Raw genomic sequence first — 57,671 nt, 5'->3', positions numbered from 1 at the left:
CCCGTGAACGCGGTGCTTCGCCGAGAGGTCGCCGGGGAGTACGCAGGGCTGGTAGGCTATGTTGTTGGCTTTGCAGTAAACGAGGTCCGGCTGGTTATAATTCGTATAGTAAAAATCAGATTGCTGGTTATTGCCTATCGCGCCGACCATCCAGGGCGAGATCATATCCAATGCCTTGAAAACCGGTTCAAAATTCTTATCACCCGGTTTAATGTAATCGCGCCATTCATGCGGCACGCCGCCGATGACATAGCAACCTTTGCTCCGGAACCAATTCACCACGTCCAGTTCAGCCGCGGGGGTCTGATCTCTGTCCGCAAAGCCAAGGCCCCATATACAAACCACAGGCTTCCCGTTCTGTACCGCATAAGCCGGAGATGACGTAAAGCGGGCGATTTTATCTGTCCAGTCAGTTTTGATATCATTCTGAAAAGTCGTCCAGCCGCTGATGTCATACATGATATAAAATTTAACGTTATGGGCTTCGGCGGCAGTTCTCACTTTTGCCGTGATCGCCGTGCGCATATCGAGGTAATCATGAAACCGTTGCAGTGCCGCTACTTCAATCCCGTTTTCCTGCATCCAGCGGAAATGGGTATCCACCGTCTGGTCCGTATAGGATGAAAAAAGCCTGGTCGGCTGCCCGTTGCCCATAGCAGGCAGTCCTGTCGTAAATAACGTCGTGTATTCCCTCACATCGGGCCAGGATTTAACCATATTGCCGATACTCGGCGCGGCGTTATTGCCGGTCCAATGCCACCAGATCTGTTCGTTGGCCCCGTCACCGGGACAGCTAAACCATCCCTGGTAACCTACCACCGCATGACCGATAACGTCGCCCCCGGTACTGCCGGTATTCAGCCGCCTGCTTGTGACCAAATCGCTGCTACTCATCTTTTGGAGATCTTTTTTGGCACAACCGGCCATAATAATAAACAACAGTAAAAAATACTTCTTCATAGATAATTTTTACTTAACCTATACGAAACCCATACCAATACAAAATAGATTATGTATTAAGGAGTTAGCGGCCATCGAAAACCCGCCGGCTGTTTTATTTCATAAATAAACATGATTCCTGCGAAATGAAACACATCGATAGTTCTGAATGCAAAAACAGGAGGCTTCTTTGGGTCTATGATAATTCCTTCCGTAAAAAGCAGCTTACTTTATTTCATTGACGGGCGGTGTTTTTTCGAAATATAGTAAGACAATCATTACAAAATAAATACAAGCAACTGATAATAAATCAATTAAAGAACGGCATAAATATGGCATCATAGAAGAAATTTCAAAGCGTGAGTTATGGATAAGAAGATATTAGTCACAGGTGCCACCGGCAAAACAGGTAAAGAAACGGTTTATCAGTTGCTGAAAAATAACATACCTGTCCGGGCATTGGTGCGCAAAGCCGACGAGAGGTCTGCTGAACTGAAGGAGATCGGCGCCGAAATCGTCCTCGGCGATCTGCTGGATTTCGACAGCGTGACGGCTGCATTAAAAGGCATTACCGGCGCTTATTTTGTATACCCGGTGATCGTACCAGGCATATTGGATGCGACGGCCAAATTCGCGCAGGCGGCCCTGGAGAACGGGCTGGAGATGGTCGTGAATATGTCCCAGATATCTGCACGCCGTGAAGCGAAGAGCAACGCGGCACAAAGTCACTGGCTGGGAGAGCGACTTTTTGACCGTTCGGGTGTTCCGGTCGTTCACCTGCGGCCGACATTCTTTGCCGAATGGCTGATGTACCGCGCCGGTGAGATCAAGGTTAAAAACTCCCTGACGCTTCCTTTCGGTAATGGTGTTTATGCACCTATAGCAGCAGCAGACCAGGGCCGTTTTATCGCTGCTATCCTTGCCGGACCTGAGGGGCATGCGGGCAAAACGTACCCGCTTTTCGGCCCCAAAGAGCTAAGCCAGTTTGAAATCGCCGATATTCTTACCGAAGTATTAAAACGGAAAATCACCTATTACCCGGTCGAGATCGCCGATTACGGAAAATTTATGGAAAAGGAGTTTGGCTATGATCCGTGGTTCGTACAGCATGTCATCGCCGTAGCCCAGGACTGCCGGGACGGGATCTTTTCGGGAACCAACGAACTGATCAGGCAAATAACCGGGACGGCCCCGATGTCCATGCATGAGTATATTGAAGAAAACAGGGGCTTGTTCGAATAGGAAAATTCACTATTAACTAAACTGATCATAACCGAAGAGGCCGCGGCAGAAATGTCCGGCCTTTTTAGAGCAACCAAACTAAATGGAAGATCACCTTTTGAAATTTGCTATCGAAGCCCATGGTGGGCTTGAGCGGTGGAATCGTATTAAATCTCTGAACATTGATCTTTCCATATCCGGCGCTATCTGGTATGTCAAAGGCAGACCGGAGATACTGAAGGATATCAGCGTCTTTGTGGAAACACAACAAGAGAAGTTGATCATGACTTTTAATGGAGAGGACAAGAAGATTTATTTTGTGCCCTCGGCTATCGCAATTGGCGATTCCCACGGAAATATCCGGCAACAAATTGCCCATCCCGTTGAGAAATTCAGCGGGCATACGCTGGAAACACCCTGGGAGGATGTACATGTTGCCTATTTCAGTGGTGAGGCGCTCTGGACCTACTTAACTACGCCGTTCCTGTATACCTATCCGGGATTTGAATCTTTCGAGATAGAACCCTGGAAAGTAAACGGTGAAACCTGGAGAAGGCTGAAGGTGATATTTCCGGATCATATCAGTAGCCACACCCGGGAGCAGATATCTTATTTTGGGCCGGACGGCCTGCTCCGGCGCCATGATTACACTGTTGATATTCTCGGCGGGGCAACGGGTGCAAATTTCGCTTCGGGATACCGCAACGTCGACGGCCTGATATTCCCGACAATTCGGCGGGTCTTTGCTTATGAATCCGTAACCTACCGTGCTATAGAAGATCCCTTACTGGTTTCCATTGATATGCGGAATATACAACTTAATTATTTTGATGAATAGCTATTTTATTATGGTGAGGGCAACTGGTTAATTTAAACGGTTGCCCATGAACTCTTTCTCTTTTGCTTTTTAAAACCTGTCAATCCACGGCTGTTGAATATGTGCTGAAAAACCTTTACAATCGTTGCTTTGTTCTGCTGCGCCGGAATCCGCATTAACTCCAACCTTGTTATCCGGTTACCAGTCAGCCTGTAAATGTTACTTTATTGAGTAATAACGTTTGATATTTGTTAATAAAACAAATACGGCAACCTAAAACACAAAAACCAATTAGGATATTGTGAACACCATTTTTCAGGCATGCAAAGTTATTTACACATTCAAAAACTGCTTCGAATAACTATCAAAACCTTGAAGATAAAACCATTAAATCAATTACCAATAGAAATAGCCATCGATTGGAATAAGCTTAAACTAATCCCTCTCCAGTCCTAAACCAAATAAAATTGCTTACCTCCGCAGCATCAATATATCATTAAATTCAATAACCATAAATTACCAAAAACTCACTTTTATTTTATGAATATTTAATTTAAATGATACAACAAATCTAAGTATTGACGGCATTTTTTACGATAAAAAAATGTGGTGTCCAGATTGCTTTTTTAAGAACAACGATCTGCTACTTTTAATTAAGGCGCACAAAAAAAACCTTAACTAATGCAGATTTGTAATATTTTCAAATAGCAATCAAGATCCGTCCTGTATTCAAATCTGTGGTTACGTATAATATCTTAAGACCGAATTTATTCTAAGCTGGCTCCGCTTATCGCTTTCTTGGTGTCGGGAAGAAGAAAAAGCATTAGGGCAACTAATGATAGACAAGCAATAAAGGAAACAACACTGGCAATGAAGGCTAGCTCCCACCCGCTTGGTTTATAATAAAAGAAAACACCTCCAATTATACTAATTCCCAATGCGGAAGCAGTTTGTTGAACAGTTGAGTAAACTCCCGCTGCTGCTCCAGAGTATTCGACTGGCACGTTCATCAAGGTAAGGTTTAAAAGAGATGGCAGAACGAGCCCATTTCCAAATCCATAAGTCCCTAAAAGAATCGGTATGATTATACGAATACCTTGTGGCTTCAAATAGATCCATTGTAATATCAAGGCTGCAAAAATAATACTCAATCCGACGAGCAGAACCTTTTTGCCATAGCGACTTGTAAGCCGCGGTGCGAAAGAAGATGAAATTGTGAAAAAAGTTCCTGCAGGTATAAAATAAATACCACAGTCTGTAGCTGAAATTGACAGGCCATTTTGAATGTATATAGCGCTAATCATTAAAAATGAAGTATGCATCATGAAATGGAAGAATACAGCAACAAGTCCGATATCAAAATCCTTGAGTTTAAATAAACGCATATCCACAAGCGGTTCATTTGCAGACTTTAATTTCTTTTCTTGATTTTTGTAAAAATAAACAAAGAGTAGAAAAGACGATAAGATTAATAAAATACTCCATAAAGGCCATCCCGCTTGGCGACCTTCAATCAGTGGATATATGAGGGCAAAAAGTGCTAGCGTGAGAATCAAAATCCCGGAGTAGTCAAATTTACCCGCTTTAATTGTTTTAGTCTCCTCCAAACAATAATAGGCCGCCACTAATGTTATAAAACCGATCGGTAGGTTAATAAAAAATATAAGTCGCCATCCCTGTATAATCCAATGTACGTCTGATAAGTAGCCCCCTAATATTTGTCCTGCAACAGAAGCAACTCCTAGCGTTATGCCAAATAATCCGTATGCTTTAGCCCGTTCTCCTGGTTCTGTAAATAAGATTTGTATATATGCAATTGCCTGTGGAACCATAAAAGATGCGCTCGTGCCCTGCAAGAATCGCATAACGTTTAGTTGAAGTGGAGTTATGGCCATTGCACATAGGCAAGATGATATGGTAAAGCCTAACATACCCCAGAAAAACACATGCTTTTTTCCATAATGGTCACCTGCTCGGGCGCCCGTTATCAAAAATCCGGCATAGCCTAAGAGGTATCCGGCTATCACCAATTGCAGCTCAGCATCATTTGCATGCACTCCTATCTTAATCGCCGGGATAGCTACATTTATAATAAAGACATCTATGATAGATAGAAGAGGTGCTGCTAAAACGATGATCAATCCGAGCCATTTGTTCCTGGGTAATTTCATGAACTTAGAAATAACCATTTTAATGCCATATCATATAACATTGCAAATCAATTGAATCCGAAACGATCATTTAAAATTTGTTTCTTTATATCATAAATCAACAATTTCAGTATATAGAAAAAGAAAGTTGTTAAGCGACCACAAATTTGACAGTTTCGCAGTGCCAGGATTAAAATCATTAAGATATATTATAAAAAGAACTTTCAGTAATTCACGACTTTATCGAAACCGCCCTGAGATTGCTTTAGTATGGGTTCCATCTTGTAATAGAGTATTGTCAAAATTGCGTATCAATAAGATAATGCTGATGTTAACACATAAGGGCGCCTATCGAAAAGCGCGGCCTCCCAACTGCTTATACCCTACTCAATAACTGAATCTTTATTTCAGGAAATACCTAAAGAAAGCACTCATACTCTTCAAAGCATTTTTCTTATTTTGTAGTGATCGCTTTGATTATTTCTAAACCACCCTCGGCACTAATGGAACTTACGCTGCGCACGAATGCCGAGGATGTCTTGGAAATATGTCGCCCGTTTAAATCGCAGACATCTGGAATAAACAAATGCAAGCCAAATTTTTATTTTGCAACTTAAATTCCCGCCATTGCATTTTAAATAAATGCGATCAGCCCATCAACTTGAAAATGAGATCTCACCCATGTCCACAGCAACCAAAAGAGGTTCAGGAACTGCGATATGGTCTCCTTCAAATGCATATATTCTTCTTGAAGTTGGTATTATGATACCATCTACATCCCGATAATTTGTCGCATAGTTCGCCCCTGTTGCTCCGCCAAGTATATCAACTGTGTAATCATGTCGCCGAAGCAGGCCATCAGGTCCAAAGAATGATATTTGCTCCCTTGTGTGACTTGCTATGTAGTCAGGGAAAGTTACTTTTAGACGCCTCCAAATCTCGCCATTTTCTTCCCAGGGTTCAATCTCCACAGTTTCAAACCCCGGATAGGTATACAAAAATGGCGTCGTAAGATATGTCCATAAGGCCTCCCCACTGAAATACGCTACATGTACGTCTTCCCAGGGAGTATCACGTAGGTGACCCTCAAAACACATTATTGGATTCTCAAATACTTTTGAAACTACACCCTCTCCGTTTGCTACAGAAATTTTTTCTGCCTCAAAAATTGTTTTTTTATTTTTCCCGGGAAAGTCCATAATAAGTCTCTCTTTGTGAGTTTCAGCAGTCATAATAACATCTTTCAAGACATCAGGCCTGCCTTTTACATGCCATATCGCGCCGGTTATGGAAGCATGAACTTTTACTGATTTAAATTTTTTCCAGCGATCTAAACCGCCGTGGGCCGCTACAGCCAATGTTAAAAGATCGTTCATTTTATTGGTTGATTGTAAGAATCGTGTATTAGAAGTCCGTGCTCAAAATCATTTCTTTCCATTTCACCATTTCATTTTCACGAAGGGACTTGTTCTTTTCGTAAAAGTCGAGACAATCCTTTCCTAATGGAAGGTGGACAGGTGGGTTCTCTAAATTGACCAGTTTTAACAAGGCCTGTCCCAATTTACTTGGATCACCCGGTTGCGCTCCGTTAAATTGAGAAGTGAGCGCTTTTATTTTACCAGAGGTTTGATCGTAGTCTTCAATAATTAAATCGGCCTGCACAAATGAGCTCTCATCAAGAAAATTGGTACGAAACATGCCCGGTTCGACAACAGTAACTTGGATGCCCAAAGGATTCAACTCCATCGCCATCGCTTCTGAAAGACCTTCCACCGCGAACTTCGTAGCACTATAGATTCCCCAGCCGGGAATAGTACCAAAAGCAAAGTAAGCTGATATGTTAATTACGTGTCCACTTCTTTGTTTACGCAGGTAAGGAAGCACTGCCCTGCTTACATTTAGAATCCCAAATACATTGGTATCAAACTGACCTCTTGCTTCTTTATCAGAAGCTTCTTCAACACTGCTTATTAAACCGAATCCTGCATTGTTGACAACAATGTCAATTTTGCCAAAATGGTTGATACCTTCATCTACAGCAAGTTTAACCTGTAATTCATTGGTAACGTCCATTCTTAGAATCAACAAATTCTTATGGTCCTTTAACACGGACTCAAGTTCAGATCCGGTTTTCCGTAGTGTTGCAATAACTTTGTCCCCCACTGAAAGTGCAGCTTTTGCGATTTCGAGGCCGAAACCCTTTCCGGCTCCGGTTATAAACCAAACTTTTTCCATATAATTTTGTGTGTTTTTGAAATCAAACTCCTATAATGATGCCAGACTATAATGATTTGTTTTATAATACATTATAATATTCTTGTACAGATATTATTTGCTTTAATTCGTAAATCGGCATTTTTTAAAACGATATGATCTTGTATTTAGCCGACAAGTTGTATTTCTGAAACTTTGAATTTAATGTAAATGTCAAATGATGGAATTGAATTCAAGATCAATGAATTTAATTAAGCCCAATGAGGTCCTTAATTGAAGTTGAGATAGGCGATTGTTTTTTCCTCATTGCGGGCTACTAAGTATAGCAGGAATCTCTGACCACGCTAACCAAAAATGCATTGACATGGGTTAGGCTGGCCCATGAGATTATGTCATGAAAAGATCAAAGAATGGATTCAGCAATTAGACAACACACATGCTGCCATACTCATTGATGCTTCAGTTGCAAACTTAAACTCAAGGGATAGCCTTATGAAAGGAGTATAAAAAGTCTCCGGCAGTACCGCTGCAACATCTCTTTATCAGCCATCAATCTGCTGGCGAGATCTACCTGATCTTTGAATGCTCAGAAAAAAATGATTTTTGCCGTGGAATGCAAGGTAAATTAACAATGGTTCGATTACTTTAGTTGGAAAAAAACCTGACCACGTTCAAGATCGAATATGAGATGCAGTTAGGTAACAAGATTCATTTTGCGTAAAATAAGGCCGGAAGTATACTGTTAATACAGCTATCTTGTATAATGCGGCTTTTCAACCTTGATATTATTTAACCTTAAACAATTTCTTAATTGCGAATTTGTGATCGCTTTATCTCTGGTTCAGTCAGCAGATGACCAGGAAAGGCTGATAAGCAACCTACTTCACCAACACAGACAGCGAGTGTCCTTGATTGAATTTGAAAGTTAGTACATTACTCTGCCAGTAATTGATCAATGGACTGAGTCAACTTCTGCTTGATATTGTCAGGGTTTGAGTGGATCGATCTGATTATGCCGTTTTTATCAATGACCATAGAAGTTGGGTAGCCAAATATCTGATAAGTACTAATCGTCTTTTCCGCATCTGATAACAGCGTGTATTTAAACTGATGTTTTTTGAGAAATGCTTTGATCATGGAAGTGTTGTCAGGTGCTAATGCGAGGAATACCACTTTAGAGGTGGCATATTGAGTGGTTATTGCATTGAGCTTCGGCATTTCTTGTATACAGGTGCCGCAGGAAGTAAACCAAAAGTTAAGGACCACTACCTTCCCCCGGAATTCGTTCAGACTATAGTTTTTGCCATTGATAGCCTTTAAGGAAATGATCGGAGCGGGCTTATTCAACAAAGAATTTATGTTGACCTCGTGTGCTGCCAGCTCCTGATAATAAGCGTCGTCTAAGGGCCGGATGTGCAATATCTCCGGGTCAGACCTGTCCGGGTGAAACATGATCTCTGCCTTTTTCCAGGATTTGATCACACTATCCAATTTGGCGATTGAGATGGTGTCGCCATTTGGCAGGATGTATTTTTTTGCGGTGATAGTCATGGTAACGCCTTTATTTCCATCCTCTTTAGAGGGAATGCTTTGCGCATTTGAGTTAGTAATAAAGCAAAGACATGCTATGCTTACACTCAATGCTTTACAGATACCATTCGTAATAAGATCGGGTCTCTTACAAATAAATGTTTTTAGCCGCTTGATCTGCTGATTTAAATTGGTTAAGCGCATTTTGCCTCCTATATGTTATTTGTTAAAGATGTACCAGCACGGCAAGCAATGCCATGAGTGCGAGTACGGATTGAAAAAAAAAAAATTTTAGACCTGTCACGGCGAGTCTCCCATGCGATGATCTCCAACCATAGCACATAAACGTGAGATATGCTGACGAGTAAGATTTGGATCTGAGAAATAATTTTCATAGTTAAATTAACCTTCAGTTGTACCTAATGATTTATTATGGTGATAACTCCTTAAATTTTGGAAATCTCATTGTGAAACAATGGATATACCTGAATGAATGCTGCCAGTGCGGGCAAAGCTTGTGCGGCTGCCAGAAGGTAAGCCTTAGTCGAAAAGGCCAGCACGATCCCTGCACCGGTGCCACAAAAACACAGGAACAAAATCAAGGTATAACCGGGCAAATATTTCCGTTTATTGATTAAAATGCTTCCTGTCACTCCTGAAAGCATGATGAAAAGGTTATAAAATCCTTGATTGATGAACAGATTCCTAAGCGTAATAGCCTGCACTTCAAAAGAAGAACCGACAGGGTTATTTAATAATACGAGTAACTGCTCATTCAAAAAAGGTTGCATCCAAAAGATGGCTTCTATCAGAAAGAACATAAAGTGCACGATAATCACAATGGTAACAAGTAATTTTGTAGTTCTTTTCATTTTAAATATTGTTCACGTAGTGAAATTATCTATGTCTTGTTTGTTACAGCAGATCATTTAATGCGGAACCGAATATTATTATTCATTTCTTATGCCAATTTGCAAATATTTAATTTACAGCCAATTGCAAGACACACCCTTAAAAAACACTACGTTATTTCGCAATTAAACCCGTTTCTTTTTGTATGCCATAGGTCTTACTCCATTAACTTTAATCATTAAAGCGAATGGAATCTTTTTACAAGTGTCGCTATGGAAAACAGCTCACCTTGGATTTGAACTGTTAACCTCTGCATAAAGGTCACACCTAACAAATTGTCTCTTCAAGTTCAAAGTCATCTACCAAAACAATTTCGTCATCGGTAATCAGCATTGTGTAATAATATTCATCATCCTGCTCTGTTACGATCTTTTCATAAAAATAGCCTGTGTCCCGATCAAGGGTACACAGGCATCAATCAAAACAACACTCACAACACTTATTTTAATTCCAGCCACCGCCGAGTGACCGGTAAAGGTCTACGGTTGCATCCAATCTTGCTTTTTTAATGGATGCAAGCTCCAGCTGGCTTTGTAATACATTACTTTCTGCTATAATAACTTCCAGGTAGGTTGCCATACCATTTTTGAAGAGCAGTTGGGAATTCCGTGTAGCCTGCTGCAGCGTACCTGTCCGCTCGGCCGCAAGGTATTGCTGCTGCTTCAGTTTATCGAGTTTAACAAGCGCATCCGAAACTTCACCATACGCCGTCAGAACAGATTGGCGGAACCTGATCACGGTAATTTCGCGGTCAGTTTTGGCAACATTAAAGTTGGTACGCAGTCTTTTCTTGTCAAACAGCGGTTGGGCTATCCCCCCTACAACTGTTCCAAACAGGGAAGCAGGGAGATTGAACCAGTTACTCGCTCTAATCGCATCCAGTCCTCCCTGCCCGTTAATGGTTAGTGACGGATAAAGGCTGGCTTTTGCAACCCCAACTTCGGCATTCGCTTTATCCAGGGCAAGTTCAGCCTGGCGGACATCCGGTCTTCTCTTTAACAACTCTGCAGGGAGGCCAGTAGTCAATTTTTCAGCGAAAACGAGCGAATCAAGGACCCTGTACCTGTTAACCGGATTTGGTAGCCGCCCCGACAAAACGCTGATGGCATTTTCCTGAACCGCGATCTGCTGCTCAAACCTGGGCACCAATGCTTCTGCGGTCAGTTTCTGTGCTTCAACCTGCTGTATAGCCAGGTTGCTTACTTTTCCGGATTTATATTGCAATTGCACCAAGGATAAAGTACTGTCATTTAGCAAGACGTTATTTTTCGCTATCCGAAGCTGCGCATCCAGCATGAGCAGGTTGTAATATCCTTTGGAGATATCACTGACGATCCTGGTCTGTACCCCTTTCCGCGCTTCCTGGGTGCTAAGGTAACCGGCAAGCGCGGCTTCCTTCCGGCCGTGTATTTTCCCCCAGATATCCGCTTCCCATGTCAGCGAGGCTGCAAGGGAATAATCTTCAATGTGTTGCTGCCCCAGAAAACTGTTCAGCTGCATGCCGTTTAAACTGTTGTCGGATGGACGGCCCGAACTTGCGGACAAGCCGACTCCCACAGATGGAACATCCCCCAGTTTCGCCTGTTTAAGCACCAGCTCCGCGGCTTGTATATTATTTACGGCGACCTGCAGGTCGAAATTATGATCGATAGCGTCGGCAATCAGCGTTTTCAGTTCCGGGTCATCAAAATATGATTTCCAGGGCAATGCCCCGATGGAGACCGAATCTTCCGGATTATCACGGAAAGCGACAGGAAGTTTCATGTCAGGCACTGTGACATCTTTCGATACCTTACACCCTGCCATGACGTGGATAGTCAGCAAAACAGTGGCTGCTATACTATATTTCATTAGTGTTCTCATGATCAGTTCAGAATTAATTCATCTGCGTTCCGGGCGGTTTCCACGATCTTTTTGCGGCTGATCCTTTCCTGAAGCGCTTGAAATACAACAAATAATACCGGTATAAATGACAAGCCGAGCGTAACCCCGACCAGCATTCCGCCCGCGGCCGCGATGCTAATCGAATGGTTACCATTCGCAGACGGCCCGGTGGCACTCATCATCGGTATCATTCCCACGACAAATGCCAGAGAGGTCATAATGATCGGGCGGATACGCAGGGCAGCGGCTTCCAGGGCCGATTGGATCAGCCCATGACCGGCCCTTCGGCGAAGCACGGCAAATTCTACGATCAGAATCGCATTCTTGGACAGCAGGCCGATCAGCATGATCAGTGCCACCTGTACATAGATATTATTTTCGATCCCGGTAAGGCCGATGGCCAGGAATACGCCCAGTATACCATTGGGTATCGATAAAATAACCGCCAAAGGGAGAATATAACTTTCATATTGCGCGGATAGCAACAGGTAAACAAAAATCAGACAGATCCCGAATACGATCACCGCAAGCCCGCCGGAGCTGATCTGTTCCATGGTCAGACCGGAGAATTCCTGCGTATAACCAGCGGGCAGCTTTTGCGCTACCTCGTTCACGACCTTTATTGCGTCGCCGGAGCTGAAGCCTTTTTGCGGCATCACCGTCACAGAGATTGAATTGTAGAGATTATACCGTTTTGCTGTCTCCGGGCCATGTACTCTTTTTAGTTTTACGAGGGTATTGATTGGCAGCATTTCTCCTTTGTCATTTTTCACGAATACGCCATCGATCTTTGAAGGATCTGTACGCTCTTTTACGTCTGCCTGGGCAACCACCCGGTAAAATTTCCCGAAGCGGTTGAAATCAGAGGCCTGAATGCTGCCAAAATAGGTTTGCATGGTCTGTAGGATATCCCTGATGCTGACACCAAGTTGCTTGGCTTTATATTTATCTATTTCTAACCTGAATTGCGGATAATTCGCTTTGAAGGTAGTGAAGGCAAAACCCACCTCCTTATGCTTCATTAACTCGCCTATGAAGGCGTCGGACACATTACTGAATTTATCCAATTTAGCCTCACCGGTACGGTCCTGAAGTACCACATCCAAACCATCCACATTGCTGTATCCACGTATTGACGGCAATTCAAAGGCAAAAGCATCTAGCCCTTTGATCTTAGCGAGTTTTTGCTGAACGATCGCTTTTATTTCCGGGATCGTGTTCACCGGCCCGCGCTCGGCAACCGGCTTAAGGATCACGAATATCTGAGTGGCAGACGGACTGTTGGAGAAAGTAAGAAAATCGAAACCTGCCAGATTGTTAACTTTTTTGATCTGAGGCATGCTCTCCAGTTCTTTGACGGCCTCTTCGTCCAATTCATGCATCCGCTCCAGCGAGGCACCCGGTTGCATATTGATCGCGATACCGATAAAGCCGATGTCTTCGGTTGGGATAAATCCAGTCTGGGTCCTTTTGATCATATACCCGGTTGTCACAGCAATCAAAACGAGGGCGCCGAGGGTAAGCCATTTCCGGCGGATTAAAAACCGCAGGCTGCTGACATAACGGTCCGTCAGCATTTTAAAGGTCACGTTGAAAAACAGGAAGAACCTTTCCTTAAAATTTTTAGGAGCTGTCTGGTCTTCAGTGCCATGAACATCTTTCAGGATCAGCGCACACAAAGCCGGGCTTAATGTCAGTGCATTAACGGCGGAAATAACAATGGCGATTGCCAGCGTGAAAGCGAATTGCCGATAGAACAGTCCTGTGGCTCCTTTCATCAGGCCGATCGGCAAGAATACCGCAGCCATGATCAGCGTAATGGAAATGATAGCACCGGTAATCTCATGCATGGCTTCGAGCGTCGCTGGCGCAGGTGCCAGTTTTTTGTGTTGCATTTTTGAGTGTACAGCCTCGACGACCACAATAGCATCATCGACGACGATACCTATGGCCAGTACAAGTGCGAAAAGCGTAAGCAGGTTGATCGTAAACCCGAAAACATACATAAAGAAAAACGTACCTACGATAGCGACAGGAACCGCGATGGCGGGAATAAGTGTTGACCTGAAATCCTGAAGAAACAGATAAACGACAATAAATACGAGGATAAAAGCCTCCAGCAAGGTATGTTTAACCTGGTCGATAGATGCGTCCAGGGCTTCTTTTGTATTGTAGAATGTCGCATTGACTATTCCCACCGGATAATTTTTTTCTGCTTTGGCAAAAAGTTTCTGTGCTTCAATCTGAATAGCATCTGCATTTGAACCTGGCAACTGGAAGATAACGATCGTAATGGCTGGTTTGCCATTTACAGTATTTAAACTGTTATAGGTATATGATCCCAGTTCAACCCGAGCCACATCTTTGAGCTTTAAAAATGATCCGTCAGGGTTCGCACGGATGATGATATTCTCATAGTCAGCCGGCTTGGTGAGCTTGCCGTCGTATTTAACCACATATTCAAACGATTCCTTGCTTCCTTCACCGAACTTACCCGGGGCCGCTTCGAGGTTCTGGTCATTGATGGCGGCAAGAACTTCGGAAGCCGACATTTTATAACTGGCCAGCTGGCTTGGTTTCAGCCATATGCGCATCGCATATTCTTTATTTCCGCCAAGAATGAAAGCACTGCCGACACCCTGGATACGTTTAAGGTCCGGAATGATATTTATATTGGCGTAGTTGGCGATAAACTGCTGGTCATACTTCTTAGGGTTTTCGCTGAGCACCGCCTGAACCATCATCAGGCTGTTCTGCGCTTTCGCAGTAACGATCCCGCGCTGAACGACTTCAGGAGGCAGCTGGCTGGTTGCCTGTGCAACACGGTTCTGCACATTTACTGCAGCCTGGTCCGGGTCTGTGCCTTTGGTAAAAAATACCGAGATCACCAGGGAGCCGTCATTGCTTGCAACGGAACTGATATAGGTCATATTATCGACACCATTTATGGCTTCTTCAAGCGAAGGAGCAACCGAACGAAGAATCGTCTCCGCGTTTGCACCCGGGTATATTGCGGTAACCTGGACCGAGGGTGGAGCAATATCGGGGAAGCGTTCCAGCGGAAGGCTGACCATTCCCCACAGGCCAAGGATCACGAGGATAGACGATATGACTGTTGCCAACACCGGTCTATCAATAAATTTCTTTAACATGGCTGATAAGATTAATTGTTAACGGCTAATGCAGTGTTCAGATCGGTCAGCTGAGGCTGGATCTGGTCACCTTCACGGAGATGGTCGTAACCACGGTACACGATACGGTCACCCTTTTTAAGGCCATCTTTCACCAAATAGTTATTCCCGCTTTTGCCGGAAATGGTGATTACCTGTTTGATCACCTTATTATGGTCATCCAAAAGGAAAACAAATGTCTTTTCCTGCATTTCCTGGGTAGCGGACTGAGGAACGATAACCTGATTGTTTAATTTTAAAGATAACCTGATCTTGCCGGTATTGCCGGAACGCAATAAGCCGTGTTCATTGTTGAAAGTAGCGCGCACGGTGATCGCACCGGTGTTATTGTCGAACTGCCCGTTGATCATGTCAACGCGGCCTTTGCTGACATAGGCGCTGTCATCGGCCAGTACAAGTTCCACTGGTGGCAGGCTTCTGAGTTTCTCATCGAGTGTGTTACCCGCATAAAGCGATTTGAAACGGATGAAGTCATTTTCACCAAAGGCGAAAAAAGCACGAACCTGGTGGACATCTGATAGATCTGTCAGCGGCGATGGATCAGCAGGACCAACCACGCTACCTTCCTTGCGCATCACGCGGCCTATATAGCCGTTGACGGAGGCTCTGACAATGGTGTAACCCAGGTTGATCCTGGCCGAGGCGATATCGGCTTTGGCCTGTTCAGCATTTCCGGTCGCGGTCTCTAGCACGGACTGGGCAGTCCTCAACTGGATATCGGATACGACTTTACCAGAAACCAGAGGGGTCAGTTTTTCTACTTCCAGCTGCGCGTTCTTGAGGCTTCCTTCAGCAGCGTGAAAACTTGCTTTCGCATTATTTAGTTTCTCGATAAACGGCGCCGGATCGATCTGGAAGAGCGGCTGCCCCTTTTTCACATATGCGCCATCATCCACAAAAATGTGGTTCAGAATCCCAGATATCTGGGGGCGCACCTCGATATTGGTTATTCCTTCAAGAGAGGCCGGATATTCCTCGTAAGTTGAGGCATCGCCGGAGTTTAACTGAATAACGGGAAGTTCCTGAGGTGCCGTAGCTACCTGAGCGGGTTTTCCGGCACAACTGGCTAAAAATCCCAAAATTAAAAGGTACGGAGTTTTCATTGTTTTGATTTATATCTTTATCACATTTAAAATAAAAGTAGTTCTAATTTGAAAGCAAATATAAATAAGAACCAGTTTTAAAATAAAACTATATTTTCATACTTGACATTCTGATTACATTGAAGAGTACCGTCACAGACGTCTGCAGCGGGTGTCAAAACGAGTACTGCGTTCCGTCAATCTTTCGGCAGGAATGCATGACTTGCGTTTGTAAATCCTCATAGTAGTTATCCCCATTGATTCCAAACAAATGCCACAACAACAAAATCCTGAAAATCAGTAAATTATAAAAACCAAAGGACTAACAAAAATTCTTTATATCGTAAATCGGTAAGACCTGCAACCGAACTTCAAGGATGTTCTCCATTCGAAAGCATCTCAAATGCCTGCATCGGGACGGCCGCGAAACCGGCAGATCCGGGTTTTTACCATCAATGATCAGGACTGGGCTATAAGGGACCGGGTAATGCCGGAAAAACCATAGAAAAACACAAATATGGCCTGACGTTTCTTTTACATCGGCTGTCTGCGGCCTTGCACTGGTCGCGGCCACAATACGAAAACGAGGAACAGGATTTGTTGATTTACGACAAATCGTAAGAATATTCAATTAAAAAAAACACAAATACCTACAAATCAACAACATAAAAACAGGCACAATTATTTAAGGTAATAAACGAACCCTATTGTTCATCACATGAAAACAGAAAGACCGTCTAAAAAACTTAATGGTTCCATTACCAGGTGTGTAATTGAACTACAGGATAAAGGTTTTCATTTTGATTACCTTGCGCTTAGTAACAAACATCTCTACTGCGTACAGAGCAGCGAGCTGATTTCAGCGGAGAACGCTTCAGTCCGCCTGGTGGATCTAGGGTATGATTACCTTTTCCGGTGTATTAAATACGTGCATACCGTCGAAACCTATAATGGGGAGAGCGGATTGCTCATTACAGATGGCATTTTTTTTGAAATGCAAGTTGCCGAAGCCTGAATCCGGCAATGCAACGCTGTTAGGCATAAAAAATCTACGTTTTTTTGTTTCATGATGATGGTTGGATTGCTACGCGGACAGCGGCACACTTCTCCGGCAGCGCCGCCCCGCGTGCAATTTTCCACTGCTCCCCGCCGTTATAACGGTGTTCTTCAAATAATGTCCCAGCACCCAGGGTCCCGTTATTACAGCGGACCTCTTTTGACATAACACGTGCTGCGATAACTCTCGATTTATCCAAGGTTTTTTTCTTCCTGTAACGCAAAACTGATTTCGACCGCAAGGCCCATGTGGCTACGGAAGACCGGCAGCGCATCTATCTGGGATGCCAGTCCCACTATCAGGCTGAAGCCAAACGAGCGGCTGGTCACCGGGTCAAGGTCATCCGGAAGCCCGGAGCCGTTATCCTGTATAAACAAACGAACAGGTTCGCCGGGTAGCAGCTGCAGTTCGATATTTATTTCGGGGTATTCCTGAAATAGAAAAGCATGCCTGATACTGTTCGTAAGAATCTCATGAACCATCAGAGCCAGGGGAACTGCTTTGGAAAGGTCGACATGAACGGGATCAAGGTTCAAGACAAACCGTATATATTTTGCCTTTTGATGGTTCTCTTGCAAAAAAGCTACGAGTGTTGAAACATAAGCGGCAAGATTAACGCCGGTATGCTCGTTTTCCGGTTCCACCAGTCCGTAGACAAGCGACATGGCCATCATCCGGCTTTGACTTTGCCCGATAGCTTCCAGCGCATCCTGGTCAGTAATAAAATCAGACTGGCGGCTCAGCAGGCTGATGATGATCTTAAGATTATCCTGAACCCTGAACTGAACTTCCTTGAGAAGCTTTTCCCTGGATGCTAAAAGTCCTATTTGTTTGCGTGTCGCTTCTGCCAGCAGCCGCTTTTGATATTGATTATCGAGCAATTTTCTGATGCTCACCTTAAACCGGGAGATCAGCACCCAGCCAAAACCGATGAGCGTTAAGGCAATCAAAACCAAAACGGTAACGTTGATGCGCGCACTGCCGGAAGCCGCACTCGCGCTGTTTACGGGAACGACCGGCCTGGACATTGGCAGTTTAAATATCGCAGCGTATCCAGGCTGGTCGGTTATATGATGGATGGAATCCGCGAGTTGATTGTGTAACTGAAGGTAATGCATTGATGAGACGTACTTTCCTAGGCCAGCATCGATCTGGTGTAACAGCCAGTAAGCTTCTGCCAGGTTTCCGGCCGCTTCCCGGCTGGCGGCAGAATCCCGGACGAGCGCGGTAAGATACCTCCTGCTTTTCGGCAGGTTTCCGGCCTGAAAATAAAATTGTCCTAATAAAAAATTCAGGTTCCCGTCGTTCATCTTTCCCCTGATCCTTTGATTGGCAGCGGACAGTCCCCGTGCCTCCAGGAAATACTTTTCTGCTTTTTTATAGTCCTTCATTCTCCGGTATGCCTCCCCCAATGCAATGTACGCATCTTGCTGATCAATGGTATTCTCAGGCGGACTCGCGATAAGCAGGCGATTAATCAATCCAATTAGCGGGTTGCTTTCCGAACTGCTCAAATCTTCATTATAGAAACGGATCAGCAGTTTATAGGCATGCCTGCCGTCCTTGTTCTTCAAAAACTCACTGAGCGCCTTTTTGTACCAGACCACTGCATTTCCCCTCTTATCGGAACTGGTCGCGTAGGCATCGCCCACCCTGGCATAGAATAATGCCAGCTCCATGTGGTCGCCGGAAAAGTTAGCTGACCTGATGGATTCCAATGCCCATCGCAGGTGCCCGACATAATTTCCTTTCATCTGCGCGATCAGGCTCAGCAGATCAGTGGTGTAATGCGAATATGGAATGCCCGCATACCGCTGAACGCGGAGAGATTCCATGGCGGCCATTTCTGCATCGCGGAAGTTTTGCCTGGCGAAATTAAGGTATGCTATATTAGCCAAGGCATTGGCCCTGTTTCCTTCATCCCGGACCCTAAAAAATAATTTGCAGGCCCTGGTCAGAAAAATTATCCTCATGCCGGAAGTCGATGGAAGAAAGGGCGTGTACATCCCCTCGTAATTCCAGGCCTTGGCAACAATCCGCTGATCGGTAAAGTACGGCGAGGCAGTGACTTTACGAAAACATTCCTTCGCCCTACCAATCGCTCCGGATTTCAGGTAACATTTCCCGAGCAAACAGTTGATATGCATTCCCCAATTATGGTTATTTACAACGTTGTTTCCTTTTTCAGCCAGCCTGAGCCAATATATCCCCCTTTTCGTGTCACTTTTACGGAATCCCGGCTGAAAAGCGTAATAAGCGCCGAGCAGCATTTGCAGGCGGACTTTGCGGCTCCCGTGCAGTTGCTTTATTTCGTTTTCAGGTACACTGGTGTTCCGGTCATCGATCCAGCGGCAGCATTTGATCGCATATGCGTCGTCTATCCCCTCGGAGATCAGAACTGCCCTGCTGAGATGGTGATACTTTGCTGTAAGCACCAATGAGCTGTCCAGATCAATGGCAGCTTCACGTGAAACTGTGATGAAAGCGGAACTGAGCAGCATCAGCGCTTTGTTGTTAGGGCTGCTATCTGGTACTTGTGCTGCGACGGACCACGCTGAGAAAATAAATGCTGAAGTAAATACTATTTTTAGCATGGCTGTCTTTAGTAATGGGCGGTTTCTTTCTGGTAATAAAATTCGGTACTTACCGTCAGACCATTTTCCAGTTCTATCAGGAATAAACCGTTTAACTGGTCGCTTAAGGCCTTCATCATCAGAGCGCTGCCCAGATCGTATGCGCAGTTCCTGACAACTGAAGAAGATATCTGAGATGTGACCGAGGCTCGGACCAAACCTGGTTGGCGGACGGCCAGGCAGACAGCAATTGTACATGACAGAGTATTGCTATTGAGGGTTTTTATCACATTGGAGATTGCTTCTCCGATAAAGAGGCCCAAAAGCGCAGCTTCGGTATTAACCAGCGATATCCGGTCAATCCTTATATTGATTTCAGTCTCCAGGCCTTTCTCAGAAAGTTTTCCCGACAGGTAAACTTTTAGTTCACTGATATAGGCCATCATATCAATGCTTGTTATTTCATCAATGCCATAAAGTCTCTGATGCAGAATCATCATTGCCTGCAGTCGTTCCTGACTTTCGTCGATCACGTCGATGGCTAGACCGTTGCTCAGGTACTTAGTTTGGCTGCTTAGAAGGCTCATTACGAGCTGAAGATTATTTTTAACCTTATGATGCGCTTCCCTCAGCAATTCTTCGGTTTCTTCCTTCAATCTGTCCTGCTCCTCAAGTATTTTCAATAAGGCCTCCCCGGGCGGCGAAAGCTTTGTATCTGTACTCAAGAATTGATTGACGTAGTTTTTCCGGCGTGCGGTCTTCATGCCGGATATCAACAGGCCCAATAAAATCACGACAACTATGCCGAATGATTCCAATAAATATATAGTATTTCCAGATCTTGTTTTTCGCTCCCGCTTGACGACAGGCGTTGCTATACCGGACGGCATATATGCTCGCCTTACATGGTTCAATTCCTGTAAGTTCGCCTGCCTGAAAAGCGAATCACTTATCAATTTATATTCACGGTAATAATCAAATGATCGTTTATAATTTTTTGCCGCTGAGTTCAAACGGAATAAATTCAGGTAAAACCCCGCACGGAATCGCTGATTTAATAACGGGCCTTCGGACATCAGTTCTTTATTGAGATAATTGCTGGCTGTACGATAATGAAAGCGGCTTTGATCATTTACCTTTACAAACGCGGCTGAGGATAACCAGTCTTCAAGCATCTGGTGATAAGGCTTTTTAGCCTGGCTGGCCAGCCGTAAAAGTAACAGGTAATAATCTTTAGCTATTTCCGGCTTTTTGAGCGCATAGAATACATCGCCGCAGGCCTTTGCTTTGTATAACCTGCTTTGCAGACTAGACGCGGGGACTTCCCTAAGCGTTCCCCTCAACAAGCTGTAGGCATCATTCTCCCGGCCACTAAAAATCAGGGTATCGAGTGTTAACAGCAAGTTTCCATAAACCTGGTTAACTGAAAGGGACTTTTTTGTTTTCGGCAACGATGCTACAACAATTCTCAACCGGCGACCACAGTCCATCTCTGGATATAACCGGTAAGAACGCCCGCCGGTTATTCCGGCTTTACTGTGTTCCCTGCATAAGGATAAAGACAGCGTACCAATAATCATAAAAACGAATTTCAACATGACTTACGGAAGCGCCGGGTCTTTGAAAAATATTACGAGATACATTTTCCACAACAGCTTCGGAGTGCTTTTGCCAAACCCATACCACAAAACAATCAACTATAAACCAATAAGTTAAATCAATAACAAATCTTTTACATTACGATATATCGTAATTAAACGAAATCAAAAACCCAAAAAAGCATGAGGAAAAAAAATTGTGCATTCTTTCTGTTTTTATTGTTCATTTAATATAAAGTTCAGCTATCCCTAACTCCGGGCACAAATCTTAATATAGATAAATCATATTTTCAAACACCGTAAACCAAACGGTAAATAACGGTAGCCAAACGAGCCAGCCGGAATTTCATTGCAATCCGGCTGTCTCTAACGCAGGCTTAGCGTACCCGGGCATTTTGCTATCAAAAATGTGCTTACTATCAAAATTCAAATACCAGAAAAGTCTATCGTTCAGGGAAACCAATATCCTATTTCTTGTTAAATGGTAGACGAACCACTTAATATGCAGAGTTTAGGGTCCAGGCTACAATAATTTAATGCCTTCGGCTCAATAAAGGAAAATCGGCTGTCCCAAATGATAGCTAAGCTGATCCGTCCGGTTCTGCAGAACAGCGTATTCATCACGATAAGTTTTTTCACGAACTCCCGTCAGGATCGCTTCGTGCAGCGCAGCGGCTGCCCTTCATCAAGCTCCGGTAACTTTTTTATCCGCTCATGCACCCCGGTAAAACAACCACGTAAGGTGTTCAGTAAGCGTATTTGTTTTAGGCTAAATAACCGGATCTGCAAGCTTGGTATAGCAAGCATTGCAAATTATTTCCGTCTTTGTTTATTTCCATAACACCTCAAACTCCTATCGTCGACGGAGATGCTGATCAACCCGGCTGTAAGGCAGTACTCATGATTGTCATTTCTTCAGATACCGGAATTTCAATGAAACCAGCGTTGTCCAAACCCTTGTAAAATTTGATGTAAAGCTACAGTAACCGGAAGAGCGCGGTACGCGATTTATTAAATCGCAAAATAGAATACGGCAACGGTTTTCCATTTCTTGATCACATCAGTTATCACAGACCGACGGCCTGTTCTTCTGGGTTAATACGTCTCCGGTTGCCGCGCATCAGCCTCGACAATACGAGTAGCATCATTAAAACTATGAAAAGGATCACTCCTTCTACAAAAGACAGAAAGAACTGCGAGGCATTTTTAGACAAGCCTTCACCAGCTGTCCTTACACTGGCTACAATGCCCAACCAAATTTCAAAACAGGAGGTTAAGTGTTCCATACTATATCCGGGATTCAACTTTCATATGCGGGATCGTTTCATTTCAATAGTAAACAATCCGGTGAGATACATTTACCAAATTCGTGCCTATTCGCAAATAACTGGTTACCAGAGATATGTCATATTAAAGAAATCAAGATTTGACCTTATTTCATAAAACAACTATTTTGACCATGGTATCGAGCAGATAAAAAACCATGATAAGGTGGCTATTCATTTCTAACCGGGCCAATGGTTCCATCGAACTATTTCACTTGCTCTATTTTGCTTTATCCGCAATTCCCCTCTGACTTACTCCGGGAAATCGGTAACACATCCCCCCTTAAGCCGTAAAAAAGAATGCTTTTATAATCTGTACGGCTCTCGGGCTTCTGAATGCCGCCGGCAGTCTATCAAGCTGTTTACCAATATCCGGCAATCCGCCCAAAGGTTCATTTATACCTCATAACAGGGTTTTATCTTGATTTCTGGCTGGCACGCTTTTTTTCAGGTGAATGTGTTTATATTTACCACGGCTATGAATTCCGGTTTCCAGATGCCGCCCAAGTTAAATATGAATAAAAGCGTGCTGATCCTTGACGACCTGACGGCCGAGGCCAATAAACTGCAGGCTATACTGTTGCGTGCAGGGTTTCATGTTACGGGAACCGTCACTTCGGCCGGCGCTGCACAGGATTTACTGGAAAAACAAAAACCGGAACTGATCATCCTTCCGCTTTCTCTATATACAGCGCCGGGAGGCCCCTCACTAGCCCGTCTTTGCAGGGAGCAAGCTATCGCGGTGGTTCTGATTTTGCCAAATGCTACCCGGGAAACGCTGGAGTCTGCTAAACTGCCGCATATCTACGGCATCATTAACCGGCCAGTCCGGAGTCACGACGTCATCAGTGCTGTTGAGATAGGTTTGTTCCGTCAACAGCATGATAAAAATTTCCAGGACAAACTCAGCCGATGGCTTAACGAACTACTGATCGGCGTACTGGATTGTCCCGGCGATGAAGAACAGAAATTGTTATGGATGATCAAAGCATTTCAGCCCTTCATTCAATTTGACAATATCATTATTAATATGGATTTGATGGATGGCGGCAAGGAATCGGTATATGCCTTTGAAAGACTTGGATTAAACACCTATCGCCGCAAAGACCATATTTCGTATATCCAGAAGGCAGAGCTGAAGAACGTTGATTTGCGCTCATACCGCGACCGGATGCTGGGATATAAGGGTATTTATGTTGAAAACGGACCTGAATTTGATGCGGGCTGTAACCAATTTCTTTTCGCACGAAGGCTACGTGAATTTTACTGTATCAATTCCAGCATGACAGTGCCCGTCATTGAGGAGAAAAGGCTTTATGCGTCAGTAGGTTTTTTCAGCACCCAGAGCGGGCCATTTACCGAAGACCAGGCCGAGCTGTTAAAACTGGCGCAACCGTTCATGATCCGGGCAATCAAATGGATCAGGGATAGGGATTCCGCAAACGGTCAGCGACACCGCACAAATCATCCGGTCCTGCAAATACCTCCGCCGGAGGTATTTAAAAACATCGTTGGAAAAAGCCCTGCTCTGTTGCTGGTTCAAGATCAGATTATCCGGGTTGCACCTTTTGACACCACAGTACTTATAACCGGTGAAACAGGAACCGGGAAGGAAGCCCTGGTCGAAGCGATCCATTCGTTATCTCCCCGGAACCGGCAACCGCTTGTCAAAATAAATTGCGCGGCCATCCCTGAAAGTCTGATCGAATCCGAGCTTTTCGGATACGAAAGGGGGGCGTTTTCGGGAGCTGTGGAAAGAAGAATCGGATGGTTTGAAAAAGCGCAGGGAGGAACCATTTTTCTTGACGAGATCGGTGACCTTCCCATTTCCCTGCAGAGTAAACTACTGCGGGCTTTGCAGGAAAAAGAGATTCAACACATTGGTGGCAGAACGACTATAAAAATCGACGTACGTGTCATTGTTGCCACCAACAAAAATCTGGGCTCAGAAGTGAGGGCAAAACGTTTCAGACCTGATTTGTATTTCCGGATTAATGTATTCCCTATAGAATTGCCGACGTTACGTGACCGGAAAGCGGACCTTCCCGAACTCGTACTCCATTTCCTTGATCAGTTAGCAACGGACCACCGCCTGCCCCGTAAAACAGTAAGCCCGGATGCGATTCAACAATTGGCGCAATACGAATGGCCCGGCAACATCAGAGAACTGCGATCGGTCGTTGAGCGGACGATTCTGACGACACCTGAAAGCGAGATCCGATCATTTACACTGCCTGTTGACAACAACAAGGATGAACAGAAAAGTACCATCCAACCCCTGGAAACCTATGAAGAGATACAACGCAACCATATCCTAAAGGTTCTGAAAAGCTGTAACGGAAAAATCAACGGAAAAGGCGGCGCGGCGGAGATCCTCGGTCTTCCCCCTTCTTCTTTGAGCCTAAAAATGAAAAAGCTCAAAATATACTGGAAACATACCTATTAGTCGTTTTATCTTATTAGATCATCAATTTTGATACATGATTATACCGTAACGGCATATCTGCATTTTCCACTAAAAATCAAATATGCTTTCTTTAACACGGTCAAAGTAACCGCTGATCAGTAAAGATAGGTAACTGGATTTCCGCACTAAATTTTGTTAAAACAAACCTAAGCCATAATATTTAATTCGAGAGATGAATTAAGTTACATCTAAATAAGGATTCTGTTAGATCTTTACTTTTTAACTTCCTGATGCATCAAGCATATAGCCCTGGTTTTCCAATATATACCCCGTCAGCGAAGCAGCCGCTAATTGCGTGGAAAGCAAAACCAATAGGCGTGGCAAATCGCTACTTCGACAAACCCTTCGGAAATATTAAATATGTTTGACGACATATAGATTATTCAAGTTCCTGTAAACATATGTTATGCACAGCAGGCTGCAATAATTTATTTCCATTACCGTATTTGGTATCCCAGCCGGTTGAAATACGAAATAAAGCAACAACCCCTTCTCCTGTTTTCGACTTCCAAACTGGCTATCAGCCGGTTAAACGATGGCATTATAATGGAAACTGGTCAGTCATTGAACATCAGGCTGGATGGGATAGAGCAGACGGGCCCTGTGTTCAACTGGACATTACCATTAGCACCATTGAGATATATGCCATATACAACTATTTTGTGCCCCAGAGCCTTTTCCACCCATTCAGGGGAAGTACTCCGCCACGCGCTGATCCTGAATGAAAGGTTTGGCTCGGGACTGATCATGTTACCGAATTATATGCTGGAACATTCAAAACACCATTATTGATTATCAGGGTCTGAGTCTCACCCTTCCAAAGAACAGCTACAATGAAAAAACTTTTGGCAATAGGACTGATAGTATGCTTTAACCGGGTTATCGCCCAGGACACCGTTGTTAAAGTGCTCCCCTTAACTGAATTATTCCAGTTGACAGAAGTAAACAGCCGTCAACTACAGGCCTCGAAGCAAAACGTGGGTATCAATGAGGCCCGGACAGAAATTGCCAGGTCACAAAAGTTGCCCGATATTGAAACCTCGGCGGAGGCAGGTTATCTAAGTACAATCACGATCCTGAATCCCAACTTTTCCTGGTATGCCAATGTTGAGACCCCTCATTTTGTCAACAATTATTTTTTGGGTGCCAGTGAGACTTTATACAAAGGGGGCAGTATCCGTCTTAATATAAAAAAGGGTGAGCTGGGCGAACAACTTGCCGCTCTGAACTACGAAAAAGACCGGCAAGATATTAAACTCCTTTTATTAGGCAGGTATCTTGAACTTTTTCAACAATACAATAACCGTCTTATTTACCGGGAAAATATCCGCCTGGCAAAAAAGAGGCTCGATGATCTTAATAAACTGAAGCGGCAGGGCCTGGTTACACAAAATGATATTATCAGAAACGAACTGCTCCTGTCAGATTTCCAGCTTGACCTCCAACAAGTAGAGAACAACATCACAATTCTGAATAAAGAACTCCAGGTAGTGCTCGGCCTGCCGGAGCGCACCAGGATCTTGCCGGACACCACGCTTACTTCCCAGCCGATATCCGTCAGCACGCTTACTGATTACAGCGCTCTGGCTCAAAAGAACCAGCCGGCTATCCAGTCCAGCCGTATAAGTGAACAAATTGCCGGTAAAAATGTGGCCATTGAAAAAGCGGCACGACTCCCCGAGCTGTCAGTTTATGCGGGAGACGCCTTACAGCGCCCTTTTCTCAATACGCTTGAGCCTTTAAATATCTACTACAACGCATACCAGGCAGGCTTTAAACTCAAATATAATATTTCCTCGATCTATCATGCCAGGGACCGCATTAAGCTTGCGAGACTTGAACAGGAACAACAAAAAGCGCAAACTGCCTACCGGGAACAGCAGGCAGAAATAGAGGTTACCACCGCATTCACGCGATACCAGGAGGCTAGAGAACGTGCGGTTACTTTAAGTAAAAGCCTGGATCTCGCCAACGATAATTTCCGGGTCGTAGAAAAGAAATATATCAACCAGCTGGCACAGGTTACGGATATGCTGGATGCGAGTACGGCAAAACTATCTGCGGAACTTCGATTGAATAACGAGAAAATAAATATCATCAACCAGTGGTTCAGGCTTCAAAAAGCCGCTGGTAATTTTTAATAACGTCTAATTTTCATATACATGGAAAATTCCGTGAATCAGCAAGTATCGCCGGAAAAATTAACGGCTACCGAACTGGCAAAAGAAAGAAAACGCAAGCACAGGATCATCTTGTTCAACGTTGTCTCGTTTCTGATCGTCTTCGCCGCGCTGGCCTGGGCTGCTGTTACCTATTTCCATCTGGATAAATCCGTTTTTACAGACGACGCCCAGGTGGAAGCCTACATCAATCCGATCAACACCAGGATCACAGGATACATCAGGGACATCAGATTTACAGAGCACCAGCGGGTTAAAAGGGGAGATACGCTGGTCATCATCGACAACCGGGAATATCAGATCCTGGTCGATCAGGCAGCAGCGGTGCTTATGGATGCACAAGCCGGACGGTTAGTGGTTAATTCCTCGGAAGATGTTGCCCGCAATGGCATTGATATTTCGACCGCGAACATATCGGAGATTAAAGCAAGGCTGGACAATGCTGAAGCGAACTATAAAAGATATGCAAGCCTGGTTGCTGATGATGTGGTCACTCAATTTCAATTCGATCAGATCAAAGCCGAACGTGATGCCTTAAAGGCAAAATATACAGCTTTGAAACACGCCAGGCAAAGCGCGCGCCTGACGACCGATGAATCGCAGAAACGCTTAACCGTTGCTGATGCAGCTATAGCTAAGGCGCGGGCGGCACTCGAGTACACCAAATTAAATCTTTCCTACACCATCATCACAGCCCCATATGATGGCGTTGTCGGCCGAAAAACCATCGAAGAAGGGCAGCTGGTCCAACCCGGCCAGACATTGGTGAGTATTGTAAGGGGAGATGAAAAATGGGTAACCGCCAATTATACGGAAGCGCAGCTGGGTTATCTGAGGATTGGCCAGAAAGTAAATATAAAGGTTGATGCCGTCAGTGGCAAGCTGTATGAAGGAGAAATATTTTCTGTCTCCGAAGCGACGGGAAGCCGTTTTTCCACCGTTCCAACGGATAACTCGACCGGGAATTTCGTTAAGGTGCAGCAACGTTTTCCCGTCAAAATAAAACTATCCGCCGATAATAAACCGGAGTCAGTCGCGCTGCTAAAAACGGGGATGAATGCAGAAGTCGAACTGATCAAATGACCGAAAGATATGTTTGAAAACAAAATTTTTTTCGAATGGGTACGAAAAGAACTGCATTTGCTACTGCTGGTGCTTCTGCTGATCCCATTGGGTTTCACTTCGGGCATTATCGGCAACGTCGCCGGCTATATGACCGGCAGCCTGAGCGCTATTCCGGCCGACATCACGATGGCTTCATACGCCCATACGATCGGCCTTATCGCCGGTGTGCCCTTCGTTCTGAGCTTTAAACAGATCATCACCAGCAAAAACCTGTTGCTTGGTGTTTTTTCAGGTTTGATCATTCTCAACCTGATCATCGGCAATACCGATCAGCCACTGATCCTCGTAATGGCATCATTCATAGCCGGGTTTCTTAAAATATTGGGCCTCCTGGAAGTTTTCGCAACGCTGATACCCATATTGATGCCCAAGGGAGAACGATATCGCCTGTACGCCGTTTACTACCCGGTTACGCTCATTGCTGCTCAATTAACAACGATGTTCATGGCTTATATGGCCGATCACATTAACTGGCAGTTCGGTCATTTCTTTCTGATGATCCCGCTTCTTGGCGGAATTGTGCTTGTCTTGATATTTGTTCACCCGGATTTCCCGGGAGAAAAAATCCCGCTGTATAACTTCGACTGGCTGGGCCTTGTACTGATGATCATCAGTATGCTGTTACTCGACTATGTACTGTCCTACGGTCTGACCGAGGACTGGCTGAACTCCCCGAAAATTATTTTCGGAACAATTACTTGCCTGCTCACGCTGACCTTACTGCTCAGCAGAACCTATATCGTCCGTCAGCCGCTGCTTAACTTCCACGTCCTTCGCTATAAGAATGTACGCCTGGGATTAATAACCATGTTCATCCTCAGTCTTTTTTTCGCTGCAAGCAGCGTCCAAAATAATATGATGAATATTATTTTAAAGGGCAATGCTGTCGAAATCACACGAATAAACATGTATATGATCCCCGGCTTTATGATTGCAACTGCCATAGGATACCTTTATTACAGGAACTTTGCAAGTTTCCGGTTTATGATCGTGTTCATTGTTTTCTGCTACACGATATCTTTCATCCAGCTGTATTTTTTAACAACACTTAATGCTACGTCCCGTGACTTTTACCTGCCCATGGTATTCCGGGGGGCGGCTACCTTGTTATCTTACATGGCGGTGGGGATTTATGTAGCCAACGGCCTCCCTTTCCTCGAATTCTTTTCTGTCACGGTATTTTACCTGGGTATCAGGGTATTTATAGGACCTGCGGTCTGGACAGCCTATTTATCGTACTTTTATTATCACCGATTGATCCACAATATTAACCTGCTGGCTTCAAAAACCGAACAGGCAGACCCGTTATACGTTGCTGCGTATAACCCGGCTTACCACCAGGCACAAAGTAACGGACAAGCTTCTGATCAGGCTTTAAATACGGAACTTAAGATAGTATTCAACAACTTTCAAACCCAGGCCGCCCTGGTAACTGTCAAGGAAACGTTCGGAATGATCATTGTCCTGGCCTGTTTATTTATCATGGTGCTTTTGGTTGTAAAAATATATCAGAAGCCAGCTCAAAATGACGAAAGGGGATTTACACTGATTTAAGGCTTAGCGCTAACATTTACAGCAGCCGGATCAAATTATCCCGTCCCATTACCGGCGAAAGTCCGCACTTCAGTTCCGGCAGTAAATTTGCCTCAGTAAATCCTTTAAAACTTTCATTTGGGATAATCGGCAGGTGCCCGAGAGCAAGCGTTTGCAGCCATAATACGGGCCCGCCGGTTAATCAGGCCCTGAAAAAACAGCATGTATGCAAGTTTGCTGTGATATCGCTCCTGATAATCCTGTATTTATGAGATAATTCCCTCGTCAGCGATAAATTACCCTGTCTTAAGATGCTCACGCTGATTTTTATCCCGGTAAAATCAGGTATTCTTCCCAATTACTTTTCAGATCGCAGATTTTCGGTTTTCCGGCGGTACCCTTTTTTCTTCGCTCTTACAGTTAATTGAACTGTATAAAATCTCCCTTACCTGCCTTTTACTGTGGTTAAGGAATAAATACCCATATCTTTCCTGCCATTACGCGGCAGAGCGTCGTAACCGGGCATTTCCCCCTGACGATAACCTGTCAATTATCAGATACCGATCAGCTGATATTAAACGGTAAAACAAAAATGGGCTGCCCATCAAAAAGGGCAGCCCATTCCGGCATCATCCTCCAGGAAAGTTATTTAGCGATTTTCTCTAAGATAATTGACAAGGAGTCTGGTTTTGCCAAAAACGGTGAATGGCTTGTATTTAAGGTGTAGGTTTTTTTGATACCGGCCGCGGCAACCATACGCTGTTGCAGGTTATAAGTAATGGCATGGTCCTGCAGGGTATGAATATAGTATTTGTCTACCGATCCGTAGTTGGCTTTGGTAATAGTTGCAGGTTCACCAAACGGCATTCCTGGCTCAGTGCGATAATTGCTTATAACTAAATTTTTTACCGCATCAGAACCATCCTGAACGAAGATATCCGTAATCAGATCGTGCGGAACGTCCAGTATAACTCCATCCTGAATCTGTATGAGCTTCTGGCCAAGAAGTGAACCTCCGTCGGTATTTGCCAAGTCCAGCAAGGTCTGGTTGTTAACCGGCAAAAATGCATTAACATAGACCATTTTCTCGATCTTCGACGGAATTTTTTCCGCAACCTGCGTAATGACCATGCCCCCCATGCTGTGGCCGCAAAGAATCACTTTGGTATTCAGGCTGTCGATTACATGCACCACCTGGTCACGGTAGGTGTTCAGGTGAATGGTGTTAAACGCAGTCGTGTTATCTGAGCCGTGTCCCGCCAGCTGGACAATCACCACTTTTTGCCCTTCAGCTTCCAGTTTGGCTTTAACCGATTGCCACGCGTAAGGTGCCGACCAGGCCCCATGAACGATTACGAAAGTTTTGGAATTAACGGGTGGCACGTTATCGTCCTTCGAACAACCCGTAAAAGTAAACGCTACAATTGCTGCACAAAAAACAGCTGCTAATAAATTTTTCATCGTTTTGATTTTTAGTAATTAATAACTCAATATCTGCCTGCGCTGTCCCGGCTAATGCCCTCATAGGCGCTGCCTCCATATTGCCAATCCGATGCCGATCAGCAACATTTTAACTATCAAGAACTTACGAGACAACAGCGCGACATACAGCTACTTTATATCATAAATCAGCAAAGGAGTAACACCGAAATACATCAGTTAAAAGGTAATTAGCCCTGTCAGACATTCCAGAGCGGTCGTCAAAGAAATTAAGCGCAAAAGATAGATTACGGGCTGCACGCGTCGCGATTCCTGAAATGCCAAGGGCAAATAACTTCCGGTCCGTGTTGAAGACAGCATTTTTTTCCTGCCATCAGGAAACGGGAGCTCACTAAAAAAGGTTACTGTTTTTTTTAACAAAATCTTTCAGTGACATTGGCTTTCTCCCCGTAATCCTTTCCACCCAGTCACTTGTTCCGGACAACATACCATCCTGAATATCATATGTCATCGCGCACATATGCCTTATGAAATGTGGGGTACAGCGAGCCCGTTCCATAACGCTGATGAATTCGGGCTCATCTACCGTTTCGAAGTGAATAGTTCTGTTGAGGGTTGCAGATAAAATATCTGCCATCTCAAAATGTGATAATTCAACGGGACCGAAAAGCGGATAGATCTGCCCTTTGTGGCCCTCCGGGTTTAAAAGAATAGATGCAATTACCCGTCCGATATCTTCACCAGCCAGCGGAGCGTAAAATGTATTTTTAAAAGGGAAAGCGAGCCTTGATCTTGTTTTTATCTCATCTGAAAAAAAGGCTAGCCATTCGGAGAATAACGTCGGTCTCAGATGAGTCACCGGTACGCCTGACCGGTCGAAAATCCGTTCTGCGAACCAATGATCCCTTGAGCTCCGGCTTCGCGCCATCCTTCTGGCGCTACGATGTGATAAATTTACAATCAGGCTGACATTTTCCTCCAGTGCTGCCTGCGCAAAATATGCGGATGCTTCCAGTAATCCGGCTAAGTGGACCGGATAGGTAAAATAGGCATATTCAATACCTTTCAGTGCAGCACTGACCGAATCAAAATCCGACATGTCGCCTTCCACGATTTCCACCCCACGACCGGCAAGCGCGTCAGTCCGGCTATCAGCTTTGCGCACCATAGCCCTCACCGGCTCCTGTAACTGCAGCAGTCGTTCTATTGTGTTTTCACCGCTTATGCCGGTAGCACCCGTTATCAAAATTTTAGCGTCCATATACAATATTGTATGGTTACTAAGAATAATTTCACCGATACCGATGACTTTCGTTAGTTCTGCTTGTTTATAATGGTTCCCGTTCCCGCCGGTTATCCTGCAACCTGTATGATTTCCGGATAAACTAAGGCTGACAGCGGCAGGATACCGGATATGATGACAGCATTTTTAGATCACACCGGACGGAAAATCTTCCTAAGAACAATACCAATATAATACCACAGTTATAAATACTTACAAAACAGAATATTATCGAAAAAAAGATATGATAATACTTACTTTATATCATATTTCAACATCATAAATATGATATAAAGTATGGAGGTGTAGATTTCCCTGTCTTTCGACCTGCTTACATGATGACCATGTCTGCCAAATTATTCATGAGCAAAGGCCGGCTCCTGTTGTACTTCTGCAAATTCGTTAACCAGTTCATTAATCCGGTTAAATGTAATTTTGATCGTAGTTCCCTGCTCTGAAATAATGTGCAGATTCCCGTCTAACTGGCCGGCAAGCCCCCGCATCAGATTTATGCCCAGGCTCTGGGCAGTCCCCCAATTGAACCCGGCCGGCAAACCATCTCCGTCGTCGGTTATCTCCACGGTAATACTTCCCTCATTCTCATGATAGGCCCGTATGCTGATCAGCCCCTCCTTTTTCAACATAAAAGCGTGTATCAGGCTATTCGTTATCGCTTCGTTAATGAGCAGGCCAAGCGGTACAGCCTGCGCCACATCAATTTCCAGGTTAGTGACAGCGAATGCGAACCTGATTTTCCTTTCCTCTCCGAGATTATCCAACAGATAGCCGCACAATTCAGTCACGTAGGCACCGATATTGATATTACAAAGAGCTTCGGACTGATACAGTTGCTGGTGAATAAGCGATATCGCATACATCCTGCGTTTGCTGGCACCAATCGCTTCCTGTGCCTGATGATTTGTAATGTAGAAGGATTGCATATTTAACAGGCTCATGGTCACCTGGAGATTATTTTTGACCCGATGATGAATCTCCCGCAGCAGCCATTCTTTTTCTTTCAGTAACTGCGTGAGATTTTTCGCTGAGCTCAGCAAGTTTTGGTGCTGTTTATCGATTTCGAGTTGCCGGGCCTTTAACAAGACGTTACTTTCCTGCTTAAGCTGGTAACGGTTATAGCCGACCCCCAGCGCCGCCAGCAGCATAACTGCGGCGGCAATGGTCAGATTTCTTTTGACGTTTTCCTGCTTCAAGGTAGTTCGCTGCAGTGCGGACTGACGTCCGAGTAACCGGATATTCCGGTTCTTAAGCGAAATATCTTTATCCTTTTTTTCGGTCTCGAACTGGATGTTCAGCACGGAGATCTGCCTGCTGTTTAATTCATTCAGCAAGGAATCCTCCCCCCTTTTATAATTTTGATAGTGTCTGATCGCTGAAAGGTAATTGCCGATCACTGAATCGGTTTTAAACAGCCAGAATTCATATTCCTTATTAAAAGTTTTCAGGTTGTTCGCTTTGCAAAGATCCCTGTAAGTTTTGATCGCGGCCAGCGCCACCTTGTTTTGTCCCGTGATATTATTATACCGGATGATACCGTTCAGCGCATCGAGCCTGTCCGTCAGCACCAACTCTTTGACGGAAAGGATGTCAACAAGCTGTCGATAAAAATGGGCAGCGCCCCTAACGTCCATCAAGTCAAGACTGGTATGTAATTCAACAGATGCCAATTTCTCGCGAATACCGGCATCCTGTTTAGATTTCCGGTATTTATCAAGCCCGCGGAGGATAGAATGCGCTAGTTTTTTACTATCGGTATCGCTCCCTTTCCTAAGTTCACCGGCTATATTGACCACGAACTCGATAGTCGACGTAGTATCCCCCAGTTGTTCCATACTTTTGATCAGGGATATGGCGTCCTTAAATTTTCCGCCATGCAACTGGGATCTCCCCATATTGAACGTGATTTCCGTCATTGCAGGAGTATCCTTTTGCATATAGGCCAACTCCCTGGCCTTGGCCAGATAGATGTGGGCCTTTTCATAGTTCAGGATTCTGTAATAGGCCATTCCTGTACCGTATAGGATGTTCCTCAAAACCGGTGAAGTCCTGTCACCGGTCGCCTCGATGCTTGCGATCGCGAGAAGGCTGTACTTTAATTCACTTACGAAGTCGCCTGTTTTACTTAAGGCCATAGCAATAAGATGGTAAGCGGTCCCAATCTCTCGATAATGGATAGACTGGTAAAGATTAATTGACGTTCGAAGGTATGGCAGTGCATCTTCGCCTTTGTCAACGAGCAACAAGGTTTCGCCTATATCTTTGTTAGCGTCACCCGCACGTTTTATTGCATCAGATTTAAGAAAAGCATCGGCTGCTTTTTTAAAATTTTCGATCTTGATTCCTATATCCGGTGCCAGGTTCCCATACCGTTGTCCGATAATGATATATGCTTCACCGGCATCTTTCAGATCACTGCTTTGAAGAAAGCAATGGAGCGCCTCCCGGCACAGGAGCAGTGCGTGCTGGTTCCTGTTTTTCTTTATCAGAACCAATGCAGACGTTAGCAACGACCGGCCATGACCGATCTGATATCCCAGTTTCCTACTCAGCATGCTTGCCTGCCCCACAACATAGGAAGCGCTGTCGAGATCTTTGTCGCCCCTCCCGCTGTCCAGATAAAGCCTTCCCAGTTCCAGCAACATGCCGACCCGAACAGTATCAGCTCTGCTTTTGCGCAGCAGGTTATACAGCACGGCGATCTTCCCTGCCTGGTTATTCTGGCTAAAGGCGCTTTGCCAGGACGTCAGCAGGGACAATAGGATAACCAGAATTCTTTTCCGTTTCATTCCGACAGGACAAGAAATGATAAGCTAATAATAAGTAAAATGCCGGTAAATTTATTCCGGCCTTAAGTGGTAAATTTTTTTACGATACCTAACTTGTTCATTTTTGAAATGAGCGTTGTCGGTGCGAGATCGAGCATTTCAGCCGCTCCTCCCGGACCGCCAATACGGCCTCCGCATTTTTTCAGAACCGAAAAAATATACTCCTTTTCCATCTCTTTATAAGTTTTCACCCCTTGCTCTCCTCCGCCGGCGGCGGCGGCATCCTGCAAGGTTTTCTCAGGAAGATCCACATGCGTTAATACAGAGCCTGCCGACAGGAGAATACCGCGTTCGAGGATGTTTTCCAACTCCCTGATATTACCGGGCCATTCGTAGGCCTGCAATGCATAACCCACCTGTTCAGACATAGAGGTAACGGTTTTTCCCATTTTTTTTGACAGTGCTTTAAGGAAATAGGCAGACAAAGCTGCGATATCTTCTTTCCTCCTGCGCAGGGGCGGCAGTGTGAGCGGAAAAACGTTAAGCCGGTAATACAAATCCAGCCTGAAACGGCCCTCTGCTACCTCCTTTTCAAGGTTGCGGTTGGTCGCGGCGATCACCCGAACATCGGTTTTGATCACCTGACTACCGCCTACCCTGACAATCTCCTTCTCCTGCAGAACGCAAAGCAGTTTGACCTGGAGATCCAAGGGAAGTTCGCCGATCTCATCGAGAAATATCGTTCCGCCGATCGCTTCTTCAAATTTTCCGATCCGCCTGTTAACCGCGCTGGTGAAAGCCCCCTTCTCATGTCCGAAAAGCTCGGATTCCATCAACGCGGCAGGTATTGCACCGCAGTTTACTTTAACCAGCGGTTTGGTCCTCCTGTCAGAAATACGGTGAATCGCTTGGGCGACCCTTTCTTTTCCCGTCCCGCTTTCTCCCAAAATGAGTACAGAAATATCGAATGGAGCAACCACTTTCAGCTGCTCTTTAATTTTATCGAAGGCCTCACTGGAGCCGACCAAACCCAACTCCTCGCTCCTGTCTATGATTTCAATCACCGGTTCTTCCACTGCCTCCCGCGGATCAGCGATCATCGGGTTGGGAATTTCAGGGCTTTGCTGGTGGCTCAGCAACTTATCGCCGATCTGTATCAGTAATAGCTGTAGTCGTTCCAGCCACGCGACATGCTCCTGCTTGTAAGCTTTGCCGTCCCGGTTGTAAAACGAAAATAAAAGCTTGCCGCTTACCGGGAGTGATACGGGCTGCAACAGTATGGATCCTAATTCGAACTCCCTGCTGATTAATTTCCTGAAAGGGTTTTGATCGAGCATCTGCTCAAAGTCAGGTCCGCCGTAGAAAATTGCATCCTTCGGAACAATCCCCTTGGATTTGGCAGTTAACAAATCTTCTCTTGTTTTTCCGATCCTCGAGGCGAGTTGCTCTATGGACAAAAATTGGAAGATGTCGCCATCTTCTTTTAAATAAGCCATTCCATTGTTACCCCTATTTTCGTCATCCCAGCATACTGCGAAATAGTCAAATGGTATATGGTTGTGAAAAGAGGCTAAGATCGCCATGATTTTTGTCTGCCAGTCATTACGGCTCTCCAGGATCTGCAGTACTTCGCCCTGAAGAGCCACCTCCTTTACCAATTTGGATTCCAGGTTATTCTCGTGCCGGTAAATTGCGATATCGAGCGCAACCAACACATCCTTTTCGCGAAAAGGCTTTACCATAAAACCATAGGGTTTAGTCGCTTTGGCTAGTTCAAGTACGCCCTGGTTAGAGTTTGCCGAAACATAAATGAACGGAATTTCCATTTCGTTCAATGATGCAGCGAGGTCAAGCCCAGTTAATTTACCGGTCAGCTGGATGTCGACAAAGACCCAGGCAGGCCTCTTGAGTTTAATAATCTCAAGCGCCTTGGGCACCGAAGGCGCAATCCCGCTGATTTCATACCCGGCCTTCTCCAGTATCTTGCGAAGATCTTCAGCGATGATGAATTCGTCTTCCACAATAAGTATCTTTCCGTTCATTTTCATATTTTTTTTGGATAGTTGTCGTTATGCTGTTGTTAATTCGTTTTTTTCGTGGTCAGGCTGCACCTGGAGGGATCGAAAATCGCGAAACACGATATTGACCCTCGTTCCCTGGTACCGTTCGATATGCATTTGACCGTCAATCTGCGCGGAAAGTCCTCTCATTAAATTCATCCCCAGCGAATTTGAAGCATCCGGATCGAAATCCGGTGGCAACCCGATTCCGTTATCTGCGATGGAAAGCCTGATATGATCCGGCATTTCTATCTTCATTAAAATGACGATCGTTCCGAGCTGTCCGTTCTTAAATGCATATTTGATGGCGTTCGTAATTGCTTCGTTAAGTATGAGGCCAAGGGGTATGGCCTGGGCTACATCAAGTGTTACCGGAACAACATCAAATACAAACCGTATATCCGATTCTATACCGAAGCACTCCTTTAAATATTTAACCAGCTCAGGGATATAGACGGACATGTCGATTTCAGTAGGCGTATCCGACTGATAGAGCTTCTGGTGAATGAGGGACATTGCATGAATGCGGCGCTGGCTATCCTGGATCGCATGGAGCGCCTGCTCATTGTCGAGATAAGAGGATTGGATATTCAATAGGCTCATGGTTACCTGAAGGTTATTCTTCACCCGGTGATGAACTTCCCTTAACAGCCACTCTTTTTCATTTAAAAGGGAGGACTGCCTGGCGTTAAAATTTTTCAGCGTAATATTTTGTTCGTTGATCTCCGTTTGCTGGGCCTGCAACAGGAGATTATTGCGCTGTTTCAGACGAAAACGGTTGTAACCGATGATCAGAATAAGCATCAGCATGCCGCTGCCGCATATGATTATATTTTTGATCGACTTTTGCTGCTCCAGCCTGATCTGCTGCAACTGTGATTGTTTTTTCAGATACCTGATATCTTTGGTTTTTGAGAGGATATCCTTGTCCTTCTTTTCTGATTCGTACTGAATGTTAAGCAGGGCGGTCTGGCGGGTATTTTTTTCCATCAATATGGAATCATCGACCTTTTTGAAGGCCTGGTAGTGTTTGATGGCTGACACGTAATTCCCCAGAGCCGAATCAGCCTTGAAAAGCCAGAGTTCTTCCTGCGGCATAAAAATCCGGTAACCATTTGCCTTACAGAATCGCTGATGTTCCGCGATAAAAGCATACGATTCAGCATAACGACCTGTAAACTGGTAATAGCTGATCATCCCCCTAAGTGCCTTTTCGTGAATTTCGCCCTGAATACCAGGATCGGCGGATAAAGATCTGAGCCGCTCAAAGTGTATCCGGGCCTTATCATACTGTTTCAGATAAAGGTAATCAGTCATTGATAGATAAGCCATTTCCACCGGAGCCCCCGGACTTCTGGTGGCCGCCCCGAGGCGGTTCAGTTCTGCGATAAGCGGTATTACTTCTTTAAACTTTGCCATCTTCATTAAAAAATAGCCTTTATTCAGGGTCATGATAACCATCGCGGAAGTGTCTTTGTATTTAGCGGCTACCTTAAGCGCTTTGTTCACGTAGATATCTGCAGAAGCATATTGCCGGGTCATGTAGCAGGCGAACGACGTACGATAATATATCGTACCTAACTGTAAAGAAGTGTCATTTACCGCCTCTGCCGTTTTCACTGCCAGCAAGCCAAACTTAAGGGCATCGACGTAGTCTCCCATTCTGGCCAGATTAAAGCCCAGGAGGTCGTACACCCCCTGCATATCCCTATATCCTGTCGACAGGTAAATGGAGACAGCGGCTCTCAGGTTTTTCAGGGCCTCTGTACTTTGATTGGCGATCATTTGAAAATCGGCAAGATCTTTCAATGTTGTCGCCATCCTGTTTTTGTAGCCGGCTTCTTCGAACAACCGGACGGCTTTTTGATAATATCCGATTTTCCTGGACAGGCCGGGTTCATCGTTGTTGTAATGCTGCCCGATGATGATCTGGGCTTCAGCGATATCGGCTTTCAGCCTAAGATCTGTAAATATTTTCAGGGCGGCCTCTGAAGACTGCAGTCCTTTATCCACCAATCCCTGATAATTATAGATCATGGCCTGAAGTAACACAATACGTCCTGATCCACGCCTGTCCCTAAGTTCCCCGTTCAGCACTGCCGCCTCGTTCAGGTACATCAGTGCAGAATCAGCATCACGGGAAGACTTTTCAGGTTTAAAAAGGTAAGAACGGCTCAGCAACAGTAGAACGTTAAATTTTGCAGTATCTCTTTTTAAATGGCCCAGTTGTCCTTTCAGCTCCCTGATGCCGGGTTCATAGGATGACTGGGCTTTCAAGTCCCAAACACCTGAAAACATAATCCCTAAGATTACCGCTAACATTACTTTTCCACACGCTGTCATCAGTCAGAAAATCGCCAATGACGTGCCACCTTTTAAATAGCTTTCTTACAGATAGTTAAATAAAAAAAACAAAGCTTTAAATACTTTATTTCGTAAAAAAACAACCCAGATTGTGATATAAAGTATCATCGTTCATATACCCTGTAGAGCATTAATTTCCGTTTACCGGAAAACGGGTCTGAACTTAGGTTCGCAGCAGGGAAGATGGTCGTTCATACAGGAATGACCTATATCAATATGCCGGGTACCCAATTTTTTTTCTGAAAACTGAAGCTCTTGTGTGCCTTCCAGTCAACCCTCTAAAAAATTATCAATTTAACGCGAAGCCATCCGAACATGAAGCTGATGTCCCGTCAAGCAATTTGATAACAGAAAGGTCAATTCAGGGCGCATAACAACCTGCTTAAGCGGAGGATTTATCAGTTGAATTACGAAATAACGTCACAAGCCACCATACAAAACGAGATAACAAACTAAACTACAGCAGATTATATAAAGGCATCGATTTGGCAGATATAGAAAACACGCTTTAACTCCACCATGCCATGAGCCCTTTCAAACGAAACCTTTTAATTTTCACCGTGATACTTGCAGCTATCATGGAACTGATCGATACATCCATTGTGAACGTCGCGCTGAATTACATGAGCGGTAATCTTGGCTCGACCCTGGAAGATACCTCGTGGGTGATCACTTCCTACGCTATCGCGAACGTGATCATTATACCGATCACCAGCTTCCTGACCACCAAGCTGGGGCGCCGGAACTATTATATCGGTTCGATCATTCTTTTCACCTTTTGCTCGCTGATGTGCGGCCAGGCCGGTAATATCTGGACGCTGGTTTTTTTTAGATTTATCCAGGGACTGGGCGGAGGGGCGCTGTTGTCGGTGTCCCAGGTCGTGGTCTTTGAATTGTTCCCTAAAGAAAAACAGGGTGTCGCCAGCGCGCTGTTCGGTGTGGGTGTTTTTGTCGGCCCGACCATAGGCCCCACACTGGGCGGTTTTATTACGGAGAATTATTCCTGGCCCTGGATCTTTTATATCAATGTACCGCTCGGGGCTCTGGCAGCTATCTCCTGTTATTTTCTGCTGTCAGAACCAGCCGTCAGGCAAACCGTCAAAAAGGTTGACTGGACAGGCATCTGCTTGCTGGCGGTCGGTATAGGATCTTTACAGACCGTACTGGAACGAGGGGAAACCGATGACTGGTTTTCGGCAAGCTACATTATCTGGCTGACCGTGACCGCGATTATCTGCCTGACCATTTTTGTACTTTGGGAATTACATATCGAAGCCCCCGTTGTTAATCTTCGCGTACTGAAGAGCAAGACGCTGAGCGTTGCTGCAATCCTCACCTTCGTGACAGGGCTCGGCCTGTTCACTTCGGTCTACCTGACGCCGGTGGTTGCGCAGCGCTTACTGGGTTTCACGCCTTCACAAACCGGGCTCCTGTTATTACCCGGTGCAGTAATCGCCATTTTCGGGCTTATAATTTCCGCTAGGTTATTGCAGAAAGGCCTGTCACCAATCTATATTATCATTGCAGGTTTTGCTTTATTTATCTATTTTAACTGGCGGATGTCAGGCCTCACCCTGGACACTTCCGCCGGTGAAATTACCTTTACCCTAATTTTCAGGGCTGTCGGCCTGGCATTACTCACGGTACCGCTGACCGCCCTCGCGGTCTCCTCCCTAGCTGACAAGGAAATACCGCAAGGCGCGGCGCTCAACAACATGATGCGTCAGCTCGGGGGATCATTCGGCATTTCGATATTCAATACTTATCTTGCCAGGAGGGTTGCCTCTCACAGGGTTGATTTGCTGTCACATATTACGGCGACGGATCCACAGACGCAGCTCAGGCTCCAGAGTTATACCAGTTACTTTCAGGCCAAAGGGTTCGGGATTCTGGATGCGCAGCGAAAAGCACTAAAGCTGGTTGATCAGGTTGTTGTCAGGCAATCTAACTTACTGAGCTATGATAATGCGTTTCTGCTCCTGGGGCTGATATTTGTCCTGGCATTACCATTGCTCCTCCTGGTGGCAGATCAGGTCAAACGCAAGGCGGGGAATATCATCATTTCGGATCATTAGATTATAAAGCGTCTCCCTATCCCCAATCAGCCGGCCTTGCCTTGGAGCTGTGAACCGCACCTAAATTTCCGTAGCGGGCGGTTCACGGTGGCCGGGGGAGCAAAAGACCGACATTAATAAAGGTTCCGTAGCCGGTAACCCAAAGCTATGTCCATCACCTGGGATCCCAGTAAAATATCATTCAAAAACCTTTGTGAGATGGACATATTGAAAATCAAGCAAATGTCCTTTTAACAGATAGCTGCGCGCTCTATCTGAAACCTTTGTATCCGGCACTACCAGTGAAAGGTCCTTTTCATAATTTAACCAGAACAACGGGCAATTTCCGGACACAGGCACGCTGATAGCAACCCAACAGGAACGATCTGACATTTACCCCACCAACATTTTTTTTACCTGCTCCGTTAAAGGCGTAAATAAATCATCTTCGATAAAACAGCCCTTCGTAACTGTAACCATCACAAAAATGTCTTTCAATTGAATCCGCCTGCGTCCTTCTGAGCGTACTAACAAAGCAACCCTTTCAGTTTCTCTATGTTCAGGCAGTGCAAGCAGACGAAATCCATTAACTCAAAAAAAAACTGACTACCAGCAATATAGCAACGAGCATACTACATAATGCTATCCAAGACAGCACAGGTTTGCCATAATAATCTAAGATTTTCGATAAAAAATTGATTTTATTTTAAAAGCAGTTGCAAATTAAAATCAGTTAACTATATTTGTACCGGTTTTAATTTAAAACCGCTTTCAAACATCATTCGGTTTGCTGGTATAATTTCCCATTCAATGAAGTATGTCCGTTCTATGAAGTTCAGGACAACGTTATAACAGGGAGACTGGGCAAAGAGAATCAGCGAAGCGGTTGAGAGATCAGGACCTGGAATTTTTAACCACTTCTTATAAATTTTAAGATCATGAAAAATAAAGTATTAGTAACCGGTGCTGCCGGTGTAACAGGCAACTTTGCTGCAAAACGTTTATTGAAATTGGATATACCTGTAAGGGCAATGGTGCGTCAGCATGATGAACGCTCGGCAGCACTGGCTGCATTGGGCGCGGAAATCGTTATTGGTGATTTTGGCGATTTTGACTCACTGAGGGCCGCGTTACATGGAGTAGAAAGCACTTATTTCGTATATCCGGTAGCGCCCGGTCTTCTGGAAGCAACCGCTTTGTTCGCTGAAGCGGCTAAAGAAGCGGGCGTTAAGCTTATCGTAAACGTATCACAACGGACTGCGCTTAAAGATGCGCCGAGCCATTCCGCGCAGGCGCATTGGGTAGCTGAACGCCTGCTTGATCGTTCCGGGGTACCGGTAACCCATCTGCAGCCAACCTTGTTCATGGAATGGCCTGCTTATTTCGCACAAGCTATCAAAGAAAACAACCTGCTGATCTCACCATTTGGTGCCGGTTCGAAATACGCTTCGATCAACAGCGAGGATATCGGCCGGGTTGGCGCGGCCATCTTGGCGAACCCGGAAGGTCATGCAGGTAAAACATACCCGCTTTACGGACCGGACGAACTGACACAGCCGGAAGTAGCCTCTATTTTATCTGAGGTTTTAGGCAGAGAAATTAATTATCTGCCTGTTGAACCGGAGGCCTTTTCAGATATCATCAGGTCCAGCAATTCACCCTACAATACTGCTTTCAATATTCAGCATATCGCGGCCATCGGAGATATGTTCAGGTCAGGCGAAATGGCAGGACATAACAATTTTGTGGAAGAGATCACCGGCAGCAAACCGCTTTCCTTCCGCGAATTTATCGCCAAGAATATTGAACTTTTTTAATAATGACAATTTAAGCATATAATAATGAAAACTTTAGAGACCGGGGATAACGTTCCCGAATTTTCACTACTCGATCAATATGGCCATCTGTTTAATATCAGCGACCACCTTCAGCATCAGAAACTGGTTATTTATTTTTATCCGAAAGATGAAAGCGCTGTATGCACGGCTGAAGCCTGCGCTTTCAGGGACAGCTTTACTGACTTCATAGAAAGCGGCGCCCTGGTTGTCGGGATTAATGAAGGAAGCGTAGACAGCCACCGGAAATTCGCCGAGAAAAACCGCCTGCCCTTTCTGCTGCTGAGTGACCCGGACAATAAAGTCAGGGCTGCATTCGGAGTTAAACCATGGCTTTTCCTGAAAGGAAGAGAAACCTTTGTTACCGGAACAGACGGAACGATCGCCTTTAAGTTCAGGGCTTTTCTTAACGGCGAGGCACATCCGCAAAAAGTTTTGCAATTTCTGAATGAAGAACCGGTAAGCGCCTAACTGCGCTAGAAAAAAGACATGTTACTTTATATCAGCGCAGCGATGCTCAATTACGATATAAAGTAACATATCAAATTAAATAATATTACAATACATTGATTACAAGTTACTTAAAATATGGCCTCTTTATTGAAAACAATGCCATGATCTAACATCAAACTTCAAACACAACGAAATGAACTTACACCTCCCTGGTTACCTGGCCATCGCTTTTGGCCTGACAACCGTCGCAACCTTTCTGGCCTATATCGTGATCTTAAAGAAATCAACGTTTCTGAGCGACAAAACAAAACGCATCGTTTATCTGCTGATGTTGCTTTGGCTGGCCGTACAGGGAATTCTCGCGGGCCTGGACATTTACAGCTCAAATCTGCAAAGTTTTCCGCCTAAACTTTTCGTACTGGGGATATGGCCCGGAATCCTGCTGATCATTATCCTGATGGCTACCACAAACGGCAGACGTTTTATGGACAGCCTGCCTTTAAAAGAAATCACTTATTTAAACATGGTCAGGATCGCTGTAGAACTAATGCTTTTCGCGCTTTTCCTCAACAAAGCAATCCCCCGTTTAATGACTTTTGAAGGTGGGAACTTTGACATCTTTTCCGGTCTTAGCGCCCCCCTGATCGCGTACCTGGTGTTTTCGAAGAAGCCATTTAAACGCAACCTGCTGCTGATCTGGAATATTATCTGCCTGTTGCTTTTAATCAATGTAGTAACCAAAGCGCTGCTATCGGCACCATTACCTGTTCAGAAATTTGCTTTTGACCAGCCTAACGTGGCAATTCTTGTATTCCCTTTTGTCTGGTTGCCTACATTCATCGTACCATTGGTGCTGTTCGGCCACATTGTATCCCTGAGAAGACTGATCGGGAAGCATGAACTTCCGTCAGCTTAAAACGTCAAGGCTGCAAGTCCGGACAAACAGCCCGGACTTGCAGCCTTGGTTTAATCAGCCTATCTTATTCCTGCAGATACTCTTTTTTTATTCCGAGGCGCTTCATCTTGGAATTGAGCGTGGTCGAAGGAATTTTAAGCGCTTCGGCCGCCCCCCCGGGACCAGCCACCTTTCCTTTGCAGGCATTCAGCACATACATGATATGCTCCCGCTCCACATCATCGATCGTCCTGAAGTCCCCTGTAGCCAAATATGATTCCAATCCGTCTTTTTCCGCTGAGGGAAGCTGCAGCTGGGTGATCAGCTGCTGCGAGGTCAGCAATATACTTCTTTCTATCAGGTGCTCCAGCTCCCGGACATTACCAGGCCAGCTGTATGCACCCAGGGCTTTGATCACTTTAGCAGAGAAACCGATCACTTTCTTGCCTGCTTTTTTTGAATGCTTTGCTAAAAAGTGGGCCGCTAAAAGGGGGATATCCTCTCTCCGTTCTCTTAAAGGAGGAATAAAAACCGGAAAAACATTAAGCCTGAAAAACAGGTCACTACGGAAATTACCAAGGGAAACTTCCTTTTCCAGGTCCCGGTTGGTAGCAGCGATGATCCGCACGTCTGTTTTAATTACCGTCCGGCCGCCAACCCGTTCAATTTCCTTCTCCTGCAGCGCACGTAAAAGTTTCACCTGTAATTCCAGCGGCATTTCCCCGATTTCATCCAGAAACAAAGTACTGTTGTTCGCCAGCTCGAATTTCCCGATCCGCTTATCCGTAGCCCCGGTGAAACTCCCTTTTTCATGACCAAAAAGTTCACTTTCGATCAGGTTGGCCGGCAATGTGGCGCAATTCACTTTCACCATGAGCTTGCCTTTCCTCGGAGAAGAATTATGAATGGCACGTGCGACCAGTTCCTTACCTGTACCGGTTTCCCCCAGTATCAATACAGAGCTGCTGGTAGGCGCAACGCTGGAAACCAATCGGAAAACATCGCGGAGCGCTGTACTGTTGCCTACGATTTCGCTATAGTTATTCGTGGTCTGTATCTCTTCCTGAAGATAAAGGTTCTCCACTTCAAGCTGTTTTTTAAAATTGGAAATTTCCAGCACCTGCTGTTCTATTTTCTCATTGGCGAGAATATTGGCAACCCCGGTAGCTAACTGGGAGGAGATACCATGAAGAAGATTGATGTGCTCTGCCTTTATTTTGTTTGACTCTTCAGTAAAGATACCCAGCATGCCGGTTCTTCTTTGTCCGTTGCTCAGGCCGATCAATATCATTTCTTTAATCCCGCTGCTGTAGCTCATCCTCACATGACCGGGCAGATCAGTCCTGTTGATGATATCCCCCAAATGATAAAGTACCGGCCGGCCGGTTTCAAACGCAACGTTGAAGAACCCGTCATTAATCGGAATTTTGGTAGATACGAAGTCCTGGTAATCTGGGTGAATCTTATTTTTAGACCTGGGATCGAGGATCATAGCGGATAGGGAATTCCCGTCCTCCGTTACCCTGGCCAGCATAAAATGGCTGTAACTGAAAAGGCTGCGTAACCGCTGGTCCAATACCTTATACAGGTCTGTTGTCATCCGTACGCCCGCCAGGTCATTGCTCATGGATAACAGGATCGATTTTTCATTGTCTTTTTCCCGGATCTTTTCGTCAGCGACGATGTTGGCAACGGCGTTGGACATCTGATAAGACAAACCCCGGATCAGTTCAAGCTGCTGGAGGCTGAAACTGTTTTTGATGTCAGACATGAGCATCAGGAACCCGATCAGGTTGTTCCCGGAATGCAGCTGTGCGAATACAACCTCCCGCATTCCCGAATCATAATTCATATGCATATATGCCGGGCAGTCATTTTGAAGGATCACATTGGCTATATCAAATACCTTGGGTCTGTCAGAGGTCAGAACGGCATGTATGATCGTATCGTCCATACTATACTCCATCTCACATACATTCTGATAATCGGGATGTCCAAGGCATTTGGAATTCGGATCGAATACATAACCATAGTACACCTTCCTGGCGTTGTCGCACAAGGCGATCAAGGCATGATCGAAATAAAAGATTGATTTCAGGTGATTGTGAAGCACTTTTAACAGATCCGACTTGTTTTTGATGCTGGCCAGATCGTTGCTGACGGCGAGCAGGATGCCTTTCTCTTCTTCCTTGCTCAGCAGCTCTTCGTAAGCAAGTATATTGGATATGGTGACCGCAAGCTGGTTGGCTATCCCCTGTATCAGATCAAATTGTTTGGGATGATATGTGTTATATTGTTCGGCAAAAATATAAAGGCCGCCAAAAATCCCGTCTTTGTTATACATGGATGTCCCGACAAATTCAACTATCCCTGTTTTGTGATAGAAATCGATATACCTGGACGGATTTGGTAACCTGATCAGTTCATTGACCCGAAAAATTACAGGTTTATCACTCGCTAGTGTCTGGTCGACTACGGAATCATTGATCGGCGAGTGCACCTTGGACGCTTCCATAAATTCAGGATGCTCGGTCCGCCGGGCCTCGCAGGATACCAGATACCCGTAATGCGTTTTCTTTTTGAAATCGTACAGGGTCACGGAAATATCATTGAATGGGATCAGCCTTTTGATGGTGCCCTTTACAATCTCCAGCAACTGTTTCTGATCGCGGATATTGGCTATTTCCCCGCTCAGTGCCAGCAGGGCAGATTTTTCAGCTTCTTTTTCTTTCAGATTTTCTGCAAGCTGCATTCCGGTTATGGCAAGCGACAAACGGCCGGCCATGGTCCGTAGAATCCTCAACTGATGATCTGTAAAAAGCACGTTTGACTCCGTAGCGAGGTAAATCCCGCCAAAACTGGTTTTGCCGTCCTTAAGCGGCATCGCCAGGAATTGGTTTACGCCTGTCTCCTGAAAAACCCCGGAGATCTCACCCGGGTTTCCGATATCGGTTAACACCTCAGCACCAAACCTGACCGGGTTCGATTGTGACGACAGAATACTGATCATCCGGTTGGTGAGCGAATATTCCGCGGAAGCAAAGCGGCTTAGCGCCGGGAGGTCACGACGCTTCTCATCAAAGTGACTATCCAAAAAACGGTAGGTTTTCTTATCCGAATTGATACAGGTAATCCAGATATCATTGAACGGGATCAGAAACTTCAACCTTTCATAAATCGTCGCCAACAGTGTCTGCTTGTCTTTTATCCCATTAATATCATCGAGCAGTGCCAGGAGAATTTCCTTTTCATAGTCGAGACGCCGATTATCATCTGTCAGCGACACGATTTTCATGCAGCTCGTCAGGACAGGTAACAAAGCCCTGATTTCCTTATCCTTAGCCGGAAGCACGCCGGCATGTTCTGCAAAAAAGAGCATGATATCGGTGAGCACCTCGCCTTCAAAGAGGTTAACCACAGCCAGATCGGCGGCAGGTACCGCTGAAAGCGTTTTTGATTTCGACGAAAACTGAAACGAGTGCCTGATGTCTCCTGCAGAAACAAACCGGATTCCCGGCCCCTGCTTTAAACTTTCAATAAAAGGGTCATTAACTGGCAGATGCAGCCTGGCATCCTGCAAGGCGTCATCGGACAAATAGGTTTCAAAGGCGGTATGCGCTGAATTTCTCTTTAACAGCAGATAGGAATTAAACTGAAGGGATTCCCGGAGCGCATTTTCGATGACCAGCTTAAGCTCCTGTTTGCTCGTAACATTTAAAATACGACGGATCGCCGCGCTCAGCAGGTTACTGTATGGTCCGTTCAGCAATGCGGTCCCCGGCATAATCTCACCTGTATCAAATCTTTTCATTCAAGGATCTCCATTTTGACTGCTTAATAAAAATATCGGATATCAATTGGGTTAAGCCAGCTGATTTAAATCCGCTCCGAAAAACAGTTTATATGCGAATATCGTTCCAACTCATAATTAATTGATATACAGATACAAATTTAAATAAAACAGCATGCAAATTACTTTATTTCGTAAATAAACAAACTAAAAACGATATAACGTGATGCATTAGAATTTCCTGGGACGAAAGCAGGAAAACATCTTCATGAATATTGATATATCGTAATTTTCCTTGGAGAGCTGTCCTTCCTGTTATTCGATCCTGTGATTATGTGTCATAGTCAGGATGAGCCTGCAGGCCCATCTGGTACGGGATATCATTGCTTCATTTGCACAAATATGATATATCGTAATCAACACCTATCACAATAAAACACAAAGATCTAACTATCAACAACTTAACCAATGGCATCAAAATAGCCCAATCCAATACACGGCATTCAGACAAACCGCCGTTAAAATTGATTTAAAATGAAAACTACAGCTTTAATCTTACTGTTAACTATTTCAGTAATCTTTGGTGCTTCTGCAGCCAAAAAGACCCTCCCCCTGAAAACAAAAACAAACAAAACATTCGTGCTTGTTCATGGCGCCTGGATGGCACCTTATGCATGGGAAAACGTTACCAAATCACTGAAGAAAGCCGGCGCTAAAGTCATTGTCGTTGAGCTTCCCGGGCATGGCAGCGATACAACGGCCCCACAGAATCTCAGCCTTGACGTATACAAAAACAAAGTTGCTGAGGCCGTTAACAGTGCCGAAGGTAAGGTAATCCTGGTAGGGCACAGTCTTGCCGGCATGATCATATCGGTCGTAGCAGAGGCAAATCCCGATAAAATCGAAAAACTGATCTATGTGGGCGCCTATTTACCCGCTAACGGGCAATCACTGCTGGCTATCGCATCGACAGATGCCAAGTCATTGCTCGGCCCTTCATTGATCCCCTCCGCTGACAAGCTAACACTGGATGTCAAACATGAAAACATCATCAATATTTTCTGTGCGGATTCATCACCGGCAACTCAGGCGCTGGTCATGAAAAACTACAAACCAGAGCCCGCAATTCCTTTTACCAATTCTGCCGTACTAACCGCCGACAATTTTGGCAAAGTGAAAAAAGCATATATACATACCCTCCAGGATCACGTGATCAGCATCGATGTGCAGAAACAAATGGTCAGCGCGAACGGCCTGAGTGAAACCTATTCCCTCGACAGCAGCCACACGCCATTCTTATCCATGCCCGACAAACTGACCGGCCTGCTTCTTAAAATCGCTCAGTAATTATACAACACTTTAAAATTTAAGTAATGGAAAAGAAAGTTTTAATAACCGGCGCTACCGGTGCTACCGGTAAAAATGCGACTGCGAATTTACTTGCACAGCAAATTCCTGTCCGTGCTTTAGTACACAAACAGGATGAACGCTCGGATCAACTGAAAAACCTTGGCGCGGAGATCGTCGAGGGGGACCTGACCGACCTGGATGCGATGACCCAGGCATTGCAAGGCATCACATCGGCCTATTTTGTGTACCCGATCCAGGTACCCGGCATCCTGGATGCGACCGCTTACTTCATTCAGGCCGCCATTGAAGCAAAAGTTGGACATATCGTCAATATGTCCCAGCGGACATCCCGCCGGGAGTCGCCCAGTCATGGTGCCCAGAACCATTGGATTTCGGAAAGACTGTTCGACTACAGTGGCATTCCGGTGACTCACCTGCGTCCTACACTCTTCGCCGAATGGTTGCAGTATTTTTCTGCGGAGATCAAACACAACAACCGTTTACTTACACCCTTTACGGAAGCGAGATACGCGATGGTTGCCGGGGAAGACACCGGCCGCGTTATTTCCACCGTGATAGCGCAACCTGAAGGGCACTTAGGACAAACCTATGAACTTTACGGTCCGGAGGAACTTACGCAATTGGAAGTTAGTCAAATCCTTTCGGAAGAATTGGGCAAGACCATCAGTTATGTTCCGATGGATGCCGGGTCGTTTGGCGAAGTTTTAAAAGCCAATCAGTTCACACCTTATTTTATCCAGCATGCTGAAGGCATAACGAAAGACTTCAACGAGGGCTTTTCAAATGGGATGAATGACAATATTGAAAAAATCACCGGCAGAAAGCCGCTCTCGATCAGGGATTATATCAGGCAGAACATAAACCTGTTTAACTGATAAAAGAAGAGGGGGAATTCATATCCCCCTCCTCTTTTAAAGTTCCGATAACGACGCCCTGCTGAATACATCTTCATATCGAAATACCAGTGTAGCAGTTGTTCCAGCAAGATTCTCCAGTGAAAAGTTCCCGTTTAAATCTTCGGTGAGACCATTGATCAGCGTTATTCCGAATGAGCCTGTGGTTGAGGTGTCCAGGTCACCGGGGATGCCTTTCCCGTTATCTGCAACGATCAGCGTGATCTCCTCCTCGGCCGACTTAAAAAAGGATACTACAATCCGGTTGGCGTCCCTGAGTTCGAAAGCATGCTTTATCGCGTTCGTAACCAACTCGTTCAATATCAGGCCAACCGGGACAGCCAGGCTGACGTCGAGGCGCAATTGCTCGATCTGCAACTCGATATAAATATGTCCCCTTGTCTCATAACTTTCCTGCAACTGCTCAACGACCGTCCGGATATAATTGCCCATCTCGATGCTTGAAACATTTTCAGAACTGTATAAGGTCTGATGGATCAGGGACATGGCCAGCACCCGGTGCCTGCTTTCCAGCACCGCCTTCATCGCCGCCTCGTCCTTCAGGTAATTGGTCTGCGAATTTAAAAGGCTCATTACCAGCTGCAAATTATTTTTTACCCGGTGGTGCACCTCCTTAAGCAGCCATTCTTTAGAGACCAGCAGCTCATCTTTTTCCCGAACGATAGTTTCCAGCAGATGGTTTTTTTTGTCGATCTCTTCTTTCTGAAGACTTAAGAGGCGGTTGCTTTTCTGCTTGCTGATAAAGCGCGCCAGTATAAATAATATAACGATCAAAAGAGCGGCAAAGCCGATATACATGTTCCGTCGGGAAGCCCTGGCCTCCTGTTGCTGAAGCAGACTTTTCGACCGGTACATGTCGAGGTCTTTCTGCTTCTGCAATGTATGATACCTCACATTTAATTCTTCAAATGCTTTATTTTTCTGACCCGTATATATGCTGTCACGCAATCTGAAAAACTGATACAAATTTTTCATGGCATCGAATTTGCCTTGTGCTGAATCGATCCGAAACAGTGAATGATAGGCATCAAGCCGGTAAGCCCACTCAGCGCCCCTTCCTGGTTTCCCTGTCAGGTAACTGATAAAATAAGATCTGGCCCTGGAATAATTTTTCCTATGAATATAAAAATTACCAATAGAGATGTATACATACCCTCGGAAACGGTTCGCTGTCGAAAAATCGTTACTATCGGCAAGCGCTACTGCGCTCAGATAGTACTTTTCGGCATTTCTGAAATCACCGATCTCTTCGTAACAGGAACCAAAAACGCTGTAAAGGTCCTGTCGCTGTATGGTATTCCTCGGTGGATAGCTTTTCATCATCCCATTTAACAGCCGGAGCAGCTTTTTACTGCTTCCGTAGCTGTAATGTACCAAATCCATGTTACCAAGAACCCTGTAAAGACTGGCGTCACCGCCGTATTTCATAAATCCCCGTAACGCTTTATTTGCCCAGAGGTTACTTTCAGCGCTGTGGCCATCAGCTGCCCAATAGGCGTCAGATACCCGCAGGTAGAAATAAGCCAGGCCTATACTATCTTTAGTCATTTCTGCGGTCCTGACGGACTCGACGGCTATAGAAAGTGCCCTGGGATAATCTCCGCGGATAAAGGCAAGAAAACATAGCAGATCGGTTGAATAATGGGTGTAAGGAAATTTAATTTCATGTTGAATAGCCAAAGTCTGCTGAACCGCTGCCAGCGTCCGGTCAGGTTTACCGGCCGCGAAACTCAGATAAGCGATGTTCTGAAGCACGTTCACCTGGCTTATCTCATCCTTAAGTTCCTGATAAATTTTCACAGCCGCCTGTAAAAACTTGATCCTTAACGGGGACGTAGAAGGCAGGTAAGGATAATACGTACCTTCGTAGGTCAGCGCTTTTGCCATCAGCCTTTTATCGTTTCTGAACCGCGGATCGCTTTTGATGATATCAAAGCATGGTACGCCAGCCAGCGTATCCACTTTTTTGATCAGGCACTTACCTTTTAAGATAAGCCCCTGCGCATACAGGCGACTCAGCTTACACGCCGCCAGTTCTCTCAACGCCTGATTCAGCACATTAATGGCCTGATCATTCCGGACAGTGCTCAAACCCGGGCTGAACGCCAGGTAAGCGCCCAGGGCAAGCATGTCTTTCGCGTGTGCTTCTCCTTTTTCACCTGCGATGCGTTGCTCGAAAACCTTTTGCTGTCCTTTATCCATCCACGTCAGGCTTTCCGCCGCGTAATCACCGGTCATATCTTCCATAATGACCGGAACCCGGCTGATCCGGCTCGCATGACTGGCCAGTACCAGGGTACTGTCCAGATCAACCCCCGCATCTTTAGCCACGGTCAGTAAACCGGAACAAAGCTGGATCCGGGCAGCATTCAGCGCCGCGGGGGTACCTCGATATTGCGCCCTGGCAAACAAAGAAGCTAATAGAAAAAGCCCGGATAAGCCAATTCGGCACAGGCTATATCCTGTTAGACCCGATAAAAGCCGGTTATCAACCCATTGCATAAATGCCTGATTTAGGTGAATAAATTTACTTGGTTATTTTTTGCTTATTGGGGATCATCATGAAAGTAGTGCCATCCGATTCCCAGTTTTTTCATTTTATAACGCAAAGTCGTCACCGGAATCTTTAAGACCTCCGCGGCCCCGCCCGCGCCGGCAATTTTTCCTTTGCAATTTTTTATAGCCGCCATGATATGTGTTTTTTCAATCTCGTCAATGCTTTGAAATTCTTTTGCCGGAGCTGAAACAATTACTGTCGCCGTGCCCTCCTTTATTACGGGTATTTCCAGCCTGGAGATGACCGTTCCCTTTGACATGATCGCAAACCGTTCGATCAGATGTTTCAATTCCCTGATATTCCCCGGCCAGGAATATTCCACAAACTTTGCCATCATTACGGGGTCCAGTTTCTTTTCCGGCTGGCCGGACAATTTCGCCTGTTCCTTCAAAAAAAATTCGGCCAGCGCCGGAATATCCTCTTTACGTTCCCGCAATGCAGGGACCATAATCGGGAATACGTTCAGCCGGTAATAGAGGTCTATCCGGAAAAAGCCCAGCGCCACCTCTTTATCCAGGTTGCGGTTGGTTGCCGCGACGATCCTGACATCTGTTTTGATCGTCTGGTGCCCACCCAAACGCTCAATCTCCTTTTCCTGTATAACCCTTAAAAGCTTGGACTGAATATCCAACGGGAGTTCGCCGATCTCGTCGAGAAAAATGGTTCCCCCCTGGGCCTGTTCAAACTTTCCGATCCGTCTTTCAAATGCACCTGTAAAGGCCCCTTTTTCGTGACCGAACAATTCGGATTCTACCAGGGTTTCCTGGATAGCAGCGCAATTGATTTTAACGAAGGGTTTATTTTTCCTCGGTGATAAATGATGAATAATATTCACGATGCCCTCTTTGCCCGCACCTGTTTCTCCCAGTACAAGGACGGAGGTATCGTGCTGGGCAACCTGCACCGCCTGGTCGAGCGCAAAAAGCAGTTTGGGGCTTTTGCCTACTATCCTGGAGGTTAACTGCTTCAAAACGGACAGGTCATCTTTTACCGAGGGCCGTACTTTGGGTTTTGTTTTTAAGAAGAATTCCTGTATCTGCCCGACAAGCAACGTCAGTTCCGGTAGCACACTAATGATCAGTTTTGCATGTTCGTTACTGAAACTGTCCGCAAGGGAACTGTAAAAACAAACTCCGCCGGCAGTATCCCTGATACCAGGCATCCTGACGGTCAGTTCTGATTTAATGTCAAAGTCACTTACGATCTGATTAATGATCTTACCGTTCCTGCTTCTTTCCAGGAAGTCTTCACCGTTACGGTAGTAGATCTGCTGTCCTGTCAGGTAAGGCTGCCTGAATTCATTCATATCCCTGACCGAACCGGCAAGCGGACTGGAACCGTGAAGGTCGATAGCCTCATACTCGTCGAAGCTGACCCGTTTAAAACCCAGTAAAGGCTCCGAGAGTGAATTAAGATCTACCAATAAAAGTTCGAACGGGATCAGCGGCTGAAATGCTTTCAACATCAGTTTCAGTTTTTCCTCCGCAGGGACTTCCTTTTCATAAACTTCTGAAAGCAAACCGTTAAGCCAGGTCGCGTGACGCTGGAGCAGCTCTCTTTTATACCTGGATCTGTAGGTTGCGATCTCCAGGGCGATCAGGACATCCTTTTTCCGGAAGGGCTTAACCAGGAAACCGTCGGGCTGCGTTTTTTTTGCTTCGTTGAAGGTTGAATTATTGGAATTAGCCGAAAGATAGATAAAAGGCATATTCTGTGACATCAGTTGTTTGGCCAGATCTATACCGGTCGGCGCGCCCTGTAGAAGAATATCAATAATAACGATGTCAGGAGCCTTGCTTCTGATGAGTTCCAGCGCGCGTGCGACGGACCTGGCGATCCCGCAAACCAGGTAGCCCTCCATTTCCAGCGTAGAACGCAGGTCATTTGCTTCTATAAACTGGTCTTCGACAATCAATATACTCTCTTTCATTCATGCGGATTTAAATACGGTTCCCGCTTGGGATACTTGTTTAAGATACTAAAAATATACCTCAAATATCCATAAAATTAAATCACTGACACGCTGCAAACGTGTCATGTACCGGTTATGATATGCATCCCGGAACGTAAGCAAAATCAGTAACACTATTATTCTCCGATATGCACTGCTGCACCAGGGCTATCCGGCATGATCAACAACAGAACGGACAGGATCAGGAGCGTAAGCAGTTCGCAAAGCCCGGCCGCTTTAAACGCCTGTTCGTAATGCAGCCTGTCTGCATATTTCCCCAGGACACTGAAGAAGACTCCCCCGATCACGGAAACCCCGAGCGCTGATGACGTTTGCTGAAACGTTGAGTATAAGCCAGATGCGGCCCCCGCAAATTCAGCAGGAACGCTCTTCAAAGTTACATTTAATGTTGAAGGAATAGCAACGCCCATCCCGGCGCCATGGATAAAAAGCATCAGGGCGATGAAAGGCTGTGAATAATGATCAGATGAAAAGAAAAAGAGCTGGGCCCCGATCGATACAAATAAAAAGAACACGCCGGCCAGTACGACCTTTTTTCCATACCTTCCGATCAGCTTTCCGGAGTACAGGGAAGAGATGGTGCTGCCTATGCCGAAGATCACAAATAATTTCCCGGCAATAAAGGGATTATACTGAAATCCGTTCTGAAACAGCAATGTACTGATCAGCAGATAGGTATTATGAAAGACGAAAAGGCAAAAAACACAAAGCAAACCGATGTTGAAATCCCTGAACTTTAACAGGTCCGTATTGATCAGCGGAGCACCGCCGCGAAGACGTTTGCGGTCCTGATTTTTAAAAAAAAGAAAGAACAACAATGCTGAGCTTAACAATATGGCCCAGCTCCACCAGGGCCAGCCGTATTCGCGGCCAAGGATTAACGGGATGATCAGGCAGAACAGGGAAACGGTAAGCAGCACAACACCCGGGATATCAAATTTGCTGGATGCGTTTACGCCGGTTTCCTTCAGATATCTGAACGCCCCGGCCAGGGAGATGATCCCAAGCGGCAGGTTAATAAAAAATATCAGCCGCCAGCCCGGGATAAAGAAATGAAACCAGGTGAGAAAACCGCCGAGAAACTGCCCCGCAATGCTGGCGACACCCAGCGTAAATCCAAACCAACCCACTGCCTTTGCCCTGTCTTCAGGGTTCTGGAACAACAACTGGATATAGGACAAGGTCTGCGGCACCATAAGCGCCGCGCTGACACCCTGGAAAAAGCGGGCGATATTCAGTTCCAGCGCAGAACCGGATAACCCGCACCAGCAGGACGTCGCTGTAAACAAAAGCATCCCGGTTAAAAAAATCCGTTTCCTGCCGAAATGGTCGCCGAGACGCCCTCCTGTGATCAGAAAAGCGGCATAGCCGAGCAGGTAGCTGGCGATGACCAGCTGCACTTCCGCTTCCGTCGCATGAACACCCTTCCGGATTGCGGGAATGGCTATGTTGATGATAAAAACATCAATTACAGACAATAGGGGAGCGAAAAGCACGATCAGCAACGCGATCCAACGGGATTTACTTTCTGGCATATTACTTGATTTGGCCCATTGGCCGGGAATGATCGAACAGGTTCAGCATCCGACCACACCCGGTATGAGCTAGTATTTACGACAAATCCTGCGCAGAATAAGCGATCAGTTTTTCGATCTTTTCATCCAGGCCATGGCCCACTGTCTTCACTTTTTCGTCAAACAGGCTGAAATAAGTGGATGGCTTATCGTATTCTACAAAAACTTCCTTTTCATCGTTCTCAAAAACGATCATCCTGAATGGCGCATACAGCGCAACACCAATATTCATTTTGATCAGGTTGCCGGCCATCAGCGGGTTTCCCCAGGCAAATTGTTTTACGCGGTAGGTACCACCCTGCAGCCGGAGCACCTGTCCGGGATCTCCTGTAGGGAACATGTACATATTCTCCATTCCGGCTTTGGCTTTGATCGCTTCGATGGTGCCTTCGGGATCTGCATTTGCCGCTTCATCAGAAGGTGCGATAAAACGCCCGATGGCGGCTTCGAAGTTTTTAACGAAATTATCGAAAGTAGATTCAATTTTTTGGGTCACTTTGGTGACAGAAAACGTTCTTTCCATGGTGGT

Annotated in this window: 35 protein-coding genes (1 of these 35 running past the window's edge); 13 read left to right on the top strand and 22 right to left on the bottom strand. The window is 45.3% G+C overall.

Annotated elements, in window-relative coordinates; genetic code table 11:
* Positions 1-960: the 5' portion of a lectin gene (locus HYN43_RS03080; RefSeq protein ID WP_121540007.1), read on the bottom strand. Its footprint begins 669 nt before the window's first position; 960 of the gene's 1,629 nt are visible here — the first part of the coding sequence; it begins with the start codon at positions 958-960; its stop codon lies beyond the left edge, outside the window.
* A 345-nt stretch (positions 961-1,305) separates the two neighbouring features.
* Between HYN43_RS03080 and HYN43_RS03075 the strand changes: the two genes are divergently transcribed.
* Complete coding sequence (locus HYN43_RS03075) at positions 1,306-2,181, top strand: NmrA family NAD(P)-binding protein (protein WP_119408058.1); 876 nt, start codon at positions 1,306-1,308, stop codon at positions 2,179-2,181.
* Between the two features lie 82 nt (positions 2,182-2,263).
* Positions 2,264-2,998, top strand: a complete 735-nt coding sequence (locus HYN43_RS03070) for a hypothetical protein (RefSeq protein WP_119408057.1) — start codon at positions 2,264-2,266, stop codon at positions 2,996-2,998.
* A gap of 746 nt (positions 2,999-3,744) precedes the next feature.
* On the opposite strand, the gene HYN43_RS03065 is transcribed toward HYN43_RS03070, so the two are convergent.
* From HYN43_RS03065 to HYN43_RS03030, 8 genes are all read right to left on the bottom strand, one after another.
* A complete protein-coding gene (locus tag HYN43_RS03065) occupies positions 3,745-5,148 on the bottom strand; it encodes an MFS transporter (protein WP_162996285.1) in 1,404 nt (467 codons plus the stop codon).
* 635 nt (positions 5,149-5,783) lie between these two features.
* The gene (locus tag HYN43_RS03060) at positions 5,784-6,503 is read right to left on the bottom strand and encodes a hypothetical protein (RefSeq protein ID WP_119408055.1); all 720 of its coding nucleotides are present in this window, start codon (positions 6,501-6,503) and stop codon (positions 5,784-5,786) included.
* Between the two features lie 28 nt (positions 6,504-6,531).
* Positions 6,532-7,362, bottom strand: coding sequence for an oxidoreductase (locus tag HYN43_RS03055; RefSeq protein ID WP_119408054.1), 831 nt, complete (start codon positions 7,360-7,362; stop codon positions 6,532-6,534).
* A 912-nt stretch (positions 7,363-8,274) separates the two neighbouring features.
* Positions 8,275-8,892: a peroxiredoxin family protein gene (locus tag HYN43_RS03050; protein WP_162996284.1), complete on the bottom strand. Its 618-nt coding sequence runs from the start codon at positions 8,890-8,892 to the stop codon at positions 8,275-8,277.
* Positions 8,893-9,317: 425 nt separating this feature from the next.
* Entirely contained in the window at positions 9,318-9,743 is a 426-nt protein-coding gene (locus HYN43_RS03045; protein ID WP_119408052.1) for a DUF1304 family protein, read from the bottom strand.
* Positions 9,744-10,227: 484 nt separating this feature from the next.
* Positions 10,228-11,646 (bottom strand): TolC family protein, encoded by a 1,419-nt coding sequence (locus tag HYN43_RS03040; protein WP_119408051.1) that lies wholly within the window; start codon positions 11,644-11,646, stop codon positions 10,228-10,230.
* Between the two features lie 2 nt (positions 11,647-11,648).
* Positions 11,649-14,819, bottom strand: coding sequence for an efflux RND transporter permease subunit (locus HYN43_RS03035; RefSeq protein WP_119408050.1), 3,171 nt, complete (start codon positions 14,817-14,819; stop codon positions 11,649-11,651).
* Between the two features lie 11 nt (positions 14,820-14,830).
* Positions 14,831-15,961 (bottom strand): efflux RND transporter periplasmic adaptor subunit, encoded by a 1,131-nt coding sequence (locus HYN43_RS03030; RefSeq protein ID WP_119408049.1) that lies wholly within the window; start codon positions 15,959-15,961, stop codon positions 14,831-14,833.
* A gap of 697 nt (positions 15,962-16,658) precedes the next feature.
* Here HYN43_RS03030 and HYN43_RS03025 point away from each other — a divergent pair.
* Positions 16,659-16,955, top strand: a complete 297-nt coding sequence (locus HYN43_RS03025; protein WP_119408048.1) for a hypothetical protein — start codon at positions 16,659-16,661, stop codon at positions 16,953-16,955.
* 233 nt (positions 16,956-17,188) lie between these two features.
* Here the strand turns inward: HYN43_RS03025 and HYN43_RS03015 are convergent, their stop codons facing one another.
* The 3 genes from HYN43_RS03015 to HYN43_RS30130 all read right to left on the bottom strand — a co-directional run bounded on the left by HYN43_RS03015 (position 17,189) and on the right by HYN43_RS30130 (position 22,454).
* The gene (locus tag HYN43_RS03015; RefSeq protein ID WP_162996283.1) at positions 17,189-19,591 is read right to left on the bottom strand and encodes a histidine kinase dimerization/phosphoacceptor domain -containing protein; all 2,403 of its coding nucleotides are present in this window, start codon (positions 19,589-19,591) and stop codon (positions 17,189-17,191) included.
* An 8-nt stretch (positions 19,592-19,599) separates the two neighbouring features.
* Complete coding sequence (locus HYN43_RS03010) at positions 19,600-21,168, bottom strand: sensor histidine kinase (RefSeq protein WP_119408045.1); 1,569 nt, start codon at positions 21,166-21,168, stop codon at positions 19,600-19,602.
* Between the two features lie 1,067 nt (positions 21,169-22,235).
* Positions 22,236-22,454 carry a hypothetical protein gene (locus HYN43_RS30130; protein ID WP_162996282.1) on the bottom strand — a complete coding sequence of 73 codons (219 nt, stop codon included), beginning with the start codon at positions 22,452-22,454 and terminating at the stop codon, positions 22,236-22,238.
* Positions 22,455-22,971: 517 nt separating this feature from the next.
* Here HYN43_RS30130 and HYN43_RS03005 point away from each other — a divergent pair.
* The 4 genes from HYN43_RS03005 (at position 22,972) to HYN43_RS02985 (ending at position 29,819) form a co-directional block, all read left to right on the top strand.
* Entirely contained in the window at positions 22,972-24,939 is a 1,968-nt protein-coding gene (locus tag HYN43_RS03005; protein WP_162996281.1) for a sigma 54-interacting transcriptional regulator, read from the top strand.
* Between the two features lie 953 nt (positions 24,940-25,892).
* Positions 25,893-27,101 carry a TolC family protein gene (locus HYN43_RS02995; protein WP_162996280.1) on the top strand — a complete coding sequence of 403 codons (1,209 nt, stop codon included), beginning with the start codon at positions 25,893-25,895 and terminating at the stop codon, positions 27,099-27,101.
* Positions 27,102-27,122: 21 nt separating this feature from the next.
* A complete protein-coding gene (locus HYN43_RS02990; RefSeq protein WP_119408041.1) occupies positions 27,123-28,223 on the top strand; it encodes an HlyD family secretion protein in 1,101 nt (366 codons plus the stop codon).
* A gap of 9 nt (positions 28,224-28,232) precedes the next feature.
* Positions 28,233-29,819 carry an efflux MFS transporter permease gene (locus HYN43_RS02985; protein WP_119408040.1) on the top strand — a complete coding sequence of 529 codons (1,587 nt, stop codon included), beginning with the start codon at positions 28,233-28,235 and terminating at the stop codon, positions 29,817-29,819.
* Positions 29,820-30,443: 624 nt separating this feature from the next.
* Here the strand turns inward: HYN43_RS02985 and HYN43_RS02980 are convergent.
* The 5 genes from HYN43_RS02980 to HYN43_RS02960 all read right to left on the bottom strand — a co-directional run bounded on the left by HYN43_RS02980 (position 30,444) and on the right by HYN43_RS02960 (position 39,685).
* Positions 30,444-31,259 carry an alpha/beta fold hydrolase gene (locus tag HYN43_RS02980; protein WP_119408039.1) on the bottom strand — a complete coding sequence of 272 codons (816 nt, stop codon included), beginning with the start codon at positions 31,257-31,259 and terminating at the stop codon, positions 30,444-30,446.
* Positions 31,260-31,629: 370 nt separating this feature from the next.
* Positions 31,630-32,499 (bottom strand): NmrA family NAD(P)-binding protein, encoded by an 870-nt coding sequence (locus HYN43_RS02975; RefSeq protein ID WP_119408038.1) that lies wholly within the window; start codon positions 32,497-32,499, stop codon positions 31,630-31,632.
* Positions 32,500-32,876: 377 nt separating this feature from the next.
* On the bottom strand, positions 32,877-35,324 hold the full coding sequence (locus HYN43_RS02970) for a histidine kinase dimerization/phosphoacceptor domain -containing protein (RefSeq protein WP_119408037.1): 2,448 nt from the start codon (positions 35,322-35,324) through the stop codon (positions 32,877-32,879).
* 62 nt (positions 35,325-35,386) lie between these two features.
* The gene (locus HYN43_RS02965; protein ID WP_119408036.1) at positions 35,387-37,351 is read right to left on the bottom strand and encodes a sigma 54-interacting response regulator; all 1,965 of its coding nucleotides are present in this window, start codon (positions 37,349-37,351) and stop codon (positions 35,387-35,389) included.
* Positions 37,352-37,372: 21 nt separating this feature from the next.
* Complete coding sequence (locus HYN43_RS02960; protein ID WP_162996279.1) at positions 37,373-39,685, bottom strand: tetratricopeptide repeat-containing sensor histidine kinase; 2,313 nt, start codon at positions 39,683-39,685, stop codon at positions 37,373-37,375.
* 566 nt (positions 39,686-40,251) lie between these two features.
* On the opposite strand from HYN43_RS02960, the gene HYN43_RS02955 reads away from it, so the two are divergent.
* From HYN43_RS02955 to HYN43_RS02940, 4 genes are all read left to right on the top strand, one after another.
* Positions 40,252-41,802: a DHA2 family efflux MFS transporter permease subunit gene (locus HYN43_RS02955; protein WP_119408034.1), complete on the top strand. Its 1,551-nt coding sequence runs from the start codon at positions 40,252-40,254 to the stop codon at positions 41,800-41,802.
* A gap of 917 nt (positions 41,803-42,719) precedes the next feature.
* The gene (locus tag HYN43_RS02950) at positions 42,720-43,598 is read left to right on the top strand and encodes an NmrA family NAD(P)-binding protein (protein WP_119408033.1); all 879 of its coding nucleotides are present in this window, start codon (positions 42,720-42,722) and stop codon (positions 43,596-43,598) included.
* Between the two features lie 24 nt (positions 43,599-43,622).
* Positions 43,623-44,087, top strand: coding sequence for a peroxiredoxin (locus HYN43_RS02945; RefSeq protein ID WP_119408032.1), 465 nt, complete (start codon positions 43,623-43,625; stop codon positions 44,085-44,087).
* Between the two features lie 175 nt (positions 44,088-44,262).
* Positions 44,263-44,985, top strand: coding sequence for a hypothetical protein (locus HYN43_RS02940; RefSeq protein ID WP_119408031.1), 723 nt, complete (start codon positions 44,263-44,265; stop codon positions 44,983-44,985).
* Positions 44,986-45,049: 64 nt separating this feature from the next.
* Here the strand turns inward: HYN43_RS02940 and HYN43_RS30585 are convergent, their stop codons facing one another.
* Entirely contained in the window at positions 45,050-48,775 is a 3,726-nt protein-coding gene (locus tag HYN43_RS30585) for a sigma-54-dependent Fis family transcriptional regulator (RefSeq protein WP_205589856.1), read from the bottom strand.
* A 513-nt stretch (positions 48,776-49,288) separates the two neighbouring features.
* Between HYN43_RS30585 and HYN43_RS02930 the strand changes: the two genes are divergently transcribed.
* Both HYN43_RS02930 and HYN43_RS02925 read left to right on the top strand, forming a co-directional pair.
* Positions 49,289-50,101: an alpha/beta fold hydrolase gene (locus HYN43_RS02930; protein ID WP_119408030.1), complete on the top strand. Its 813-nt coding sequence runs from the start codon at positions 49,289-49,291 to the stop codon at positions 50,099-50,101.
* A 26-nt stretch (positions 50,102-50,127) separates the two neighbouring features.
* Positions 50,128-51,000: an NmrA family NAD(P)-binding protein gene (locus tag HYN43_RS02925; RefSeq protein ID WP_119408029.1), complete on the top strand. Its 873-nt coding sequence runs from the start codon at positions 50,128-50,130 to the stop codon at positions 50,998-51,000.
* Positions 51,001-51,036: 36 nt separating this feature from the next.
* Here the strand turns inward: HYN43_RS02925 and HYN43_RS02920 are convergent, their stop codons facing one another.
* From HYN43_RS02920 to HYN43_RS02905, 4 genes are all read right to left on the bottom strand, one after another.
* Positions 51,037-53,541 carry a tetratricopeptide repeat-containing sensor histidine kinase gene (locus HYN43_RS02920; protein ID WP_119408028.1) on the bottom strand — a complete coding sequence of 835 codons (2,505 nt, stop codon included), beginning with the start codon at positions 53,539-53,541 and terminating at the stop codon, positions 51,037-51,039.
* Between the two features lie 44 nt (positions 53,542-53,585).
* A complete protein-coding gene (locus tag HYN43_RS02915) occupies positions 53,586-55,526 on the bottom strand; it encodes a sigma 54-interacting response regulator (RefSeq protein WP_119408027.1) in 1,941 nt (646 codons plus the stop codon).
* A gap of 158 nt (positions 55,527-55,684) precedes the next feature.
* Positions 55,685-57,103, bottom strand: coding sequence for an MFS transporter (locus HYN43_RS02910; RefSeq protein WP_119408026.1), 1,419 nt, complete (start codon positions 57,101-57,103; stop codon positions 55,685-55,687).
* Positions 57,104-57,179: 76 nt separating this feature from the next.
* Complete coding sequence (locus HYN43_RS02905) at positions 57,180-57,665, bottom strand: DUF302 domain-containing protein (RefSeq protein ID WP_119408025.1); 486 nt, start codon at positions 57,663-57,665, stop codon at positions 57,180-57,182.
* Positions 57,666-57,671 lie beyond the last annotated feature (6 nt).

This window comes from Mucilaginibacter celer (assembly GCF_003576455.2).
Classification (GTDB): domain Bacteria; phylum Bacteroidota; class Bacteroidia; order Sphingobacteriales; family Sphingobacteriaceae; genus Mucilaginibacter; species Mucilaginibacter celer.
The sequence above is the reverse complement of the archived record's forward strand: the minus strand, read 5'-3'. Positions and strand labels throughout refer to the sequence as shown.

What these genes read in the sequence shown, in the direction of transcription:
- HYN43_RS02970 (WP_119408037.1), bottom strand. Translation starts at nt 35,324, where the DNA reads ATGAAACGGAAAAGAATTCTGGTTATCCTATTGTCCCTGCTGACGTCC.
- HYN43_RS03040 (WP_119408051.1), bottom strand. Translation starts at nt 11,646, where the DNA reads ATGAGAACACTAATGAAATATAGTATAGCAGCCACTGTTTTGCTGACT.
- HYN43_RS30585 (WP_205589856.1), bottom strand. Translation starts at nt 48,775, where the DNA reads ATGAAAAGATTTGATACAGGTGAGATTATGCCGGGGACCGCATTGCTG.
- HYN43_RS03005 (WP_162996281.1), top strand. Translation starts at nt 22,972, where the DNA reads ATGAATTCCGGTTTCCAGATGCCGCCCAAGTTAAATATGAATAAAAGC.
- HYN43_RS02905 (WP_119408025.1), bottom strand. Translation starts at nt 57,665, where the DNA reads ATGGAAAGAACGTTTTCTGTCACCAAAGTGACCCAAAAAATTGAATCT.
- HYN43_RS02940 (WP_119408031.1), top strand. Translation starts at nt 44,263, where the DNA reads ATGAACTTACACCTCCCTGGTTACCTGGCCATCGCTTTTGGCCTGACA.
- HYN43_RS03035 (WP_119408050.1), bottom strand. Translation starts at nt 14,819, where the DNA reads ATGTTAAAGAAATTTATTGATAGACCGGTGTTGGCAACAGTCATATCG.
- HYN43_RS02985 (WP_119408040.1), top strand. Translation starts at nt 28,233, where the DNA reads ATGTTTGAAAACAAAATTTTTTTCGAATGGGTACGAAAAGAACTGCAT.
- HYN43_RS02960 (WP_162996279.1), bottom strand. Translation starts at nt 39,685, where the DNA reads ATGTTAGCGGTAATCTTAGGGATTATGTTTTCAGGTGTTTGGGACTTG.
- HYN43_RS02950 (WP_119408033.1), top strand. Translation starts at nt 42,720, where the DNA reads ATGAAAAATAAAGTATTAGTAACCGGTGCTGCCGGTGTAACAGGCAAC.
- HYN43_RS03070 (WP_119408057.1), top strand. Translation starts at nt 2,264, where the DNA reads ATGGAAGATCACCTTTTGAAATTTGCTATCGAAGCCCATGGTGGGCTT.
- HYN43_RS03030 (WP_119408049.1), bottom strand. Translation starts at nt 15,961, where the DNA reads ATGAAAACTCCGTACCTTTTAATTTTGGGATTTTTAGCCAGTTGTGCC.
- HYN43_RS02910 (WP_119408026.1), bottom strand. Translation starts at nt 57,103, where the DNA reads ATGCCAGAAAGTAAATCCCGTTGGATCGCGTTGCTGATCGTGCTTTTC.
- HYN43_RS03060 (WP_119408055.1), bottom strand. Translation starts at nt 6,503, where the DNA reads ATGAACGATCTTTTAACATTGGCTGTAGCGGCCCACGGCGGTTTAGAT.
- HYN43_RS02980 (WP_119408039.1), bottom strand. Translation starts at nt 31,259, where the DNA reads ATGAAAAATTTATTAGCAGCTGTTTTTTGTGCAGCAATTGTAGCGTTT.
- HYN43_RS03015 (WP_162996283.1), bottom strand. Translation starts at nt 19,591, where the DNA reads ATGCTAAAAATAGTATTTACTTCAGCATTTATTTTCTCAGCGTGGTCC.
- HYN43_RS02920 (WP_119408028.1), bottom strand. Translation starts at nt 53,541, where the DNA reads ATGCAATGGGTTGATAACCGGCTTTTATCGGGTCTAACAGGATATAGC.
- HYN43_RS02915 (WP_119408027.1), bottom strand. Translation starts at nt 55,526, where the DNA reads ATGAAAGAGAGTATATTGATTGTCGAAGACCAGTTTATAGAAGCAAAT.
- HYN43_RS02975 (WP_119408038.1), bottom strand. Translation starts at nt 32,499, where the DNA reads ATGGACGCTAAAATTTTGATAACGGGTGCTACCGGCATAAGCGGTGAA.
- HYN43_RS03065 (WP_162996285.1), bottom strand. Translation starts at nt 5,148, where the DNA reads ATGAAATTACCCAGGAACAAATGGCTCGGATTGATCATCGTTTTAGCA.
- HYN43_RS02925 (WP_119408029.1), top strand. Translation starts at nt 50,128, where the DNA reads ATGGAAAAGAAAGTTTTAATAACCGGCGCTACCGGTGCTACCGGTAAA.
- HYN43_RS02965 (WP_119408036.1), bottom strand. Translation starts at nt 37,351, where the DNA reads ATGAAAATGAACGGAAAGATACTTATTGTGGAAGACGAATTCATCATC.
- HYN43_RS03055 (WP_119408054.1), bottom strand. Translation starts at nt 7,362, where the DNA reads ATGGAAAAAGTTTGGTTTATAACCGGAGCCGGAAAGGGTTTCGGCCTC.
- HYN43_RS02990 (WP_119408041.1), top strand. Translation starts at nt 27,123, where the DNA reads ATGGAAAATTCCGTGAATCAGCAAGTATCGCCGGAAAAATTAACGGCT.
- HYN43_RS03050 (WP_162996284.1), bottom strand. Translation starts at nt 8,892, where the DNA reads ATGACTATCACCGCAAAAAAATACATCCTGCCAAATGGCGACACCATC.
- HYN43_RS30130 (WP_162996282.1), bottom strand. Translation starts at nt 22,454, where the DNA reads ATGGAACACTTAACCTCCTGTTTTGAAATTTGGTTGGGCATTGTAGCC.
- HYN43_RS03010 (WP_119408045.1), bottom strand. Translation starts at nt 21,168, where the DNA reads ATGTTGAAATTCGTTTTTATGATTATTGGTACGCTGTCTTTATCCTTA.
- HYN43_RS02955 (WP_119408034.1), top strand. Translation starts at nt 40,252, where the DNA reads ATGAGCCCTTTCAAACGAAACCTTTTAATTTTCACCGTGATACTTGCA.
- HYN43_RS02930 (WP_119408030.1), top strand. Translation starts at nt 49,289, where the DNA reads ATGAAAACTACAGCTTTAATCTTACTGTTAACTATTTCAGTAATCTTT.
- HYN43_RS02945 (WP_119408032.1), top strand. Translation starts at nt 43,623, where the DNA reads ATGAAAACTTTAGAGACCGGGGATAACGTTCCCGAATTTTCACTACTC.
- HYN43_RS03075 (WP_119408058.1), top strand. Translation starts at nt 1,306, where the DNA reads ATGGATAAGAAGATATTAGTCACAGGTGCCACCGGCAAAACAGGTAAA.
- HYN43_RS03025 (WP_119408048.1), top strand. Translation starts at nt 16,659, where the DNA reads ATGAAAACAGAAAGACCGTCTAAAAAACTTAATGGTTCCATTACCAGG.
- HYN43_RS03045 (WP_119408052.1), bottom strand. Translation starts at nt 9,743, where the DNA reads ATGAAAAGAACTACAAAATTACTTGTTACCATTGTGATTATCGTGCAC.